Origin of the sequence: Flavobacterium sp. (assembly GCF_050696275.1) — a bacterium.
Taxonomy (GTDB): Bacteria; Bacteroidota; Bacteroidia; order Flavobacteriales; family Flavobacteriaceae; genus Flavobacterium.
The window spans coordinates 237,656-295,326 of sequence record NZ_JBOGUT010000001.1 but is presented as its reverse complement, the minus strand read 5'-3'; the positions used below and the strand labels follow the sequence as shown (position 1 = coordinate 295,326).

The window sequence follows — 57,671 nt, the reverse complement described above, 5'->3', positions numbered from 1 at the left end:
TTCCGATGAAGCAAAGTCAATTCCAGTTTCTGTTTACAATCAGGATGATTTGATTGCCAAAACGATTCTGAATCTGAAAAAAAACAAAGAAAAAATCCATTTCACCATTCCGAAAGAAGATTTCCATGGCTATGTAAGCATCAATGACAATAGCCTTTCTTTTGATAATACACTCTATTTTTCCATTTCAAAAGCTAAGATTACGAATGTTCTGAGCATTGGTGAAAACGAAAAAAGCAATTTCTTATCCCGAATTTATACCAAACCAGAATTCAATTATGCTAATACTCCAGTTGCAACGCTTGATTACAGCCAATTGGACAAACAGGACGCCATTATTCTAAATGAGTTACAAAGCGTTCCTATGGCTTTGCAGACTAATTTAAAATCATTTATTGAAAAAGGCGGAAACGTAGTTTTAATACCATCTGAAGAAAATGAAATTGGGAATTTAAATTCATTTTTAGGGAATTTTGGCGGAATGCAGTTTCAAAGCCTGCAGAATCAGGAAAAGAAAATAACTAAAATCAATTTCTCCAATCCTTTGTTTTCGAATGTTTTTGAAAAGAAAATCACGAATTTCCAATACCCGAATGTACTGAAATCCTTTTCGGTCAAAAATAATTACCCACAGGCAATAAGCTACGATGATCAAAGCGCTTTTCTTACCACAATACAAAAACAGCTGGGTTCCCTATTTGTCTTTTCAGCTCCTATAAATAAAGGGAATAGTAATTTCCAAAACTCACCGCTTATTGTTCCGACGTTTTATAAAATGGCGCTGAGTGCAGATAAAAACGGTGTCAAATACGAAACAATAGGTAATAGTAATCCTTTTTTGATTTCGGCAAAATTAGCTGATGATGAAATTGTTTCTATCAAAAATACTTCGGAAGAATTTATTCCGATGCAGCAGATCATGTCCGATAAAATCAAGATTTCCTGTACTGATAATCCAACCTTATCAGGTAATTTTCAAATCATTCAAAATAAAAAATCAATTGGTAATATTAGTTTCAACTACGATCGAAATGAAAGTAATCTGGCTTTACCAAGTGACGAGACACTTGACGAATTAAACCAGACTGACAGTATCGAATCTTTTTTCGATACCATCCAAATCGAAAGAACGGATAGTCAGGTTTGGAAATGGTTTCTTATTTTTACACTGTTATTTATTCTCTTTGAAATACTCATTCAAAAATTCGTAAAATGAACGTAATACTTAAAGCCGCCCGAATTATTGACCCAGAAAGTACATTCCACAATCAGATTGCTGACGTAAAAATCGGTAATGGAATTATTGAAAAAATAGGTTCAAACATAGGAAGTGCTGAAGGATTTGAAGAAATTACATTAACTAATTTACATATCTCAAAAGGTTGGTTTGACACTAGTGTCTCGCTTGGAGAACCGGGTTTCGAAGACAGAGAAACCATTGCAAATGGATTGCAGACAGCAGCAAAATCAGGGTTTACCGGAATTGCATTGCAACCTAACTCCTTTCCTGTTCTGGACAATCAATCGCAGATTAATTTCGTAAAACAAAAAGCAACAGGATTTGCTGCCGGACTTTTCCCAATTGGCGCACTGACAAAAAACAGCGGAGGAACTGACTTAGCCGAATTGTTTGATATGAAAAACGCCGGAGCGATTGCTTTTGGTGATTATGGACAAAGTTTAGACAATGCCAATTTATTAAAATTAAGCTTGCAATACGCACAGGATTTTAATAGTTTAATCATCGCTTTTTCACAGGACAGTACAATTAAAGGCAAAGGAATGGTACACGAAGGAATTGTTTCAACCCGATTAGGGCTGAAAGGAATTCCATCACTGGCAGAAGAGTTGATCATTGCCAGAAATCTGTTCATTTTAGAATATACTGGCGGAAAATTGCACATTCCAACCGTTTCAAGTGCAAAATCTGTACAGTTGATTGCAGCCGCTAAAGCCAAAGGACTGCAAGTATCGTGTAGTGTTGCAGTACATAATCTGACATTAAATGATACCATAATTGAAGGTTTCGATACGAGATATAAAGTTTCACCACCTATTCGTACAGAAAAAGACAGGGAAGCATTGGTTGAAGGTGTTTTAAACAATACCATCGATTGCATCACCTCAGACCACAATCCAATAGATATTGAACACAAAAAAATGGAATTCGATTATGCCAAATACGGAACTATAGGTCTGGAAAGCGCTTTCGGAGCATTGCAGACCATTTTACCAACAACTGTAATCGTAGAAAAACTGACTTTCGGAAGGACTGCTTTCGGATTAGAAAAAATAACAATTGCCGAAGGCCAAAAAGCCAATATCACTTTATTCAATCCAGAAGGAGAATCGCTTTTTCTAACGGAAAACATCAGCTCAAAATCTAAAAACTCAGCTTTTTTAGGTCAAAAAATGAAAGGTAAAGTATTCGGAATTTACAATCAAGGGAAATTAGTTTTATCATAAAAATTACCGCATGCAAAATCAAATTGAAGAAGGAAAAACAGCAGCTATTACAAGCTATATATTGATTATTGGGGTTTTAATCGCTTTATCAATGAATTCAGAGACTAAAAATCCATTTGCGTCTTTCCATATCCGTCAGTCATTAGGACTTTCAATCACTTTTATTGCTTTGGGACTTTTAATCGGCCCTTTTGGAAACCCAATGATAACAATGTCAATGTGGATTTTCCTTTCCGTTTTATGGACGTATGGTATTTTTAGCGCTATAAAAGGAGAAACAAAACCTATTCCGCTTTTGGGAGATTTTTTTCAAAAATGGTTTAAAACTATTTAATATAATGAATCCAGATATAATGACTTTATACCACCTTGTTAGGGAACCAAAAATAAAATTAAGTAAGAATCCGGTATTACTGCTATTACACGGATACGGCAGTAACGAAGAAGATTTGTTTTCTTTTGCATCCGAATTACCAGAAGAATATTACGTCATTTCAGCGCGTGCTCCGTACGATTTGATGTATGGAAGCTATGCATGGTATGCTATTAATTTTGATGCTAATGATAAAAAGTTTTCGGACTTAGATCAGGCAAGGAAATCTCGCGATCTTATTGCTGACTTCATAGATGAGTTAGTAGCTAATTATCCTATTGATGCGGATAACGTGACTTTAATCGGCTTCAGCCAAGGTTCAATTTTAAGTTATGCCGCAGCTGTTTCTTATCCCGAAAAAATACAGAAAGTAGTAGCCATGAGTGGTTATTTCGATAAAGAAATTGCTAAAGAAAATTTCGATAAAAATGATTTTTCAAACCTAAACATATTTGCTTCACATGGTTCAGCTGATCAGGTTATCCCTGTGGAATGGGCCCGAAATGCAAAGCCTTCCCTGGATGCTTTAGGTATTAAAAATGTATATAAAGAATATCCGGTAGGACATGGTGTTGCACCGCAAAATTTTTATGATTTTAAAAATTGGCTGCTCGAATAATCTTTTGAAGGTAATTTAATTAAAAACAACAGGTATGAAAAAGTGGTTACAGTTTATTGGAGTAATTGCCTTATTCTTAGTTTCATCCCATGTTCAAAGCCAGTATTTATACAATGCTTCAGGCAGTACGCTTGGAAGGATTGATGGTAATTATGTATATAACTCCAGTGGCAGTACGTTAGGACGGTTTGACGGTACTTATATTTATAATGCTTCAGGCAGTTCGCTGGGCCGGTTCGACGGAACGTATGTTTATAATGCTTCCGGATCCACTTTGGGAAGAATCGATGGTAACTATATCTATGACGCTTCCGGGAGTACTTTAGGCAGGATTGACGGAAATTATGTTTACGACTCCAGCGGAAGTACTTTAGGTCGCTTTGAAGGAGTTCCGAGTGATAAAGCCATCTTGTTCTACTTCTTTTTCTTCAAACCTTGAAAAAAACATACTATAAAAAAGGACTTCAATTGAAGTCCTTTTTTACTATTAATTTTGAGGATAAAGCAATGTTTCTGCTGGTTCAAAAGTGACAGAACCATCTTTCTCCATAAAATACTTGATAATGATTTCACCCCATCCGGTTTGCCCTGTAAAATCAGCAATAATCCATCTGTGATTCAAAAATCTCACTTTGTTTATGACCATACCATCATAAGGAATCAGCTTATTTCCTGCCGGATTAGAATTTAAATCCATCAGTTTTTCCTTTACAAAAGGCATTAATTTATTTACATCATACGCTTCCAGGTAATCAATGGCTTTGTCATTATGTGCTAAAGAAAAATAATCTCCTTCTTCCTTTTCAGCAACAATTTTAGTGAGACTATCATTCATTTTAACTCTGAATTTCGCTGCTCTTTCTTCATCGAAATTGAATTTTTTTGTAGAGTACATAAACTGAAAAATATTTATCAGAACAGAAAATATTAATCCGTATAAAACCAGTTTTTTCATGGTAAATTTGGGTTTAAATAGTGATTGTTAAGTTGTCATAAGCTAAATAGACATTCTCTGGAAGTTTTTTTTGTACTTCCTCATGAAATCCTAAAATATGGCTTATATGTGTTAAATATGCTTTTTTGGGGCGCACAATAGTAATAAATTCTAATGCTTCTTCCAAATTAAAATGGGTTTCATGCGGTTCCTCCCGTAACGTATTTATAACCAATACGTCAAGATTTTGCAGTTTGGCAATAGAAGTGTCCGGAATCTTCTTAACATCGGTCAGGTAAGCAAATGAATCAAAACGATAACCGAAAACCTGTAAATTTCCATGCATGGCATTAATAGGTTCAATGAACTTGTCTCCGAAATAAATCCGTTCATTATCCGTTACTTCAATTGGTAAAACACCAGGTGCACCCGGGTACCTGTTTTCAGTCTCAAAAATATAATCGAAACGTCTTTCCAAATTTTTAAGCACTCGCTGATGTGCATAAATAGGAATATTTCCCTGTTTGAAGAAGAATGGGCGAATATCATCTAAACCAGCCGTATGATCCGAATGCTCATGCGTAAATAAGATGGCATCTATGTGATGACAGCCCGAAGTAAGCATTTGCTGTCTGAAATCGGGTCCGCAATCTACCACAAAGGATAATTCGTCCCATTGAACCCAAACTGAAACCCGCAAACGGGTGTCTTTCGGATCCTGACTTTTGCATACAGAATGTTGGCTTCCTATAACAGGAATGCCTTGTGAGGTTCCAGTACCTAAAAAATAGACTTTCAACTGAATTATTTTTCACAAAAATAAAGATTATTTTGATGTAAAAGGGCGCAATTTATTAACTTTGCAATGTATTTACCCCAATAATGAAAAATTTAGAACACGAAATCACGCTGAAGGGAGACAAAGTTATTGAACAAATACCTTCAATAACTGATAAGGCCTTAAGAATCAATCTGAACGATAATATCTATGGAACTTTCGCCGAAATTGGTGCCGGTCAGGAAACTGTCCGTCACTTTTTTAGAGCTGGCGGTTCTTCAGGGACTATTGCAAAAGCCATGTCTGCCTACGACAAGGATTTTAGTGATGCTATTTATGGTATCGAAGATGATGGCCGTTATGTTACCGAAAGCCGTCTGAGGAAAATGCTGAATCATGAGGTTGAACTCATCGAGCAGCGTTTAAGCCGGGACAAACATCCGTCAAAGATGTTCTTCAGTTACGCAAACACAGTAGCTACAATTGACTTCGCCAAACAGTTTAAAGGACACGGTTGGGTTGGTATCAAATACCAAATTGACCCGGACGAAGCCTATAACGAAATATTTATCCATATCCGTTTTAAGGAAACTGATGCCAGACTACAACAGGAAACACTTGGAAAATTAGGTGTAAACTTAATTTATGGTGCTTTTTACAAATACAACGATCCAAAAAGATTATTACGTTATTTATACGACCACATCGATAAAGACCAACTGGAAATAGATACTATCAATTTCTCCGGACCTCGTTTTGCAGATGTGGATAACCGTCTGATGAGTCTGCAATTGGTCAAAAACAATATGACTGATGCGGTAATGTTCGATCCTAACGGAAAAAATATTTTGCCTGCAGCTGTTTTATACAAAAAAAATATTCTGGCGCTAAGAGGAAGTTTTCGTCCGGTAACTAAGGTTAACATGGACATGTATGAGAAATCGCTTCAGATGTTTGTAGATGAAAACAAAGTCAAAAAAGAGAATACATTAGTGGTCTTCGAAATCACGCTTTCCAACCTTCGTTCTGATGGGGAAATCGATGAAAGAGATTTCATGGACAGAGCTGAATTACTTTGCTCGTTAGGGCAAACCGTAATGATTTCTAATTTCCAGGAATATTACAAAGTGGTTGAATATTTCTCTAATTATACTAAAGAAAGAATGGGATTGGCCTTAGGAGTAAACAATCTTGTCGATATTTTTGATGAGAAATACTACCGTCATCTAAGTGGTGGAATCCTGGAAGCCTTCGGTAAACTATTTTACCGTGATTTAAAAGTATTGCTGTACCCAATGGAAGATGAAGACGGAACCATACTGAATTCACAAAACCTTAAGGTGCATCCTAGAATGAAAGAATTATACAAATTCTTCGCCTACAACGGAAAAGTAATTGATATCACTGATTTTGACAGGGACAATCTTAAGATTTTCTCCCGAGAAGTACTAAAAATGATTAGCCACGGAACTCCGGGCTGGGAAAAAATGCTTCCTGAAGGGATCGCTGAATTAATCAAAAAAGACCACCTTTTCGGATACGACACAAACAAAGTAATTGAAAACGTATAAAGCGGAAACAATTATAACTATAAAAACCCAGACAAGTTTACCTGGGTTTTTCTTTTATATCTTAATTCTGCAAAAGCAAACATATCAATTGTAATTAATTTTTGCCATTACCTACCAATATCATCCTAATATCTGATCCGAATGTTCCTTTGTTTTCACCTTTGAAATCACTTCTTCAATAATTCCTTTTTCATCAATAACAAACGTAGTTCTGTGAATACCATCAAACTCTCTTCCCATAAACTTCTTCGGTCCCCAGACACCAAATGCATTAATAATGATTTTATCGACATCGGCCAAAAGCGGAAACGGCAGTTCAAACTTATTCTTAAAATTAGATTGTTTCTTTGCGGTATCGGCACTCACGCCTAGCAATTCATAATTATTGGCTTTAAATCGCTCATAATTATCCCTCAAATTACAGGCCTCGACCGTACAGCTTGGCGTACTGGCTGCAGGATAAAAGAAAATTACTAATTTCTTCCCTGCATAATCTGATAATGTATGTTGCCTTCCATCTTGATCCAACGCCGAAAATTGTGGCGCCTTATCCCCTTTTTGTAATGTTGTCATGTATCCGTTTTCTATTGATTTTTTAAATTGTTCTTGCTTTTAAATATCGTTATTGTGACTGATGTTTTGCTATTGAAATTGAAATTGATTTATTTTACATTCCAAAATTAAACTAAAATGACTAAAACCGAGCGTGCTGCATTTGTTATTACTACTTTAAAAGAAATTTATCCGACAATTCCGATTCCTTTAGATCATAAAGACCCATATACATTGCTTATTGCGGTATTGCTTTCGGCACAATGCACAGACGTTCGCGTAAACCAGATTACACCGCTTCTTTTTGCCAAAGCTGATAATCCCTACGACATGATAAAACTTTCAGTGGAAGAAATCAGGGAAATTATCAAACCTTGCGGGCTTTCGCCAATGAAATCAAAAGGGATTTACGGTTTATCACAAATACTGATCGATAAACACAACGGCCAGGTGCCGCAAAGTTTCGAAGCTTTGGAAGAATTACCTTCTGTAGGCCACAAAACGGCAAGTGTTGTGATGAGTCAGGCATTTGGCGTTCCGGCTTTTCCTGTAGACACCCATATCCATAGACTAATGTACCGCTGGAATTTGACCAACGGAAAAAATGTAACACAAACCGAAAAAGATGCAAAAGCCATCTTTCCGCGCGAATTATGGAACGATCTTCATTTGCAAATCATTTGGTACGGAAGAGAATATTCTCCGGCTCGGGGTTGGAATTTAGAGAAAGACACCATCACCAAAACCATTGGCAGATCATCTGTCCTCAAAGAATATTACAAAAAAAACGCCCTTTAATGGGGCGTTTCTAATTAATTTGCAATCGTTTCAAAGTTCACATCACCAACTTTTACTATCCTTAATGCTTTAGAATAGTTCAATATAAAATTGACTGTCTCTTTTTTAGGTAACATTTTTGGGGTTGCTTTTTTCTTTTTAGTGTAAAGTTTTGCCATACATTTAAATTATTTATTTAAAGATAACGTAACTTAAAAAAGAATATTGCTTAATTGGTCAAAATAATTTGATTCTTTTCAATTATTCTTCTCAGGTTCATTAAAGCATACCGCATCCTACCTAAAGCTGTATTGATACTCACATCAGTCAGATCAGCAATTTCTTTAAAACTTAAATCCTGGTAAATACGCATTTCCAATACTTCTTTCTGATCATCAGGAAGTTCGTCAATTAATCGCAGTAAATCAGCTTCAACTTGTTCTGTAATAATTCTGCTTTCAATATTCGGACTGTTGTCTGTCATGATCGAAAAGATAGAAAACTCTTCCGTTTCACGATGCATCGGCATTTTTTTATTTTTTCTGAAATAATCAATAACCAGATTGTGCGAAATCCGGATTACCCAAGGCAAAAACTTACCTTCTTCGTTATAAGAATTGCTTTTCAGCGTTTTGATTACTTTAATAAAAGTATCCTGAAATACATCATCAGCCACATCTCTGTCTAAAATTTTAGAATAAATAAATCCATAAATTTTAGATTGATGTCTTTTAATTAAAATTGCCAGTGCGTTTTCATCACCGTCAATATAATTCCTTACCAATAAAGCGTCTGGGAGTTGAGTCGTAGCCATAACAATACTTTTTAGATTTTGGGTTTATCTTATTGAGAAAATTCTCTTTAAAAAGTATTGTTATGTTATAAGCTTTCTTTTTTTAGTGTTATTGAACTCCAAATTTAATGTAATTTATTCCATAAATGCAAAATTTATCTTAAAATTTAACATAATTAAGGTACTATTTTTACTAAAATGTAGTTACAAAAAGCAATTCGGCTGTCACTTCGCATCAAAAAAAATAGAAGAAATGATTATCTTTGTGGAAATTGATATTTCTATATGCAAACTGATTTTTCCACGCTGGAGCCCAAAAAAAACATACTGATAAAAGGAGCTCAGATTCATAATCTGAAAAACCTTGATGTAGCCATTCCAAGAAACAAGCTGGTCGTTATAACTGGTTTATCGGGGTCAGGCAAATCGAGTCTGGCTTTTGATACTTTGTATGCAGAAGGCCAACGCCGTTATGTAGAAAGTCTGTCATCCTACGCACGTCAGTTCCTTGGAAGATTAGACAAACCAAAAGTGGAATATATTAAAGGGATTGCTCCTGCTATTGCCATTGAGCAAAAGGTAAATACAACCAATGCCCGTTCAACAGTCGGAACTTCTACAGAAATTTACGATTACCTTAAATTATTGTACGCCCGAATTGGAAAAACCATTTCCCCGATTTCCGGATTGGAAGTCAAAAAAGATACCGTTTCAGATGTCATCAATAACGTAAAAACATTCGATTTAGAAAGTAAATGGCTATTGCTGTCCCCTATTCATCTTGAAGAAGGAAGAAAACTGGAAGACAAACTGAAAGTACTCCTTCAGCAGGGTTTTGCCCGTATTTTAGTAAATAATGAAATGGTCCGTCTGGATGAAATCGATCAGCATTCGCTGGATAACAAAGATATTCTTCTGATTATTGACAGGATTATTGTCAAAGAAGATGAGGAATTTTTTAATCGATTGGCCGATTCCATCCAAACTGCTTTCTATGAAGGTAAAGGTGTATGTTTTTTACAGGAATTAAATTCAAATGTAAAATACACCTACAGTTCTAATTTTGAGCTAGATGGCATTCAATTTTTAGAGCCAAATGTGCATTTATTCAGTTTCAATAATCCTTATGGCGCTTGTCCTGTTTGTGAAGGTTATGGAAATATTATCGGTATCGATGAAGAATTAGTCATCCCAAATACCGCTTTATCCGTATTCGAAAATGCCATTTTCCCCTGGAGAGGAGAAAGCATGAGCTGGTATAGAGACGAACTCGTAAACAACAGTCATAAATTTGATTTTCCTATTCACAAACCGTATTTCCAGCTGACAGAGGCACAAAAAGATCTGATTTGGAAAGGAAACAAATACTTTCAGGGACTGAATGGTTTTTTCAAAGAACTGGAAGAGAAAAATTATAAAATACAAAACCGAGTGATGCTTTCCCGCTATCGTGGAAAAACGAAATGCAGCAGCTGCAAAGGGAAACGTCTCCGTCAGGAAGTATATAATATAAAAGTAGGAGGAAAAACATTGCCTGAACTGGTCGATTTATCTATCAAAAATACGATTCTGTTTTTCAAAGACCTGCAATTATCCGAATACGATACAAAAGTTGCAAAACGTTTATTAATAGAAATAAACAGCCGATTGTCTTTTTTACAGGAAGTCGGATTGGATTATTTGACTTTAAATCGGAATTCGGCAACACTTTCCGGAGGAGAATCTCAAAGGATTAACCTGGCCACTTCCCTTGGAAGCAGTTTAGTCGGTTCAATGTACATACTCGATGAACCAAGTATCGGCCTTCATCCAAAAGATACAGAACGGTTAATCAAAGTATTGCTTTCTCTACGTGATTTCGGCAATACCGTTATAGTAGTAGAGCATGATGAGGATATCATGAAAGCTGCTGACATGATTATTGATATTGGTCCCGAAGCAGGAACCTTCGGTGGTGAACTGGTAGCTCAGGGCACATTTGAAGAAATCCTGAAATCAGACTCATTGACTTCTTTATACCTAAATGGAAAACTGGAAATTTCAGTACCCGAAAAAAGAAGAAAATTCAAAAATCATATTGACATAAAAGGAGCACGTGAAAATAATCTCCAAAATATTGATGTCACTTTTCCATTAGATGTTTTAACCGTGATTACCGGTGTTTCTGGCTCTGGAAAAAGTACCTTGGTTAAAAAAATCCTCTTTCCTGCTTTGCAAAAAAAACTGGAAGGTGTGGGTGAAAAAGCAGGACAATTTTCTGAGCTTTCCGGAAGTTTTTCACATATAAAGCATATTGAATATGTAGATCAAAACCCTATCGGAAGAAGCTCGCGCTCCAATCCGGTAACCTATATCAAAGCCTATGACGATATCAGGGATTTGTATGCCAAAGAAAAACTTTCTAAAAACAGAGGGTATCAGGCCAAACATTTTTCTTTTAATGTAGATGGCGGAAGATGCGAAACTTGTAAAGGAGAAGGCTCTATTAATGTAGAAATGGTTTTTATGGCCGATGTTTCTTTGCCTTGTGAAACGTGCAACGGGAAACGCTTCAAAAAAGAAGTACTGGAAGTTGCTTTTGAAGGCAAAAATATCGATGATATCCTGACCATGACTATTGATGATGCCTTGATTTTTTTCACAGCAACCAAACAAACTAAAATCTCACAGAAATTACAGCCGCTTCAGGATGTTGGTCTGGGATACGTGCAATTAGGACAATCGTCATCTACTCTTTCCGGTGGTGAAGCGCAACGTATCAAATTGGCTTCTTTTTTAGTCAAAGGAACTACAAAAGACAAAGCGTTATTTGTATTTGATGAGCCAACAACCGGATTGCATTTTCATGACATCAAGAAATTATTGGCTTCTTTTGAAGCTTTAATAGAAAAAGGACATTCCATCATTGTAATAGAACACAATTTGGATCTTATAAAATGTGCCGATTATATTGTCGATTTAGGTCCCGAAGGTGGTGAAAATGGCGGACAGATATTAGCCTTTGGCACGCCGGAAGAAATTGTAAAAAACAAAGCTTCGGTCACAGGTAAATACCTGAAGGATAAAATATAAAAAGCAAAAAGGGAAATTATTACAATTTCCCTTTTTAATTATTCAATTACGATTTTCTTGGATACCTTCTTATCTCCAACATGCAATGAAGCCAGATAAACTCCTTTGGACAAAGATGTGATATTGATATTTTCCAGCTGTTTTGGATTATTTATCGCTTTTTCCAAAACAACCTTTCCGTTGATATCGATTAATGAAAATTGATAGGAAGAGCCCGTTAAGATTCCAGAATTGATATTAAGGAATTCTTTTGTTGGATTTGGAAAAAAGCTCACCTGATAATTGGCATCAAAATCATCTCTTCCCAAAGAAGTGTTTGCAATGGCAAAATGCATTGTAGCTCCTACAGCTGCTTTGGCTACATTATAAACATACACAGGATCCATATTAACTAAGAAATCATTAGCTGTATGCGGTCGGGTCGAAATGTTGGTTTCATAAAATCCGGTAATTATCTCTCCATTGTTTTCAAATGGTATATAATCCGTTGCATCGGCAAAATTAATATAGGTGTTTAATGGCGAATATAAATCAACACAGGTCGCTAATTCATTCGTAACAACTGCAGATGCCGCATTATTTGAAGTTGGGGTAGATTGATCTACATCGCAGGTAATTGTATTATTGACCATTCCGGCAACGCCTCCCACTTCATCTATATTAAACACTAATTTAATATCCATTTTGGGAGTTGTTCCATTTACCACAGAAGCCACATAATGCTGACTTCCTCGTAATCCGTCTTCCTCTCCGCTAAAATTAATAAACTTTATAGAATATTCAGTAGGCACATTTTGAAGTAATCGCGCTATTTCAAGCAATATGGAAGTTCCTGATCCATTATCATTTGTTCCAGTACCAGTAACAGTATCATAATGTCCGCACACGATTACAAAAGTAGTAGGATGAACCGTTCCGATTTTAGTCAGAATAAGATTCTTACAAGTAGATCCGGAATACAAATAACTGTCTTCTACCATTTGTCCTGCCGTATATCCGTAACTTAAATACTTGTTTTTCAACCAGTCTAATGTATTCTGAAGTGCAGCAGTTCCTCTGTATTTGACTCCAAGAGCTTCAAATTGGGTCAGGTTATTTGTAATATTTGCCTGTGTCACCTGATTGGCAACATCAGCATAACCCTGAATAAAGGTCTGTGCTGAAAGGCTGTTCAAACTCAATAAAAAAAGAATTAAAAACTTATGGATACTCGTTTTCATGGAATGAGGGAAAATAATGTTTTTTTATAATTTTAATCCAAATAATCTTTGTTCGGCTTTTCGCTTCTGATTCAGTTTAATCGACAATAATTTTTTTACTGATTTTTTTATCGCCTGACTTCAAAACAGCTAAGTAAATTCCTTTGCTGACATTCCCAATATTAATTTTTTCAAGTTGATTAGGATGGTTCATTATTTTCTCCGAAACAACTTTCCCGTTAATATCAATCAATGAAAATTGGTATGACTCTTCATTCAAAAGTCCTAAATTAATAGTCAGAGAATCTTTTGCAGGGTTTGGGAAAAAACTCACTTGGAAGTCTTCATTAAAATCATCTCTTCCAAGCGCCGGATTTGCTATGGCAAAATGCATTACTGCACCAGTAGCTGCTTTAGCTACTTTATAATTATAAACAGGGTCCATATTAACAAGCAAATCTGTGGCAGTATGCTTATGAGATGTTTCATTGGTTTCAAATAAACCGGTAATGATTTCGTTATTACTCTGAAAAGACATATAATCAGAAGCATAAGCATAAGATAAAGTGGTGCTTAATGGCGAATACAATCCAACACATGTGATTAATTGATTTGTCATTGTAGCCGAAACAGCATTATTTGAAGATGGTGATCCGTTAGTGTCTTTTTCGCAAGTAATTGTATTGTTCGTCATTCCGGCAACACCTCCTACTTCATCAAGATTAAAAACCAGTCTGATATCCATTCTGGGATTCGTCGAGTTAACTATAGAAGACACATAATGCTGGCTACCCAATAATCCATCTTCTTCTCCGCTGAAATTGATAAATTTTATGGAATATTCCGTTGGTATATTCTGCAGCAGTCTGGCCATTTCCAAAATACTTACCACACCGCTTCCGTTATCATTAGTTCCTGTCCCGGTAATAGAATCATAATGCCCGCATACAATTACAAAAGTATTGGGATGAACTGTTCCTATTTTAGTCAAGATAAGATTTTTACAGGTATATGATGAATTTGTATAGGAATCTTCAACCATTTGGCTTGCTGTATAACCGTAGCTCAGGTATTTATTTTTAAGCCAGTCTAAAGTGTTCTGAAGCGCTGCAGTTCCTCTGCGTTTCACACCCAAATTCTCAAAAGCGGTCAAATTGGTTGTTATATTAGTTTGCGAAACCTGATTTACTACATCCGCATAGCCTTGAATGAAAGTTTGAGCTGAAACACAATTAGCAGCAAACAGGAAAATAATTAAAAACTTTTTGGGTACAGTTTTCATAATTGGTAGTTAAAATTGATTATAAGTTAAGTTTTGGCAAATATATAAAAAACAACACATTAAAATTCCTAAAAAATTAACATCACAACTAATTTATTTTCAACATAATAAATAATATTTAAATAAATTATCGGCACTCTTGCAAATTTTGGCACGCAAATTGAATATACCAAAACAACAAGTTCAATTACTTGTTCGAGTAAGCTGAAAATCGTAAGAGTAGGCAAACTATTAAATTATTGTATTATGAAAAAATTTACTCTTTTAGTAGCCAGCATTTTCCTGGTAGGAAGTATGGCTAGTGCGTCAGAAAATCCTGTTTTTTCTGACAATAACGGAAAAGGAAAAGCGGTAGATTACCGTGATGCCGAACCAATTTCTTTCATGGAACGAGGCATTGAATTTTATGTATTCCCAAATGGTGAATTCGATTTCAACACACGTCCTCAGGATTCAGAAGATGGCGATTACTATTTTAAAGCTGCCGGAAAAAGAAGTACGGTAGCAGTGAGCAGAGGTCCAGTAAATTACGGAATTCGTATCGAACACGATAGCTTCGGAAGGGTAAGACGTGTCGGAAACACTTTTATCAACTACGACTATAACGACAGAGTGAGCAGAATTGGGACAGTTTATATGAGATACAACAGTTTTGCCATTACACAAATAGGCGGATTACGCATTGTTTACAACAGAAAATGCCAAATCATCAACATGATCGGGTCTGTAAAAAAAGCGTATTACCCAAGTCATTATCACAACAACAGCGGAAATTATGATTCAGGCTATGATAACGGCGCAAACGATTATGATGATGACAGCTATTACTACTACAAAGCAGATGGTACTAAAGCAAAAATTGAAGAATCTGCTGAGGATAACACAAGAAAATAAGAATTGTATGTTGATTAAATAAATTTTGGTTAGGTTTGTTTGTTTACTTCGAAACCCCGTTGTTGCTATAACAGCGGGGTTTCTTTTTTTCTTTGGAAGCACTCTCCAGCTGTCCGTTCTATCTTTTCCGGCCTGTCCCAGTCCGGAAAAGGATGCCACTTCCATCTGGGCTAGGCCCTGAATACATGATAATTATTTGATTAACGCAGTCAATTTAGCGGTAAGGCTTTTTCTGGAATACTGCTGCAATCCGACCGCGTGGACTTTCAGGTTTTTTTCAAGATACAATTCAAAATAAGACAATAGCACCTGTTTCAAGCGCTCTTTTTCATCATAAGTAAAGAAAACACCTGTATTTGTCGATGTAATGATTTCAGCAAAATCAGAAGCTGTGGGGCCAATCGCAATAATGGGTCTTTCGGAAACCATATATTCAAACAGTTTTCCTGGAATAATACTTTTTGTCTCCTCAGAATCAATTTCAATTAACAATAAAACTTGTGATTTTCGTTGGTGTTCAATCGCTTCCTTATGGGAAATATATCCCAGATTATCACAATGATTCTCCAAATTATATCCGGATATCGAGTCTAAAATTTCCTGACTCACCTTCCCTATTAGTTTCAGCTGGAAATGATTCGCAAACAATTCATTTTCCAAAATAAGTTCCCGCAACGATTCCCATAAAATTTTCGGATTTCTGTCTGATAAAAAAGAACCAATATGTGCCAACGTAAATTTTTCGTCCAAAGGCTGTTTTTCTACATTTTCCACATCGTATCCGTTAGTAATCACTTCAATCGGTTTTGAAGTAATCGCTTGAAATTCTGTCTTTGTAGTATTACTGGTTACAATAATAGTATCCGCATTAGAAAGTACCTTTCTTTCTAAAACTTTATGCTTTTTTTCGGCATAAGCAGATAATTTTAACGCAGAATGATAGCCAATAGTAGTCCATGGATCCCTAAAATCAGCAAACCATTTTATTGGCAATTCCTGCTTTAACTGCAACCCGATTAAATGTAAACTGTGCGGTGGTCCGGAAGTGATTATAGTATCAATTTCGTTTTCCAGAATGTATTTTTTCAAATAATGCACCGAAGGCTTTACCCATAAAAAACGGGCATCCGGAATAAAAATATTGCCCCGTACCCAAAGCAATGACTTCTGCAAAAACGTTTGTTTCTTTTGGTTGGGAATAATTCCGGAACTGATTCCTTTAGTGCTTTTTTTAGAAAAAAAGGAAGCCAATTGGTATGGTTCAACAATTTTCTTCTTAAGAATTACCGCCTTATCCGAAACCTCCTCCAGTAATCCTGTATCCACAATAGGATAGGTTGGATTTTCAGGAACATAGACTATCGGCTGAACACCAAAATCCGGTAAATACTTTACAAATTTTAGCCAGCGTTGCACTCCAGGACCTCCTGCAGGTGGCCAATAATAAGTGATGATTAAAACTTTTTTCATAGCGATTTACTCAAAACCAATCCGAACCAGGTTGCCATCAATCCTAAAAAAACACTCAAACTGATATATAAAAAAGCCATTATTATCTGATTACTCTGTAATAATTGTACATTTTCATTTGAAAACGTCGAGAAAGTCGTAAAACCACCACAAAATCCTGTAATCAAAAAGAATTTCAATTCTTGAGAAATTACATGGTGCTTTTCAAAATAACCAAAAAATAACCCAATTAATAAACAGCCCAAAATATTCGTCAAAAAGGTAGCATAGGGAAACGGCGACGATACATATTTATCCATAACCACGGAAGTCAGGTAACGTAAAACGCTTCCCAAACCTCCGCCTAATGCTATGTATAGTATCATTTTCAACTATGCTTCTTTATGTTTCTTTTTTTCCTGGTAAATCCCATAACCCAACAGGATCAGAATTCCGATAAAACTGATTAGAGAAATCGTACTTCCTGTTTTCACAACCTGTGGCTCAAATTTAAATTCGATAGTGTGCTTTCCAGCCGGGATTGCCAAACCACGCAAAGCATAATCCACTCTGTCGTGTTCCTGCAGTTTTCCGTCGATGTAAGCATTCCAGCCGTTTTTATAATACATTTCAGAAAAAACAGCATAACCATTATTAGCATTATTTGAAGTGTATTTTAATTCGTTTGGCTCGTATTGGTCTAAATGAATTGTTGCTGTGGAATCTTTTTTGAATCCATTAACAAGAAGCGATTTTGCATTGTTAGCACTACTCACTACTACTACATTTTTAGTGTCCAATTTGTCCAATGCTTTCATTTCTGCATCTGCATTCGCTACTCTTTTCACTTCTTTTACAAACCAAGCATTCCCATTGGCTCCTGTACTTTTTATTGTAATTTGTTCGCCTTTTTCATTGGTTTGGATTAGGTATTTCACATTCAGCATGTTCAGTACTTCCAAATTGTTTTTAGCAATCTGATAGTCAAATAATTCCTGCATACGTCTTGGTTTTACTGCACTGTAACCACCAATCGATTTATGGAAATAAGAAGCTCTTGGATCACTCATCGCATTTTGGGAAACTTCAAAAACACGATAATACGATTTGTCCTGTAAAATGGCCGTATCAAACGGAGCTTCCACAAAAGGCTCATCTACTTGGTGGGCACTTTCAAAACTGGAACTGTTCAGGTAATTTTTATCAATAAAAAACAAATCGGCAATCATTAAAATTCCGACAAGAATTATCGCAACTTTTTGGGAAATCGTATTTTTTATCGAAAACCACAACACTCCGAAAGCCGTTAATACAAAAAACACCGAACGTAACAAATCGCTGGTAAACATTGACTTTCTGTCTTCTTTTAAAGCATCTACAAATTGCGGTCCGTATTGTTCCAGTAAATAATTATCGCTTCCGCCGGCAAAACTGAAACTTCCTTTACATAAAAACAACAATGCAAATGTTCCGACACTCACCGCTCCTGCTTTCCATAGATTAGGCCATTTTTGATCGTTTTCCAATTTGAAAAAACGCTGCAATCCTATAATCGCCAGTACAGGCATACAAATTTCAAGTACAATCTGTATCGAAGAAACCGCTCTGAATTTGTCATACATTGGTACACAATTGATGAAGAAATCAGTCAGTATCGGGAAGTTTTTTCCCCAGGAAAGTAATAATGAAAACAATGCTCCTGCAAGAAACACATATTTTATTTTCCGTTTATCACAAAACAATGCTATAATGGCCAAAAAGAAAACAATAGCACCAATATAAGCCGGAGCCGCCACAATAGGTTGGTCTCCCCAGTAGGTTGGCAGTCCTTTTATGATCTCTTTTGCTTGGTCTTCCGGTACATTTTGCGATAAAACAAAGTTATACATCGCCGAATTTGTCCCTACATTTTCACTATTTGACCCTCCAAAAATTCGAGGAGAAATCAAATCGAAACTTTCCGCCAATCCATAACTGTATTCTGTAATATAATCGTAAGTCATCGAAGAATCCGACGTTTTTTTAGATCCGTCCGGATTAAATGTCAGTTCGCTTTTCCCACGTGTACTTTCTTTAGCATATTCTGAAGTAGCCATAATACCTGTGGCATTGGCACCTACCGCAAAAAGTCCTGCAATGGCAAACGTTCCAAAACTATACCATAACGGTTTGAATTCTTTATTTTTTATCGCTTTATAAACGAAGTAAACAGTTACAATCAGCAAGAACAGTAACAAATAATAGGTCATTTGGAAGTGATTGGCATTAATTTCCAATGCCGCTGCCAGCATGGTGAGCAATCCTCCAACTATATATCTCTTTTGGTAAACCAGCAAAACTCCGGCAATAACCAGAGGCATATAAGCAATCGCATGTGCTTTGGCATTATGCCCCACACCAAGAATTATGATAAGATACGTTGAAAAACCAAAAGCAATGGCTCCTATAAAAGCCTTTAACGGATTAATTTTTAATACCAAAAGCAATACATAAAAACCTAAGAAGTATAAAAACATATAATCTGCCGGACGTGGTAAAAACCGAATAACATTATCCAGCATTTTAATATAGTTGTGCGGATAATTAGCTCCTAACTGATAGGTTGGCATTCCACCGAAAGCACTGTTTGTCCAATACGGCTCCGTATGACTCTCTGCTCTGAAATCATTTTGTTCTTTCGCCATTGCAGTGTATTGCACAATGTCTGACTGAAGGATTTTTTTTCCTTGTAAAACAGGGTAAAAATAAATTAAAGATACTAGCACAAAGCCCAAAACAGCCAGCGCATGCGGATAAAAACGTTGCAGTTTGTTCATAAAAAGAATAATTGAATCAAATAAGGCGTGAAGATAGTTATTTCCGTTAAATCTAGGAAATCAAAATTAAGTATTAAAGAAACGCAGTGGTTTTATGACAAATGGGAAATCGGCAAAAGCCTGTCTTCTTTCAATTCAGAAACTTCAGTAGATCCGAATGTCGAAAAAACCAGTATTTACAAGGTATCAGATACCACATGCAATCTTTAAAATGCAAGAAAAACAGAAGAGACTGGCTACTCTACTTCTTCGTAATCGATATAATCGCCAACCTGCTTTGTAGGCTTTGGATTTTCAGTCTTAGAAGATTTGAAATCAGTAGTATTTCCAGCATTAAAAGGATTCTGGGTTTGTTGTTTATCGAAATTTTCCTGTGCCTTATTGACTATACTCTGCATTAGCATCGGCAAAAATATACGTGCCAGGAATTTGACAAGATAATAAAACCCTATCATGTAGATTATCGTTTTTAATAAACCTGAAAAAGAAGCTTCTTGCATTGTAATTTTTTTTCAAAAATAAGCATTATTGGTTTTTTGATTCTTAAAATAATAATAAAATATACTACATTTGATTTACACAAATCAAACTATTTTATGAAACTACTTAAATCTGCCATTGCAATAGGAATTTTATGTGCTTCAACCGCAAATTATGGTCAGTTTACAGATCAAATCAATTCCAACAGGCCTGGTAAGTCCATTGGCGGTTTTTCAGTTGGGAAAAATGTACTTCAAATAGAATCCGGTTTATATTATATCAACGAATCCCACAATTTATTGGATTATGATGCCAGAGGATTTGGCATGGAGCTTTCTGCCAGAGGAGGATTGTTTTTTGAGCAGTTGGAATTCAGTTTAGATGCTCAATTTCAAATGGATAAATACGAAACAGCATTAGCCAAAACCAACCGTAGCGGCTTAAGGCAAACCACTTTTGGAGCCAAATATCTTTTTTACGATCCTTTTTTCAAAAAGAAGGAAGAAAAACCGAATATCTACAGCTGGAAAGCGAATCACAAATTCAAATGGAAACAATTTATACCGGCATTATCAGGATACGCAGGTGTTAATTATGTAATGGATAACGATTACAACATTCCCGATGAAGCTACAATAAGTCCGAGGGTAATGATTATTGCACAAAATCATTTTGGAACAAAATGGGTAATGGTAACCAATATTATTGCTGATAAAATCGGTTCCAGCGCTTCCAGTTTCGGTTATGCCCTAACAATTACAAGAGGAATCAACGAAAAATGGTCTGCTTTTATCGAAAACAGAGGAATCAAAGGCGATTATTACTCCGACGGGATTTTGGCTTTGGGTGCTACCCATTTATTAAAAAGCAATCTTCAGGTAGATGCTTCTGTCAGTACCAATTTCAAAAATACACCTTCCATACTTTACGGAGGCATTGGATTTTCCTGGCGTTTTGATAAAAAACACAAAGACAAGGAAATCAAAGAAGGAAAAGAAGAAGGCGGTAAAAAAGACCCTAAGAAAGCTAAGACACAAGAAGAATTAGACAAAGAATTGGAAAAAGCCAACAAGGAAAAAGACAACAACAAAACAGATGTAGATCCTGAGGCCAAGCCGGAGAAAGAAACCAAAAGAAAACGATTAGACGAAGTCGAAGAAGAAAAATCAAATTAATATGATTGAAATTAAAGAGGCCAATACGCCTTCATTGCTTAAAGATTATGTAAAATTCCCTTTTTCATTATATAAAAACCATCCTTATTGGGTGCCGCCGTTAATACAGGATGAATTAGAAACATTCAGCAAATCGAAGAACCCGGCTTTCGAAAGTGCAGAAGCTCATTTTTACCTGGCTTACAAAGACAATAAGATTGTTGGCCGAATTGCCGCTATCATCAATTGGAATGAAGTCAACGACCAGCAAAAAAAGAAAGTGCGTTTTGGCTGGTGGGATGTTATCAATGATATTGAAGTTACCAAAGCCTTACTGGAAAAAGTATATGAGTTCGGCAAATCAAACAACATGGAATACGTAGAAGGCCCAATGGGTTTCTCCAATCTTGACAAAGTTGGCGTACTTACCGAAGGTTATGACGAAATCGGCTCTATGATTACCTGGTACAATTACCCTTATTACAAAGAGCATCTGGAAAAATTGGGGTATGTTAAAGAAAAAGAATACCTGGAAAACAAATTCCCTTTTTCGAATGTAAAACCGGAAACTTTCTATAAGGCACAGGAATTAATCAAGAAAAGATACGAACTCAAACCGTTGAACTTTACCAAGACCAAAGACATCATGCCTTATGTAGATCAGATGTTTGACCTGTTTAACCGTTCTTATGCCGAACTGTCGTCTTTTGTAGCCATTACAGATGTTCAGAAAGAGTATTTCAAGAATAAATACATCAGTTTTATCAATCCGGAGTATATTAAATTCATCGTGGATAAAAACGATAATCTAATTGCATTCGGAATTGTAATGCCAAGTTTTTCGCACGCATTACAGAAAGCCAAAGGCAGACTCTTCCCTTTCGGATTTTACCATCTGCTTCAGGCAAAAAAGAACAGCAAAGATGTACTGTCTTACTTAATTGGTGTTGACCCTGAGTATCAGAATAAAGGAGTTACAGCAGTCGTATTCAATGAATATTACAATACATTCACCCAGAAAGGAATTCGTGATTTTATCAGAACCCCTGAGCTGGAAGAAAATACAGCCATCCACAACATCTGGAAGCATTTTGACCAGGTTACCTTCAGAAGAAGAAGAACCTATAGAAAAGAGTTATAATCTTTTAGGAGTAAAACCATTTCAAAATAAAACCCCATTTCAATTGTATTTGAAATGGGGTTTTTTATTTATAAACTTCTGTTTTTACTTAAGAAACATCAACAGTTGTTTTTTCAGCAATTGCTTTATAAGTTCCGTTTACTAATTTCTCACGAATCGCTTCAAAAGCAGCCAACGTATCCTCAATATCTTTTATTGTGTGTGACGCCGTAGGAATCATTCTTAACAAGATAATACCTTTTGGAATCACAGGATATACTACAATAGAAAGGAAAATACCATAGTTTTCACGCAAGTCGTTCACCATTACCATAGCTTCCGGGATAGAACCCTCAAGATATACTGGTGTGATACAAGTATTGGTATCTCCGATATTGAATCCTTTTTCTTTCAATCCGTTTTGTAATGCATTTACGTTTACCCAAAGCTTGTCTTTTATTTCAGACGAGTTACGCAACAATTCCAAACGCTTCAACGAACCGATTGTCTGGATCATAGGCAACGCTTTAGCAAACATTTGTGAACGCAAGTTGTATTTCAGGTAATCAATAATATCCTGATCCGCTGCTACGAAAGCACCAATGTTAGCCATCGATTTTGCAAATGTCGAGAAATACACGTCAATTCCATCCTGACAGCCTTGCTCCTCACCCGCTCCGGCTCCTGTTTTACCAAGAGTACCAAAACCATGCGCGTCATCAACTAACAAACGGAAATTGTACTTTTCTTTCATCGCCACAATCTCTTTCAGCTTACCTTGCTGACCACGCATACCGAAAACACCTTCTGTAATGAATAAAATTCCTCCTCCGGTTTCCGTAGCCATTTTAGTAGCACGCTGAAGATTCTTCTCCATGCTTTCTAAATCATTGTGCTTGTAAGTAAAACGTTTTCCCATATGCAGACGAACACCGTCAATAATACACGCATGGGAATCCACATCATACACAATAATATCGTTTTTAGTCACCAAAGCATCAATGATAGACACCATTCCTTGGTAACCGAAATTCAATAAATAAGCGGCTTGTTTCATTACAAAAGCAGCCAATTCGTTTTCTAATTGCTCGTGGTAAGTCGTGTGACCTGACATCATACGGGCACCCATTGGGTAAGCCGCACCATATTGGATCGCTGCTTCCGTATCTGCTTTACGCACTTCCGGATGGTTCGCCAATCCTAAATAATCATTGATAGACCAGTTTAATATTTCTTTACCGTGAAAATGCATTCTCGGACCAAGATCTCCTTCCAGTTTTGGAAAAACATAATAGCCTTCTGCCTGTGAAGCCCATTTTCCTAACGGGCCTTTATTGTTTTGGATTCTTTCGAATAAATCTTTTACCATAATCAATTATGAGTTTTAAAACGTGGCAAAAGTAGCAATAAAATTATGTTTTTTATAATTTATTTTTGGGAGTTTCGCAAAACGGTACCAAAAAGGAAAGGAGTCATTTCCAGTGGGTTTTGCGCCGCGCTCTCCGCTATATCTTTTGTTCCTCTCGTTCCAAAAAACGAGATGCACAAAAGGATGCCGCTGCTATCGCTAACCCGGAAATACCTGCGTTGTTGCTTTCCCATTATTTCTTCCTACCTTTGGTTGAACTACTATCTTCAAAATATGGCAGACAATAAAAAAGAATTAAAATTAGCGGTACTCATTGATGCCGACAATGTCCCTTACAGCAATGTGAAAGGAATGATGGAGGAAATTGCCAAATTCGGGACACCCACCACCAAACGAATTTATGCAGATTGGACCAAACCCAATGCCTCCGGCTGGAAAAGCGTTTTATTGGAACACGCCATTACTCCTATCCAGCAATACAGCTACACCGTTGGGAAAAATTCTTCAGATTCCGCCATGATTATCGACGCTATGGATTTGCTCTATTCCGCAAAAGTAGACGGTTTCTGTATTGTGTCCAGTGACAGTGATTTTACACGCCTCGCCATCCGTTTACGGGAATCGGGCATGAAAGTCATCGGAATAGGCGAAAAGAAAACGCCCAATTCATTTATTGTGGCCTGCGACCGATTTGTGTATATTGAAGTATTGGACGGTGCTGTCAAGAAAAAAGCACCTAAACAAGTGGCAAACACAGTAACAAATCCAAAAAAACCAACAGAACCTGCACCAGCAGAAAAAGAAAGCACCACCAAAGTAGACCTGCAGACCATCGAACTCATCGAAGCAAGCATTGAAGCTATAGGTGATGATGACGGCTGGGCATTCCTTGGTGATGTGGGCAGTTTGATTGTAAAGAAAAAACCGGAATTTGATCCCCGGAATTATGGGTTTGCAAAATTAACCCCTATGATGAAGTCTCTAACAGATATTCTTGAAATCGACGAACGCGATTCCGACAAAAAAGGCATCAAGCACGTTTACGTAAGATTGCGCTTCAGCTAAAAACTTAAAAACAAAAAAGGAGGCCTTTTTACAGGCCTCCAATTATTATAATTCTGATTTATCAATGTCAGCCTCACAGCTAACGTATCAAACAATTTCCTCTTCTCAGATTGATTCTCCTCAAATAATGAATCAGAACTACACTTTAAATGTACAATTATTTTATATATACTAAATTAAAAATCAACATTTTAACTGTTTTTTAACGTCTCTTTTTATCCTTTTTACAACATACTGCTAATAAAAAGGAGGCCTTTCTACAGGCCTCCAATTATATAATTCTGATTTATCAATGTTAACCTCACAGCTAACGAATCAAACAATTTCCTCTTACTCAGATTGATTTTTCCTCAAAATGATTAATCAGAACTACACTTTAAATGTACAACATATATATTTATAATCACCTGAACAACAATGCTTTAACTTCAATTTAACATCTAATTCAAGCTATACTGTTTCTAATTGCAGAAGCTTACGCTTCATATATAGTCAAGGTATCCCCAACAAATTCTCCCCACTTCAATATACCATCTACAAACCAGCAGGTCTTGTATACCATTCCTTTCCCAAATCCCTCTGTTATGGTCATTTTAGGCCCTCCCGACTTCAAAATAACAATGTCCCCAACTTTAAATACACTCATAATAATGCCATTTAAATAATTAGTATCTCACATAATCATATCAATATTAGAATACTGACCACTGCCGGATCAGCATTGTGTCAGGTTTTCATAAATTAATGCTTCTTCATCTCTGAAATAATTCTTTCCGTTCTTCTGTCGTTATACATCCTGTCTAAAGCAGTGACTGCCCAGATAAAAGCAGGAATCCAGCCAATAAGCGTTAGCTGTAATATCAGACAAATAAAACCTGACAGCAATTTCCCTTGAAAAACCAAGGAAAGCCAGGGAAAGAAAAAAGCAATTACATATCTCATAAAATATAATTATTATTTATCGTTCTTTTTTGGCGGATTCGGTGAGTTTCCCACTCTTGAAACATTGCCTTTAACCACTATCTTTCTGCCAATTGCAGCATTTGTAGGTGGTTTTGGATTTTCATCTGCCTTTTCCGGTTTCTTTTCTTCATTCATAATAGAGGTACTTAATGATTAGTAATTTCGTATAATTTATATAATTATTTCTTTTATTTTCTTGTCATTATTGCTTTATCATTATGGAAAGCCCTCCTCTGATTTAACTTGCTTCTCAAAACTTCTTACCTTTTAAATTTAAGCATTTTACTCCTAATCCATATCTTCAGATAACTATACCCAAACGTACCCAATTTCCCTAACTCATACAATACTCTATTTTAATGATATTTACATCTAACTAATATTAGTTAGATTACACTATAACAATCTATAAACCAATACAAAACACAACCATTAATTTCAGGCTTTATTTTCTTCTGACAGCAAATCCCAATCTTTTGTTAATTCAACTTCTTTTGTAAACTACCCGACACTTTGCTTCGTAAATAGAATATAACTTTGTAATAGAAAACAACGGAATACAAACTAAAAACACAATAACATGAAAAGAATACCCACCGTTTACCTCGCTATTTCTCTCTCCATATCCTGTATGCTGACAGCTTGCGGACAATCAAAAGAGAAACAGGTACCCACAGAAGCTAATGCTAAAACAAAAACAGCCATGAATAAAAACCCGTATTATTCGCACACCAGTACCGAAAAACTCAACCTCACTGACGCCGAATGGAAGAAAATCCTTCCCGAAGACGTATACGAAGTCTCCAGACATGCAGACACCGAAGCCGCTTTCACCGGAAAATACTGGAATTACACCGGAACAGGAACGTATTACTGCGCAGCCTGTGGCAACACCTTATTCCGTTCCGATGCAAAGTTTGCCAGCTCCTGCGGATGGCCGAGCTTCTTTGAACAGACCAGCAAAACCAGCGTAGTTTTCAAAAATGACAACTCTTATGGCATGGTTCGTGTCGAAGCCCTATGCGGACGTTGTGGCGGTCACCTCGGACACTTATTTGATGATGGCCCGGAACCTACCGGAAAAAGATATTGTATGAACTCGATTGCCTTAGATTTTGAACCCGATGAAAAATAAACCAACAATGAAAAAAACAGCTCTGATTGCCCTATTTGTAACATTCGGCAGCTTTGCCCAAAACACAAAGCAAAAGGATACAAAACAAGTAAATACAGAAACGGTAACGTTAGGAGGCGGTTGTTTCTGGTGTGTCGAAGCGGTATACGAAAACCTCGATGGAGTAGTAAGTGTCGTATCCGGCTATTCCGGCGGAGACATTGCTAATCCTACTTACGAGGAAGTTTCCCGGGGCGATACCGGCTTTGCAGAAGCCGTACAGATTACCTACGATACATCCAAAACAAACCTGGACGAAATACTCGAAGTGTTCTTCACCGTACATGATCCTACAACCAAAAACCGTCAGGGCCACGATATCGGGTCACAATACCGTTCCGTAATATTCTATAAAAACGCACAGCAGAAAAAAACGGCACAGGATATTATCGCTCAGCTGAATAAAGCCAAGGCCTATGACAGTCCCATACAAACGACTTTAGAGTCTTTCAAAACATTTTACAAAGCCGAAAGCTACCATCAGAATTATTACGAAAACAACAAGTACCAAGGCTATTGCCAGATGGTCATCCAGCCCAAATTAGAGAAATTCGAAAAAGTATTCAAAGACCGCTTAAAAAAGAAAAAATAATCATAAGCCCTGCTCCAACAGGGCTTTTTTTATTGCCAATCTTTCGGTTTCTCTCCTCAAAACTTCCTGGTATTTCCTCAAAAAATTGGAGATCGACTCTCTTTTCTGATTAACGACAAAAGAACATCACATTATAATAATTTCGTCCATCATTTTAGCATCCAATTAAAACATAAACTACTGGTTAGTAATTGATAAAAAAACAGCATAGTAAACAGTAGATTTTTGAGTTATTTACATTATTATATATAAGATTTTTTTGACTAATATTGTATAAAAATGTTTATTAATAGTTCAACATTTCAGAGTATAAGATATTATAAAATGGGAATAACAAATCTATTTCAACCCAGCAGACTGCAAAAAGAAATAGGGCTCTTTAACACTTTTATGGCCAACAAATTAAGAATGCTATCAAAATTTCTCACATTGCTTTTAGTAGCAATTACATTTTACAGCTGCGAGAAAAACGATGAAGAATTATCTTCTCACGATAGACACCAAGTAAAGGAGTATACGTTTAATGAGATCATTAAACAACCAAAATTTAATAAAGCATATAACTCATTTACTAGTAAATTAAATAGGCATAAAACTGTTAAAAATCGAAATGCTCCAGTTAACGATACTGGTTTTGCAATAGATTCAACAACAATTAAGGAAATTACGGTTGGTGATATCACCACTTATACAATGGGGATAATCAGACCTCAAGACACTGAGGGTTATTTTGAAAATCTAATCGTTAAAGTAACTGAAACTGATTCAATAACTGCTTATATCACCCAATACTTTCCTAATAAAGAGGCTATTTATAACACACAACATCATTCTTTTAGCTTTGATGGCATCGTTAAAACTAAAGAAATTATTTTTGATTCCTCCATTTTTGAAACACAAGATGATGATGCTGTAATGTGTTCTTCAGCTTGGATGTGTGATTATGGCGGGTCAATACATAGTGCAGGCGGGAATTGTACTCAAACATTTTTGGTGACTTTTTGCAGTGGTAATAGTAGCGGAGGCAGTGGAGGTACGGGTACAGGAAGTACAGGAGGAACAGGAGGAGTAAACACTAATACTGGAGGCAGTCCAATATATACTTCCATAGTATACATGACAGAGGAAGAGGCTATGATCAAATACAATGCTTTTTACAACTTGTTATCCTCCCAACAAAAACAATGGCTGACGGCAAACCCTGATGCGGCACAAGAAATATCCAATTATTTGTGGCTTACTAATTTTGCAGGAAGCAAAAAAGCTTTTGCAAAAGACGCTATGAATTTAGCAATTGAAGAAAATAATCAGGCCGATGGAAAAAATCTTTTAAAGATTTCTTTAATTGTTGAAAGAGGTGAGTATACTACATATTCCCTTGATGCAAATTTTCTTAACAGAATAGACGCTTATGTCGATTTGGATTTATCAAATCAAGATATACATGACCCAATCATAACACAACTAATAATAAAATACCATGTCTTTAAATCTGTATATCCAGACTGGAGCAAAGCAAAATTAATCAAAGAAACTTTTAAGGATTTAGAACATATAGTACTTGATCTTTTTGGATTGGCTCCGGTCATTGGAGAACCTGCTGATTTAATAAGCGGAGTCATTTACAGTCTTGAAGGAGACCATTTAAATGCAGCGCTAAGTTATGCCAGTGCTATTCCAATTGCAGGATGGGTGGGTACTGGTACGAAATTTGGGCTTAAAGTATCAAATACTCTCCCTACTGTTTATTCAATAGCAACAAAAATAAAATTAACTTGGAAAGTAAAAGATGGAATTATTACATTTGGTCAACATTCTCAATTGAGAAAAGTTTTGGGAATGGGCTCATATACACTTGACACGAGACAAGCTCATCATATTATTCCTTGGGGGAAAAGTGCTCATCCGGCAATACAGAAAGCTGCAAAATCCGGTAATGCTTTCCACATGAACGAAGCTTTAAATGGAATACCTTTGAGTTCAGTGGTTATTCATAATGGAAGCCATCCTCATTATGATAGTTTAGTTCAAGGATATTTAGATGATATACCAGCAAATGCTACACCTCAACAAGCTTATAATTCAGTTGTAGATTTAATAGATTTGATAAGAACAACTATTCAAAATAATCCTGGAATTTCAATAAACCAGCTAGATTTTTAAATTATGACTTTCTTTAGCATTAATAACTCATTAAATAAATCGATACTCGGACATTATCCACAAGTCAAAGAAATTATTTATCATTGCGATGTTTGGGATGAACCAAGATTTGTTGAAAGAGTTCATTTTAATAAAATTGATTTTGAACCAATTACTGCCAATGCTGTATTATATGCAAGATCAAAACCAACTGATCTTATAAGCGTTGTTGGAATGGGATTCACATTGAAATTATTAGTAAGTACCAAATTGAAAGAAATTTTAGAAAGAAATAGGAATACAGGATTACAGTTTTTCAAAGCCCCAATTATCCATAATGAGCAATCAATAGACGATTATTGGATACTAAACTTTTTTGAAAAAAGCATGGAAGCAATTAATTATGAACTATCCGATATTTACATCACTCATAACTCCATCCGAAAAATTGAAAAACTGGAATTAAAATCATACAATGAATTTTTAAAAGCAAAAGATAATATTGATAAAGAAGGCTACCCCAAAGGCATCTTAATTGAGAAATTTAAAATTAAAGGAAATATCCATACAGATTTTCTTCTGTTAACTGATGTTAAAGGAGGAGCAAAATACATTGTTTCTGAAAACCTAAAACAAGAAATTGAAGATGCAAATTGCACTGGTATCGAATTTCAACCAGTTGAATTATCAATTAATGAATGGCTTCAAGGAGGCGAAAGAGAAAAAATATATGGCAAATCTTAAAATAACAATACTCTCCATACTGCTTACTGTTTCATGTATGGCACAAAATAAAGCAATTGTCCCTCAATCCGGGACAATTGTTTTTAGTTGCAAAATGGATATTACAGATCTGGTATTATTCAACCAATCCAAAAAGGACTTTAAAAAAGAGTTCTTAAAAGACATGAAAGAAACCCTTATCATAGAGCGCAGATTTGCTGGGATTCCTGTGGACACCCTTAAAGTAAGCCAGTTCATAAAGTCAAATGAAGTTGCTTTTTCGCAATTATTCGACAGTTCCACCATGGATGATGATAATGTAAAATTTTGCTTGCAATATCAGGACACAATGGTAAAAAAGTATAAGATTAAGAATGATTTTGAAGAAGAAGTCCTAAATATTAATGCAAAAACAAGAATGTTTGAACATGATTTTACCGAGCAGCTTTTCGACTATTCCGAAAACAATATCAAAGAAGTAAAAGAATACAGAAAATCAACTAAAAAAATTAACGGGTACAAATGCTTCAAAATTATTTATACCTTCTCCGAACCTGATTTATCTGAATACAGCTCTCTAATGAGCTCTTACACCAATACTCGCGAAATGTGGGTTACTGATAAAATTAAGTCCGATTTCCATCCCATTATCAATGACCGGGAAATTATAATGCAATACTATCCTTTGGAAATACTCGAATATTCAGATATGGTAAAAGGAGTAAAGAAGATTTACAAGCTGGAGTCTATTAATATCCCTAAGATTTAACATTGGAATCCCCACAATCCACTTCCACAATCCATTAAGAACACACTCCCCACTTCATCCCTCCTATAAAACCCCATAGATATAGCACTCTTAATAGCACTGTTAAGCACATTAAAACCCATATCCCACTCTAATCTAACAGCAGAATACAAGGAGGAAAAATAATATATTTGTATTCCATAACATTTAACCCCTTTTTATGCAACTCGTTTTCGCCTCCAACAATAAAAACAAAATCAAGGAAATACAGCAATTGATTCCCCAAACCATTCAAATTTTAAGTTTGGAAGACATCGGCTGTTTTATCGATATCCCCGAAACTGCAGATACCATTGAAGGCAACGCCATCCTTAAAGCCGATTATGTGACCCAAAACTACGGTTATCCTTGCTTTGCAGACGACAGCGGATTGGAAATTGATGCCCTAAACGGAGAACCCGGAGTTTATTCGGCCCGTTATGCAGGTTCCCATCGAAGTGACAATGACAACATCGATAGAGTACTTCAAAAATTACAACACGAAACCAATCGTAAAGCAAACTTCAAAACAGTCATTTGTCTCAACCAAGACGGAAAACAGTACCTTTTTACCGGAATTGTGAACGGGACAATCCTAAAAGAGAAAATAGGAGATCAGGGATTTGGCTATGACCCCATTTTTAAAGCAGAAGGGTTTTCAGAAACATTTGCACAACTTTCTTTGGAGAAGAAAGCAGAAATAAGCCATAGAGGTATTGCTGTAAGACAACTTATCGAATTCCTCAGCAGCAAATAAATTTCATAACTTAATGGAAATAATCATTTTATAGATTTGTTAAGACTATCACAAAAACACAACTGCTTAACAATCAATTACTAACAAATTAGTTTATCTCGTTTATAAACACTACTTTTGCACCCAATTTAAAATATTATATGAACAAATTTGAACAATTAGGATTGAGTGAGTCGCTACAACGTGCGATTATCGATCTAGGATTTGAGAATCCGACCGAAGTACAGGAAAAAGCGATTCCAATGCTATTGGAACAAGACACAGATTTAGTTGCGTTGGCTCAGACAGGGACAGGGAAAACGGCAGCTTTTGGTTTTCCGCTGATTCAAAAAATTGATGCTGACAATAGAAATACACAGGCGTTAATTTTATCACCTACCCGCGAACTATGTTTGCAAATTACAAACGAAATCAAGAACTACTCTAAATACGAAAAAGGTATTAATGTAGTTGCCGTTTATGGAGGTGCCAGTATTACAGAACAAGCAAGGGACATTAAAAGAGGCGCACAGATTATTGTGGCTACTCCAGGTAGAATGCAGGACATGATTAACAGAGGATTGGTAAACATTACTCAGATTAATTATTGCGTCCTTGACGAGGCAGACGAAATGTTAAACATGGGATTCTATGAAGACATTGTAAACATCTTATCGACTACTCCAGACGAAAAAAGCACATGGTTATTCTCGGCTACTATGCCACAGGAAGTTGCCCGAATTGCAAAACAATTCATGCACGATCCGTTAGAGATTACCGTAGGGGCTAAAAACTCAGGTTCAGCAACGGTTTCCCACGAATTTTACTTAGTAAATGCCCGTGACCGTTACGAAGCTTTAAAGCGTTTAGCAGATGCTAATCCTGATATTTTCTCTGTTGTTTTTTGTAGAACAAAACGTGATACACAAGCAGTTGCTGAGAAATTAATCGAAGATGGCTACAGTGCTGCTGCTTTGCATGGTGATTTATCACAAGCACAGCGTGATGGCGTAATGAAATCGTTCCGTGGCCGTCAAATCCAAATGCTTGTTGCTACTGACGTTGCAGCTCGTGGAATTGACGTTGACAACGTAACACACGTAGTAAACTACCAGTTACCTGACGAAATAGAAACGTACAACCACCGTTCAGGACGTACAGGACGTGCAGGTAAATTAGGTACTTCTATTGTAATTGTAACAAAAAGTGAATTACGTAAGATTTCTTCTATCGAAAGAATCATCAAGCAGAAGTTTGAAGAGAAAACAATTCCATCAGGGATAGAAATCTGTGAAATCCAATTATTGCATTTAGCTAACAAAATTAAGGATACTGAAGTAGATCACGAAATTGACAACTATTTACCGGCAATTAACCAAGTTTTAGATGGTTTATCTAAAGAAGAGTTAATCAAGAAAATGGTATCAGTAGAATTTAACCGTTTTATTGCTTACTACAAGAAAAACAGAGACATCTCTAATCAATCTTCAGGTTCAGACAGACGTGAGCGTGATGACAGAGAGCCAAGAGATAATAATGGTGGCGCAGTACGTTACTTCGTAAACATCGGTTCAAGAGACAATTTCGATTGGATGCAATTGAAAGATTTCTTAAAAGAAACACTAGACTTAGGACGTGATGATGTATTTAAAGTAGATGTTAAAGAAGGTTTCTCTTTCTTCAACACAGATGCTGAACATACAGACAAAGTAATGGCTACGCTTAATGATTTAACATTGGAAGGCCGTAGAATTAATGTAGAGATCTCTAAAAACGATGGCGGCGGACGCAGAGACCATAACGGAAGAAATTCTGGTGGTTCTTTTGGCGGAGGAAGAAGCTCAGGCGGTTTTAGAGGTGAAAGAAGTTCTGCTCCAAGAAGCGGTGGTTTCGGACCAAGACGTGAAGGTGGTTTCTCAGGCAGTGCGCCAAGAGAAGGCGGTTTTGCAAGAGGTTCAGCTCCAAGAGGTGAGTCTTCTGAAAGAGCTCCAAGAAATGAAAGACGTTCTGACAGTGCACCGCGTCGTTCTGAGTCCGGTTCTGAATCAAGACCTAAAAGACCAAGAAGAAGTTAACACTTATTGTTAATTTTCTTATAATAATACTGTAAACTGCAAAATATCTCGTAATGAATAATTACATTAGCCCAACAAATTTGAGCATGAGATATTTTGCAGTTTCTTTTTTATTACTATTATCGTTTTCTGCCTTTTCGCAGCAAACAACCGTTCGTGGTACCATCGTAAATGACAATACTTTATTGCCTTTATGGAACATCAACATCGTAAATATTAACTTAGTTAAAGGTGCGATTACCGATGCCAAAGGTAATTTTGAAATCCAGGCCAATGTAAACGATGTCCTTCTTATTTCCAGTTTGGGCTTCCAGTCTATTGAAATTAAAGTGACCAACGACTGGATTAAAAACAAAACATCCCGTATTCATCTTACTGAGAAAGCCTATGCGCTTGAAGAAGTAGTGATTCCTCCCTACGACTTAACAGGCTATCTGGAAGTAGATTCCAAGCTAATTCCTGAAAAAGAAAACTACTGGTATAGCATTTCAGGTTTATCCAAAAGATACGAAGGTGGTGAAAACTCCCCTAATGCTTTCTCTAGAGTTGTTGGTTCTTTATTCAATCCGGCAGATATGCTGTACAATTTCTTTGGTAAAAAACCGAAAGAGCTTCGTAAATTGAAAGAATTAAGAAAAGACGACAAGCTAATTGCCTTATTACAAACCAAATACGACCGCGAAACTATTTACTTGCTTTTAGGTATTGATAAAAAAGATTTGGCAGAAATTTTGGAGCGTTGCAGTTATTCTGAAACCTTTTCACAAACAGCTAACGACTTACAGATATTGGAAGCTATTAGCGGTTGTTATGAAGAATATAAGATTCTGAAAAAGAAGTAACCGAAACAAATTTGTGATTTCCCGTCATTTTTTTAATCCTACTAAGAGAGAATACGCTTTGAAAAATATGCAGAAGATAATTAAGATTCCTTTGGAAGGTAAATAAAACGTCTTTATAGCGTCTTTTCGGCATAATAACGGGCTTCAATCCGTTTGATATCCTTGATCGAATTTTTAGCCCAGGCTAGACGTTTATCAAGGATTTCTTCTTCTGACAGTTGCCAATCCACTTCCGATTTACGCAGTCTTTCCGTCAGGTTTTGTAAAATGATTGCTGCCGAAACAGAAATATTCAGACTCTCCGTAAAACCTACCATAGGAATTTTCAGAAAACCATCTGCCTGCTCCAAAACTTCTTCAGAAAGCCCATCTCTTTCTGTACCAAAAAACAAAGCACTGGGTTTCGAAACATCAAAATCTTCCATCAAACAGTCATTTTCGTGCGGAGTCGTGGCAATTATCTGATACCCTTTTGCTTTCAGAGATGCTATACATTCGGAAACCGTTTCGTGTTTTTTTATATCAACCCATTTTTGGGCACCCATCGCAATTTCTTTGTCTATGCTTTTACCGAATTTCTGTTCTATCACATTCAATTCCTGCACACCAAAAACCTCGCAGCTGCGCATCACGGCACTGGTGTTATGCAATTGAAAAACATCTTCGATAGCAACCGTAAAATGATGTGTTCTATTTTGAAGTACTTTTAAAAATTTTTCTTTCCTGTTGTCAGTCAATATATTTTCCAGAAAAGCCAGATAATCCAAATCCACCATTATTCAATTAATTTTTGGTAAATTTAAAAACTATTTTGATTAAAAAAATGAAAAAGAAACTGGTAATACTCTCCGGAGCAGGAATAAGTGCCGAAAGTGGTATTAAAACGTTTCGGGATTCAGATGGTCTTTGGGAAGGTCATGATATTATGGAAGTTGCTTCACCTATTGGTTGGGCAAAAAACCCTGAATTGGTTCTTGACTTTTACAACAAGCGACGGGCACAGCTTTTGGAAGTTTATCCTAACCAAGCCCATCACCTTTTAGCCGAACTCGAAAATGAATTCGAAGTTTCGATTATCACCCAAAATGTAGACGATTTGCACGAAAGATCTGGAAGCAACCATGTATTGCATCTTCATGGTGAATTATTAAAAGTACGCAGTATCGCTGACGAAAATCACATTCTCGATTGGAAAACCGATTTAAATTGGGGCGATCTTGACAAAAAAGGTCACCAGTTGCGCCCGCATATTGTTTGGTTCGGAGAAGATGTCCCGGAAATTGAAAATGCCATTACAATAGTTGAGCAGGCCGATATTATTATCGTAATTGGTACTTCCATGCAAGTGTATCCTGCAGCAGGTTTGATTAATTATGCCAATCAGAATATTCCTATTTACTATATTGACCCAAAACCTGCCACCATTTATGATTTACCCAATCCGCTTCAGATTATTCCAATGACTGCAAGTGAGGGCATGTTATTTGTAAAATCAAGGTTATGACAGAAACAGCAATAGTATTATTCTATCTGTAAAATTAAAATGCCGCTTCTAACTTTTCTGTTTTAACTTTTTCCTAATCACCCAAAAAAACTATCTTTGCACCTTTCAAAACAACACACACTACCATGCAATTAACTGAACTGAATGCTATATCACCTATTGACGGTCGCTATAGAAATAAAACGGTTTCCTTATCACCTTATTTTTCTGAAGAAGCTTTAATCAAATACCGGGTTTTGGTGGAAGTCGAATATTTTATTGCGCTTTGCGAATTACCGTTACCACAATTGACCGGAATAGATAAAAGCCAATATGGAGCATTGCGTAATATCTATGAAAATTTCTCTACAGAAGATGCGCTTACTATTAAAGAAACCGAAAAAACAACCAATCACGACGTAAAAGCAGTAGAATATTTTATCAAAGCTGCTTTCGACAAGTTAGGATTGGAACAATACAAAGAATTCATCCACTTCGGATTGACTTCGCAAGACATCAACAACACAGCGATTCCGCTTTCAACTAAAGAAGCTTTCGAAAAAGTATATTTACCAAGCTTAATCAGTGTCGTTTCTAAATTAAAAGATTTAAGCATCGAATGGAAGGATGTTCCTATGTTAGCACGTACACATGGGCAGCCAGCTTCTCCAACCCGTTTAGGAAAAGAAATTCAGGTTTTCGTGGAACGTTTGGAAGAACAAATGCGTTTGTTGTTTAATGTGCCGTTTGCAGCTAAATTCGGAGGTGCAACCGGAAATTACAATGCGCATGTTGTAGCCTATCCAAAAAACGACTGGAGAAAATTCGGAAATGATTTTGTAGAAGGAACTTTAGGTTTACACCACTCTTTTCCAACAACACAAATTGAACATTACGACCATTTTGCTGCCTTTTTTGATGCATTAAAACGAATCAACAATATTCTGATTGATTTAGACCGAGATATTTGGACATACGTTTCCATGGAATATTTCAAACAGAAAATCAAAGCCGGTGAAATAGGTTCTTCAGCCATGCCACACAAAGTAAATCCAATCGATTTTGAAAATTCGGAAGGTAATTTAGGTATTGCCAATGCTATTTTTGAGCATTTATCAGCTAAATTGCCTGTATCAAGACTACAACGTGATTTGACAGACAGTACTGTTTTACGTAATATCGGAGTACCAATGGGCCACACGCTTATTGCTTTTGAAGCTACTTTGAAAGGATTGAACAAATTGCTTTTAAACGAAGAAAAATTCGCCGAAGATTTAGAAAAAAACTGGGCGGTCGTAGCCGAAGCCATTCAAACGATTCTACGTCGTGAAGGATATCCAAATCCATACGAAGCTTTAAAAGATTTGACCAGGACTAATTCAGTAATGAACAAAGAATCGATTCATAATTTCATTGGAACATTAAATGTTTCGGAGGACATTAAAACAGAATTATTAAAAATCACTCCAAGCAATTATTTGGGTATTTAATCTCACTTATACACTTAAAGATAGTCCTGCTAAAATTATTTTAGCAGGACTATCTTTTTACTATCAATATGAATTATTTTATATTATTTTTGTCAAAATTTTCAACAAAAAAAACCCATACATGAAAAAAATTACACTACTGTTTCTTATTGTCAGCTCTATTTCTTTTGGGCAAAATTTTGTACTAGACCCTACTTTTAACCCTTCTGACACAGGAATTTACACTGAAGAAATTGGTACAAAAGGTGTTTTTTTGGACAATGGAAAAATACTTACTGGACAAGGTTTCGGAATGAGTCCAAGTATTTTCCGCCTGAACAATGATGGTAGTGTTGATAATACTTTCCCACAGTTAATGATTGATTATTATATTGATCGCTTTTTTGCAGATAAAGCATTGGGTAATTTTATTACAACCAGCCACAGTTATGATACTAACAATGAAATCGCTTTAAGAAGTTATAATGCCAATGGTGGTTTAATAAATTCCTTTACAAGTCCAATATTCAAAAAAACAAATAATACTCAAGGCTCCATAACTAAAATTGTTTTTTTAAATGATGGTAAATTTTTGGTCCTTGGTAATTTTAATCTTGTCAATGGAATTTCTTATAACAATATAGTAAGACTTAATGCCAACGGATCTATAGATTCAACATTCAATGTAGGAACAGGTTTCAACGGGTACACAACTGCATGTGCAATTCAATCTGATGGAAAATATGTCATAGGAGGCGCTTTTTTAAGCTATAATGGCACCACAAAAGCAAGAGTTGCACGCATCGGCAGCAATGGAGTTCTAGATACTACTTTTAATGTAAATACAGTAACTAACCAGTTTGGTATTTCCTACGGATATGATCCCGATGGTCCAATAAATGATATTGTAGTTCAACCTAACGGAAAAATACTGACTTCAGGAGCCAACTTATATGCAAACGGCAGTGTTGTTAAAAGATCTATTGTTAGATTAAATTCTAATGGAACGACAGATTCTACCTTCTATATGGGTCATTATACCGAATATTTTCCAGGCAAAATCCTTTATGCGCCAGATGGAAGTATCTATTTTCATGATTACAGAAGAATTCTAAAATGTACTAATACCGGTAGCCCAGTGTATACATTTAACGATGCAAATACTGAAGGAGGGAGAGAATGGGATGAGTATTCTGATATAAGTTATCAAAATAACAAGATTATGGTGGTTGGAAATTATAAAAGCACAGTTGGAAATACAAGAATGGGTTACCACAGATTAAATACAAATGGCTCTTTAGACCTTACTTTCAATCCAAGTTTTGGAGTAAACAGCCGTTATTTTGACTACCCCAATGAAGCAATGTATTCAAGTCTTTTACCGGATAATAAAATTTTACTTTATGGTTCTTCTGCCTATAAATTCTCAACCTATAACGATGTTCCTGTAAAAAGTATAATCAGACTTACTCAAAATGGAGAACTTGATCCAGGTTTTAATCTTAGTTCTTCCGTAAGCAGTTCGATGATCTTTCAATCCTACTGGTCAGAAAACCCAGTGCAAGCCAAGAAAAATTATGACGGCACATTATATATAAAAGGAGATTTTCCAGGTACCCGCATCCTAAAATTAAATTATGATGGTTCCGTTGATGCTAATTTCCATTTCTATAATCAGGTCTATACTTTTAAAATAACAAACGACAATAAAATTATAGCTTCCGGCGGGTCAGATATTTTTAAAAACGGCTCATACTTTAAACTGGTTCGATTCAATCCCGATAACACTGTGGACAATACATTTACTTCTCCAACATTTACACACATGCCTATAAATATAGAATTATTGGATGATAGTAAAATACTGGTTTCTTTTGGAGATGAAACAGCCTTTACAATTAATGTAGGTGCTCCCCACATTGTTAGATTAAACCAAAACGGATCTCTTGACAATACATTCAATTTCTACACTACCAGTGAAATATTCAGAGCTAAAACTATCAATGGAAAAACGTATGTTTCGGGTATAGGAAGTTTCAATAGTTCTTTTTTAGGCAAATGCAATAGCGATGGAACGCTAGATACTTCTTTTACACAAATTCCAACAGGCTATTATAGTACAATATATGCTTCTCTTTCTAATGGTAGAACTGTTACAACGACTAATCTGGCAGGTCAGAATAATTCATTACTTTATAGGGTTAATAATGCTAACGGAATCCAAACAGCAACCTTTTCAGCTCCTGGAGTTACCACTCTGGTATCCCAAAGTTGTGAAAATATAATTCTTTGTGGAAATTTTCATGAAGTAAATGGTACTAATAAAAATAATCTTTACAGATTGACCGTTCCTGGCTCTTCAATTATTCCAACACCTGAGGCTGAACTAAACCAATTGTTTACATCAGGACAAACTTTATCGGATCTTGTTATAAACGGTCAAAATATCCAATGGTACACTGCCCAAAACGAATGTGCTAATAATGATTTAGGAAGAAATCCTAATGAAGTATACAGCTTACTTCCCGGTTCAACACTTCTGGTAGATGGCACCACCTATTATGCCTCGCAAGCCATCAACGGAATCGAAAGCAACCATAGGATGCCAGTTACCGTACATCAAAATTTAGGAGTAAACGAATTCTCTTTGGCTGACTTAAAAGTATATCCAAACCCTGTTAAAAACAACCTGACTGTCTCAAATTCTTCTGTAATAGACAAAGTGGAGTTATATACCCTTTTTGGTCAAAAAATAATGGAAAAAAGCTTTTCAATTGGTGAGGTTAATTTGGATTTTTCTAATTACACTAAAGGAATGTACCTGTTGAAAATATTTTCAGAAGGGAAAAATGAAACCTGCAAAATCATCAGGGAATAATAAAATCAAATAGGATCGAGCATTTAATCCTAGCTAACATATTGATTATAAGTCCTGTAAAAAATAATTTTTACAGGACTTAATTTTTACGATTAATATGAATTATTTTGTGTTACTTTTGTAAAATTTTTCTGCAAAAAAGAACTCAGACATTGTCGATGAAAATCAGACTGAGCATAATTTTGAGTATTCAATCTCACACATACTAGCTGTAGTAGTCCCGTTAAAAATCATTTTAACGGGATTTCTTATTTGTGCTAATTTTCTTATCTTAGCATAAATCCCGACTTATGAATACCGTCATAGAAAACAAAAAAAAGCGTTTCCGTAAGATAACGGCTTCTGTACTAATATTGCTCGCATCGTTAGTGCTGGTAGTTTTTCTCTTATTTAAAATAAGCCCATGGCCTTCTGCATTACTAATCAGGAAAGCTTTCAACAAAGAAGCGGTAAAAGTAAATACCGCTTTAAAAAAATATACCCCTGAAAATATCCAGACTATCTCAAATTTTGTCTATGACCCCAATGACCCCGATGCCCTGCTCGATATTTATTATCCGACAGATACTCCAAAAGGTAAAAAATGGCCCGTAATTGTATGGATTCATGGAGGAGGATGGGTTTCCGGAAACAAATCACTGACAAGCAATTATTACAAAATACTGGCAAGTAAAGGATTTGCAGTTGTCTCCATCGATTATACTTTGGCACCGGAAAAACAATATCCTACTCCAGTAAAACAAAGCATGAAAGCATTGGAATACCTTTCTGAAAATCAAAATCAGTTTCCAATTGACACTTTCAATTTCATATTAGCAGGAGATTCAGGAGGAGCTCATATAGCCGCTCAGACCGCAAATATTATCTGCAATACGGATTACGCTGAACTAATCAAAATAAGTCCGTCTCTGCAGCCTAATCAATTAACCGCACTCTTAGTATACTGCGGGCCATACAACACCCAAAATATCAACCTTAAAGGAACGTTTGGAGAATTCTTAAAAACAGTATTGTGGTCCTACAGTGGTTATAAAGATTTTACAGAAAGCCCTGATTTTGCTACCGCCAATATCATTGCTCATATTACAAAAAACTTTCCTCCTGCATTTATTTCGGTTGGAAACAATGATCCTCTCCAATCGCATTCTTACGAATTGGCATCCAAATTAAAATCGGATGGTGTTAGCACTAAAACCTTATTCTTCAATAAAAACCATATTCCAAAATTAAATCATGAATACCAATTCAATTTAGATTTGGATGCATCCAAAAAAGCCCTCGACGAATCTATTGTTTTCTTATTGGAAACCGTACAATTGAAAATGAATACTAAAAACACCATTAGTAATACCTCAGTAAGTAACAAATAGGCATCTGCCATGCATTTTAAATCAAAAAAAATAAAAAAAGCGCGGTAATTAGTATATTTGTAAAAACTCACTACAGATGCAACATATAATAGATCGATTCATCAGTTATGTAACTGTTGATACAGAATCAGACCCTAACTCAACTACAACTCCAAGTACGGCTAAACAATGGGATTTGGCTAATAAATTAGTCGAAGAATTAAAAACTATCGGCTTGACAGATGTGACCATCGACGACAAATCTTATATTCAGGCTACTTTACCAAGTAATTTAGATTATGAAGTGCCTGCCATAGGTTTTGTAGCGCACTTTGATACTACTCCTGATTTTACCGGAGCCAACGTTAAACCACAAATCATAACCAATTATGATGGTGGTGATATCGTTTTAAATAAAGAAAAAAATATCGTTTTATCTCCTAATTATTTTGAAGATTTATTACAATACAAAGGGCAAACGTTAATCACGACTGATGGGACAACATTATTAGGAGCCGATGATAAAGCCGGTGTTACCGAAATTGTTACTGCAATGGAATACCTTATCAAGAATCCTCAGATTAAACACGGAACACTTAAAGTAGGTTTCACTCCTGATGAAGAAATTGGACGTGGTGCTGATTTTTTTGACGTTGAAAAATTCGGTTGCGAATGGGCGTACACTATGGATGGTAGCCAGATTGGTGAATTAGAGTATGAAAACTTTAATGCTGCCGGTGTCAAATTATCTTTTAAAGGAAAAAGTGTACATCCGGGTTATGCTAAAGGGAAGATGATTAATTCCATGCTTTTGGCTACTAAATATATCTCTAAGTTACCCAAAGAAGAGGTCCCGGAAAGAACCAAAGGGTATGAAGGTTTCTTCCATGTTGTACATTTAGACGGAAGTATTGAAGAAACAAATGTACAACTGATTATCCGTGACCATAACCGTAAAAAATTTGAAAAACGTAAAAAACTGGTACTTAAAATCGCTGCAAAATTAAATAAAAAATACGCAAAGCAATTTGGCGGAGACATTGTAAGCATTGATGTGAAAGACCAATATTACAATATGAGTGAAAAGATTGCTCCGGTTATGCATATCATCGATATTGCTGAAAAAGCCATGAAAGAATTAAACATTAAACCGCTTATCAAACCTATTAGAGGAGGAACTGACGGCTCACGCTTATCTTTTATGGGATTGCCTTGTCCTAATATTTTTGCAGGTGGACATAATTTCCATGGGAAATACGAATATGTTCCTGTAGAAAGCATGCAGAAAGCAGTAGAAGTGATTGTAAAAATTGCCGAATTAACAGCCATAAAATATAAAAAATAACCCGATAACAGAAATGCAACATCTATAACATAGTTTTAGTATGAGCGAGAAAAACCCTTGGAATAAAACCAATCAATGGGAAGAAGAACTGAATTTGGTAATTTCTATGATTGCCAAAACCGAATTGGTTGAAATGACCAAATGGGGCGGATCTGTTTATACCATTGACAATAAAAATGTGGTCGGACTTGGAGGTTTCAAATCCTATCTGGCCATATGGTTCTTTAATGGTGTTTTCTTAAAAGATGAAGCTCAGGTTTTAGTGAATGCCCAGGAAGGAGTTACCAAAGCGCTCCGCCAGTGGCGTTTCCAATCGAAGGAAGGAATTATCAAAAACGAAAAACTGATTTTACAGTACTTGCAGGAAGCCATTACCAATGAAAAAGCAGGCATTTCAAAAAAACCCGAAAAAAAAGAAGCTATTATTTCTGATTTGCTGAATCTGGAGCTTAAAAACAATACCGCTTTAGCGAGCGCTTTTGAAACTTTTTCTCCCTACAAGCAAAGAGAATTTCTGGAGTATGTAGAAAGTGCCAAACAAGAGAAAACAAAGCTCACACGGATTGAAAAGATCAAACCAATGATTCTGCAGGGAATTGGTTTAAACGATAAATACAGGTAAAAAAAATCCCGTTCTGAAGCAGAGCGGGATTTTTTTTATTCAATAATCTAAATTATTTTTTATTTACTGCAGTACTCAATTCTTGCGAAATAGAAGAACGCTCCATTTTTAGCTTTCCTGACATTGTTTCAATAACTACTGTCGTTTCAGCCAACTCGGCAATTTTACCGTGCATACCGCTTTTAGTAACTATTTTATCACCTACTTTTAGTCCCGATTCAAATTCTTTTTCTTTTTTGATTCTTGTTTGCTGTGGTCTTATCATAAAGAAATAGATAACCACGAACATTAATAGAAAAGGTAAAACACTTGATAATTGTCCCATATTTTATTTAGCTTTTGGAGTAACGTTAGCTTTAAATTTAATTATTTCGTTCCCTGCTTCAGTATTGGAAGAAAGGGTAATTGTTTTTTGTTGTGGTCCTGGTTTTCCTGTCGAGTTGAATACAATTTTAACTTGTCCGCTCTCACCGGATTTAATGGGTGTTTTTGTCCAGTCCGGAACAGTACATCCACAGCTTGCCTGTGCATTCAGTACAACCAGATCTGTTTTTCCCGTATTTTTAAATTTGAAAACATGCTCCACTTTATCTCCTTCATTAATGGTTCCGAAATCGAATTCAGTAATTTCAAATTCAATCTTAGGATAATCTTCTGATTTCAGTTTTACTTTAGCTTGAACCGGTTCACCAACACCATAATCCTGTGCTGTAACCATATTGTTCTCGTCTAATTTAATTTCAGTACTTTGGTCCTTTTCCTTGCACGAAACAGCCGAAATTAAAGCTGCAACCAAAAATAGTTTCATTACATTTTTAATCATAAATTGTATATTTTACATTAAGCCGCGGCCTACTTTATTTAATTTATTACTGGTTTCAAATTCTTTTACTAAGTTATCTAAAATTCCGTTAATAAAAATACTGCTTTTTGGTGTAGAATATTCTTTAGCAATTTCCAGATACTCATTAATAGTAACTTTAACCGGAATGGAAGGAAATTTTAAAAATTCGCATATTGCCATTTTCAAGATAATAGTATCTATTTCGGCAATACGATCTGCTTCCCAATTAGGTGTTTTATCTGCGAATTCTTTACCTAATTCTTTTTCATTCAATATTGTTTTTTTAAACAAATTGCTGACAAATTCTTTATCATCTGAATCATTATACAATTTCGGAACATAAAAATCACCATTTTCAGTGTTTTTTATCGCTTTCAATTGTTTTAAGATTAAAGTATTTACTAAAGGAACATCATCAATCCAAGTCAGTTTGTGATCTTCTAAATACTCGTATAATTTGATATTAGGAGCAATAATGTCGGTAAAAATTGCAGCAACAAAATCTCTGTCTTCTTCAAAACTTGATTCCTTATTGCTCATATAATTCTGATACATTTCACTTTCTTTAATTTCATTTAATAAAATTAAAATGTACTCATCATTAATATTCCAATTATTGATTTTACGGTTTTCCAATGCGTTTAATAATGATCTGCTCTCAGAAAGAATTCTGAAAACGGCATTATTAACAAATTTGAAGTTTGGGTTTTTCTCTTCTTTGGTGGCTAAATGCTTTTTACTTGAAATTTCGATAAAAGTTTCTTCTTTTCTTCTGATTTCAATCAATGTTGAGATCATGATAAGATACAAATCTTGTACGTTTTCAATACTCTGAAACAGGAATTTTTCTTCTTTTTCCAAATTATCAGAATGGCTTTGATGCATTGAATAAAGGGTTTGCATCACTTTTACTCGAATATGTCTTCTATTTAACACCTTTGTAAGAACTTTAAAATTAATGAAGCGAAAGAGGGATTCTTTCGCTTCACAAAAATACAATTTTATTTAGAATATTCAGGCTTTTTAGATTTTTAGGTCTTTTAGTATTCCTTAAAAATTCTTTACTTCCTAATTTTCAAGGAAATCTGACTATTTAATTGGTAAAAAAAACTTATTTCGTGTTTTCTTTCTTTCTTAAATCGATACGATTTTGAGCAATTCTGAAAGCTGCTTCATGCGTTGTTATTTTATTAGCATCAGCATAATCGAAAATTTCCAATGTAGTGTTGTAGATATTTTCTGTTTTACGCATTGACTCTGCTTTGTCATATTTCACGATTTCAGCATACACATTGATGATTCCACCGGCGTTAATCAAGAAGTCAGGAGCATAAAGAATTCCTCTATCCTGTAACATTGCACCGTGTATTTTATCGTTAGCCAACTGGTTATTGGCAGCACCTGCAATAACTTTCGCTTTTAATCTTTTGATGGTTTCATCATTAATTGTAGCTCCAAGTGCACAAGGTGCATAGATATCTACATCTGCACTGTACAAATCGTCACCAACATAAATTTTAGCGCCGTATTTGTTTCCTATTTCCTGTAAACGAACCTCGTTAATATCAGAGATAATTACCTTAGCACCTTCAGCAGTTAAATAATCTACCAAAGTTTCTCCTACATGTCCAATTCCTTGAACTAATACTTTTTTACCATCTAATGAATCAGAACCAAATTTATATTTAGCTGCTGCTTTCATTCCCATATAAACTCCATAAGCAGTTACAGGAGAAGGATTTCCCGAACCTCCGATAGATTCCGAAATACCAGTTACATGAGGTGTATATTTACGGATTAAATCCATATCTGCAGTAGTAGTACCCACATCTTCAGCAGTAATATATCTTCCGCTTAAAGAATCTACATACTGACCGAATTTAGCAATCATTTCAGGAGTTTTATCAATTTTAGAATCACCAATGATTACGGCTTTTCCCCCACCAAGATTCAAACCCGAAATAGCCGACTTATAAGTCATTCCGCGAGACAGACGTAAAACGTCATTTAACGCCTCCCATTCGTTTGTATATTTCCACATTCTGGTACCGCCTAAAGCAGGTCCTAAAACTGTGTTATGGATACCAATTATTGCTTTTAATCCAGTATCTTTGTCGTTACAAAAAACAATTTGTTCGTGATTATCAAAAGAAATTTGACCGAAAACAGGGTCAACTTTATGAAGTTCACTAGCTTTTAAAGATTCAGTAATCATAATTAGAAAAGTTTTTTAGATTTTGGCTTTTTAAAAAAGTCGGTGCAAAATTACGCTTTTAATTAAAAGTTTGCAATAATAAACCAAAATATTCACATATAATTATCAAATCAATAATTATATATATCTCAGTAAAAACAAAAAATTGTGCATTTTTATTGAATATAAACAGCTATTATATTTAATTTTATAGATAAAATGAAAGAACTTCGTTATTTAAATCCCTATTTTGCAAAATACAAATATCATTTTTTACTAGGAATAGCGACAACAATTGCAGCACAAATATTTTCACTTTACACCCCTGAACTTATCGGAAATTCTATTGCCGAGATTGAGAGATACATCAAATCAGGAGAAATCAATCCTAGTTTTGTCAAAAACCTGTTATTTGAAAATATTGTTACCATACTTATCACCACATTAATTGCCGCAATACTAACTTTTTTAATGCGTCAGACACTTATTGTTATGTCACGGCATGTGGAATATGATCTTAAAAATGAAGTTTTCAAAAAATACGAATCTTTAACGCAAAACTTTTACAAAAAAAACAGAACCGGCGATTTAATGAATCGTATCAGCGAAGATGTAGGTCGCGTAAGAATGTATGTAGGACCGGCCGTTATGTATACCATTAACACCGCCATACGATTTGCAGTAGTCATATATTATATGTGTCACACCACTCCGGAAAACCCGATAATAGGTTTAAAACTGACTCTTTTTACACTTCTCCCCTTGCCTCTTCTAGCTTATTTTATTTTCAAATTAAGCAATGAAATCAATAAAAAGAGTACCATCTTCCAACAAAATCTTTCAGCATTATCCAGTTATTCACAAGAAATTTTTTCAGGAATCAGAGTTATTAAAGCCTATAGCATAGAAAATAAAAAACAGGCAGATTTTGAAAATATTTCCATGGAAAGCAATGTAAAAAGTTTACAACTAGCCAAAGTACAGGCTTATTTTGGCCCTTTGATGCTTTTATTAATTGGAACAAGCAACCTTTTGGTTATTTTTCTGGGAGGCATGATGTATATAAACGGAAGTATTCAGAATATTGGTGTTATTGCTAAATTTGTCCTATATATCAACATGTTGGTTTGGCCAGTTGCTTCAATTGGCTGGGTATCCTCCTTGGTACAGGAAGCAGAGGCTTCACAAAAGCGTATTAATGAATTCCTGAAAATCGAACCTGAAATACAAAATCAGAATACCACTCCGATGAACTTCGAAGGAAATATTGAGTTCCATAATGTTTCTTTAACTTATGAAGATACCAATATAAAAGCATTGGATAATATCAGTTTTTCTGTCAATAAAGGAGAAACAGTGGCTATCATAGGACGAACAGGCTCCGGAAAATCGACCATCTTATCATTAATCAGCCGTTTGTACGATCCAACTTCGGGCTCAATAACTGTCGATGGAATCAAACTCACGGAGGCTAATTTGGATCGATTGCGCGACAGCATTGGCGTAGTACCCCAAGAAGCATTTTTGTTTTCGGATACTATAAAAAACAACATCAAGTTTGGAAAAGAAAATGCCACAGATGAAGAAGTAATAAATTCGGCTAAAAATGCTGCTGTACATGACAATATAATTGATTTTAAAGACCAATATGAAACTATCCTTGGAGAACGGGGTATTACACTCTCCGGCGGACAAAAACAACGCGTTTCCATAGCACGGGCTATTATTAAAAGTCCTGAAATCTTATTATTGGATGATTGTTTATCGGCTGTTGATACCGAAACTGAAGAAGCTATTTTAACCAATTTGGAAACAATTTCAAAGGATAAAACGACTTTAATTGTGAGTCACAGGGTCTCATCAGCAAAAAATGCGGATAAAATTATCATCCTTGATCAAGGGAAAATTATTCAGGAAGGCACTCATAATCAGCTAGTAAACAAAGACGGCTATTACAAAGAATTATTTTTAAAACAAATTGCAGAAAAAGAAATGCTCTAAATGTTGTTTAGTTGTATTTTTTTTTTCAATTTTGGGAAACAAACAACCCTAAATTCGATTGATAGAATGAATATGAACGAACACGACATGTTAGAAAAAGAAGAAATTTTTTCAAAGGTATTAAGAGCCGGAAGAAGAACTTATTTTTTTGATGTACGCTCAACAAAAGCGGACGACTACTACATCACTATCACTGAAAGTAAAAAATTCACTGAAGAAGATGGCTCTTTTCACTTCAAAAAGCATAAAATCTATTTGTACAAAGAAGATTTTGCTGCCTTTGCAGACATTCTTGGCGAAATGACATCTTATGTTTTAAATAATAAGGGAGAAGAAGTAATTTCCGAAAGACATCAAAAAGATTTCAAAAAAGAATACAGCTCTGAAACAACAGAAGAAACAAGAACTACTGAAAGTTTTACAGATATCGATTTTGATGATATTTAATCACTAAATCGAAATAAAACAACAAAGCCCAAAGTCGAAAGATTTTGGGCTTTTTATTTATTCTTTATAAAAAACAAAACTACCCTATCCTTAGTCCATTTGCTACCTTTTTATCGGAAGATAACAATACGATATCGTTTTCCTCTCCAACCGAACCCAGAACCAGGCATTCACTCATAAAATTACCAATCTGCTTCACCTGGAAATTAATCACTGCTACAATTTGTTTGCCTGTAAGCTCTTCTTTTTGATAACGCTTTGTGATTTGCGCTGAAGACTTTTTAATTCCTATTTCGGCTCCAAAATCGATTGTAAACTGATATGCCGGTTTCTTTGCTTTAGGGAAATCATTGACCTCGATAATGGTTCCTATCCGCATTTCTACTTTTTCAAAATCATTCCATGTAATTGCATCCATTCTTACTTATTTGTGGATACTAAAATAAAAAAATGCCTCCAATTGGAGGCATTTCTATATCAAAATCTAAGAAGATTATTTGTTTAATTCAGCATGTCTTCTTTCAATTTCTTCTTTATCTGCTTTAGGCATAGTATCAACTAATACCGGTGTTGCAATAAATAAAGAAGAATATGTTCCTACACCAATACCAACAAGCATTGCGAAGATGAATCCTCTGATTGATTCTCCACCAAAAACAAACATAATCAATAATACTAATAACATTGTTAATGAAGTATTGATTGTTCTTGATAAAGTCGTGTTAATCGAATCGTTTACAATATGATTAAAATCTCCTTTTGTTTTACCAGCAAGGAATTCTCTAATTCTGTCAAATACAATAACAGTATCATTCATTGAGTAACCGATAACTGTTAGGATTGCAGCGATAAAGTGCTGATCCATTTCCATGTGGAAAGGCATAAACTTATAGCATAATGAGTAAATACCCAATACGAAGATAACGTCATGCGCAACAGCTGCAAGAGCTCCTAAAGAATATCCTAATTTACGGAAAGAAACCACTAAGTAAAGCGCTACAACAAGCATTGCACCAATAACAGCCCAGAAAGAGTTTGTTTTGATATCTGCAGAAATAGCAGGACTAATTTTTGAAGCTTGTAAAACTCCTAATTTCTTACCTTCATAAATATTGGTAAATGAATCATACGACGGGTTTGAAGAATAATGCTTCTTAAGAACCTCATATAATTTTTGATTAACTTCTTTGTCTACTTCTACACCTTCGTCTTCGATTTTGTATTTAGTAGTGATTTTAAGTTGATCATCTGTACCGAAAACTTTAGCTTCAGCACTTCCGAAAACAGCCGCTAATTCATGTGAAATTTCAGATGCTTCAACTGTTTTTTCAAATTTAACCTGGAAAGTTCTTCCTCCAACGAAGTCAACACCTTCATCCAATCCATTTCCAAAGAAAATAGACGCAAAAGAAACGATAACTACTAATGAAGAGAAAATATAAGTTCCTTTTTTGATTTTCAAATAATCAAAGTTGAATCCTGTAAACCATGTTTTAGACCAACTGTTAGCAAACTGAAGATTAGAATTGTTTTTAACCGCTCTGTCTAAGAAGATTCTTGTAATGAAAATCGAAGTAAATAAAGAGGTAATAATACCGATTAATAGTGTCAATGCGAATCCTTTGATAGGTCCTGTTCCAAAAATATATAAGATAGAACCCGTAAGGATATGCGTTACGTTTGCATCAATGATTGAACGCATAGCTCCAGTCCAGCTAAATGATTTTTTAACTGCTTCATCCAAACTTAAACCGGCTCTTAATTCTTCTTTTGCTCTTTCATAAATAATAATGTTAGCATCCACCGCTGTACCCATTGTTAAAACGATACCTGCAATACCTGGCAATGTTAATACAAAACCAAAACTAGCCATTACACCGAAAAGGAATAATAAGTTGACTGCCAATGCAATATTAGCATACCATCCTGATTTACCATAGTAAACCAACATCCATAAAGAAACCAATAATAAACCTACGATAGAAGAATTTAAACCGCTATCAATAGCTTTTTGACCTAAAGATGGACCAACAACGTCAGACTGAACAATTTCTGCAGCAGCAGGAAGTTTACCTGCACGCAATACGTTAGCTAAATCCTTAGTTTCTTCTACTGTGAAAACTCCTGAAATTTCAGAACGTCCTCCAGCAATTGGTCCACTAGTAACACCTGGAGCCGAATAAACGATATCATCTAAAACAATAGCAATATTACTTTGCTGTGTATAGGCTTTACCAGTTAATTCTTCCCAGATTTTAGCTCCTTTACCGTTCATTTGCATTGTAACCGATGGCTTACCCATTTGGTTAAAGTCATCTTTTGCATCAATGATTACACCACCGCTTAAAGGAGGAGTATTTGTTCTATTTCCTTTGATAGCATATAATTCAACTATTTCACCCGCTTTATCGTTTGGTTTACCCCATAGCAATTTTACATCAGATAAATTACCAGGCAATAACACTTTAATATCAGCGCGTTTAAAATACTTGTTGATTACTGCAGTATCTTTAGTACTGGCATATCCTAAAACCGGACCTCCTTGTTGGTTCGGCATTAATCTTTCAAACAAAGGATCGTTTCCTTTTTTTGCTTTTGCAGAATCTTTTGATTCACCTAATAAATCATTAATTTTAGATGCTTTATCAGCACCTGTTGAGTCAGATTTAACTTCAGCAACTGGCTTTTCAGTTTTCTTCAAAGCTTCGTTAGCAGCCATCAAAAAGTTACCTACTTCTTCTACTTTGTAAGTTTCCCAAAATTCCAATTGGGCTGTACTTGAAAGTAATTTTTTAGCACGATCTACATCTTTTGCTCCAGGAAGCTCGATAAGAATACGTCCGGTGTTACCTAATTTAACAATGTTAGGCTGAGTTACACCAAATTTGTCGATACGCTCACGCAGTACTCTAAAAGCACTTTCAATAGATTCCTCAACTTTTTTATTGATTACCTTTTTAACATCTGAATCAGACATTTGGATTTTAATCTCATCAGATAAGTTTCTGTTACCAAAAACATCCGGAGAAGCTAATCTTGTGGTCCCGTTTGAAACTTCATCAAAAGCAACATAAAATGCATCAAGATAAGATTGATTTCCTTTCTGATTCTTTTTAGCATCTGCTAAAGCTTTGTTAAAGACAGGATTTGTCGTATTGTTAGCTAATTGCTTCAAAACATCTTTAACCGAAATTTGCAATATCACATTGATACCACCTTCCAAGTCAAGACCTTTGTTAATTTGCTTTGTTTTAACCTGATCATAAGTAAAATCCAAAACGAAAAGATCGAAAACTTTTTGTTTTCCAATCGAATCTAGATATTTTACTTCCTTTTCTTGGTTCCCGTTTGCAAATTGCTTTGCATCGCTCTTAACTTTGTTAGCAACAAAAGTGAAGGAAAGCTGGTAAATACTTACCACTGCAAAAATTATTGCAATAAATTTAATAAGTCCTCTATTCTGCATTCTGTGTAAAAATTAATTAATTCTTTCTTGTTTGGTTTTTTGGGTTTATTCCATAGAAATAGAACAAAACAGTTTACTCCATTTTTATAAAACGTGCAAATATATAATACTGAATACGATTAACCAATTTATTTCTTGATTAATATGAAAAAAAAGACTGCAAAAAAGCAGTCTTTTAAGATTTATTTTGAAATGATTATCCTAAAATAGTTTTCAAAGCATCGTTCATGCCTCTAACAGCATCAGCACTTTTAGCAAATAACGCTTTTTCAGCATCATTTAATTTAATATCAACGATTTCTTCAACTCCGTTTTTACCAATAATACATGGTACTCCGATGCAAATATCGTTTTGACCATATTCACCTTCCACGAATACGGAACAGGCAATCATTTTTCTTTGGTTATTTAAAATACTATCTACTAAATAAGCTACAGAAGCTCCTGGTGCATACCAAGCAGAAGTTCCTAACAAAGCAGTAAGTGTAGCACCGCCAACCATTGTATCAGCAGCAACTTTATCTAATTGCTCCTGCGTTAAAAACTGAGAAACCGGAATACCGTTATAAGAAGCCAAACGTGTTAAAGGAATCATAGTAGTATCTCCGTGACCACCTATAACCATTGCTGAAATATCGTTTGCAGGTTTGTCTAAAGCTTGTGATAAATACGTTCTGAAACGAGAACTATCCAATGCTCCACCCATTCCAATAATTCTGTTTTTAGGCAATCCTAAAGATTTGAATGCTAAATACGTCATCGTATCCATAGGATTAGAAACTATTACAAAAATTGCGTTAGGAGAATGTTGTAACAAACTTTCGGCAACAGATTTTACAATTCCTGCATTAATTCCGATTAATTCTTCACGAGTCATTCCCGGTTTTCTTGGAATACCTGAAGTAATTACAACCACATCACTATCAGCAGTTTTTGTATAATCGTTTGTAACACCTGAAACTCTTGTATTATACCCTGTGTTTGTAGCACACTGCATAATATCCAAAGCTTTTCCTTCAGCAAAACCTTCTCTGATATCTAATAATACGATTTCACTCGCAATACTTCTATAAGCAATCGCATCGGCACAAGTTGCACCTACATTTCCTGCTCCTACAATGGTAACTTTCATTTTTTAAATGTTTATTCGGTTATTTGGTTATTTTATTTGAAGCGAATCCTGCTATCCGTTGCAATCTTTTTTATCTCTGTTCTACTACCGCTTTACAAGCGAATTCGAACAGACCTAATAAAAAAGGATTTTCACTACTATCAGGGCTAAACCACATTAATTTTATGCATCGATATTTGCGTAAACCGCATTTTTCTCTATAAATTCTCTACGAGGCGGTACTTCATCTCCCATCAGCATAGAGAAAACCCTGTCAGCTTCGGCTAAACTGTCAATATTTACCTGACGAAGTGTTCTGAAATCAGGATTCAACGTAGTATCCCATAATTGTTCAGCATTCATTTCTCCAAGACCTTTATAGCGTTGAATTGCTGCTCCGCCACCCATTTTTTCATTAGCCAAGTCACGTTGTGCTTCTGTCCAGCAATATTCTTTTTTAGTTCCTTTTTTAACAAGGTATAATGGTGGTGTAGCGATATAAACGTGTCCTTCTTCGATTAATTCTTTCATAAAACGGAAGAAGAAAGTTAATATTAAGGTAGAAATATGACTACCGTCAATATCCGCATCACACATGATGACTACTTTGTGGTAACGTAATTTCTCAAGATTCAATGCTTTAGTATCTTCTGCAGTTCCGATGGTTACACCAAGAGCCGTGAAGATATTCCTGATCTCTTCGTTTTCAAAAACTTTGTGATGCATGGCTTTTTCAACGTTCAAAATCTTACCACGCAATGGTAAAATAGCTTGAAATGCACGATCACGTCCTTGTTTTGCAGTTCCACCTGCCGAATCTCCCTCGACAAGGAATACTTCACATTTTGTAGGATCTTGCTCAGAACAATCTGATAATTTTCCAGGTAATCCACCACCGCCCATTACTGTTTTACGCTGCACCATTTCACGTGCTTTTTTCGCAGCGTGACGAGCCTGTGCAGCTAAAATTACTTTCTGAACAATGATTTTAGCATCGTTAGGATTTTCTTCAAGGTAATTTTCAAGCATTTCGGCAACAGCCTGAGATACCGGAGAAACTACTTCCCTATTTCCTAGTTTGGTTTTGGTCTGTCCTTCAAATTGCGGCTCTGAAACTTTAACCGAAATAATCGCAGTTAATCCTTCACGGAAGTCATCACCAGCAATTTCAAATTTTAATTTATCAAGCAAACCTGAAGCATCTGCATACTTTTTTAACGTACGGGTTAATCCCATACGGAATCCCTGCAAATGCGTTCCTCCTTCGTGAGTGTTGATATTATTTACGTAAGAAAATATATTTTCAGAGTAACTGGTATTGTAAATTAAAGCCACTTCTACAGGAACTTCACCTTTTTCATTTTCCATGCTGATAACATGCGCAATGATCGGCTCTCTGTTTCCATCAAGAAACTTAACGAATTCTTTCAATCCTTCTTTTGAATGAAAAGTTTCTACCGGCTGGCTTCCGTCATCGGCTAAATTACGTTTGTCTGTCAGGGTAATCGTAATTCCTTTATTCAAAAACGAAAGCTCACGCAAACGCCCTGCTAATGTATCGTATGAATATTCTAATGTCTGCTGAAAAATAGTCCCATCAGGCTTGAAAGTAACTATTGTACCTCTTTTGTCTGTAGTTCCTATCTGCTTAACAGGATACATGGCTTTTCCCTTTTCGTATTCTTGTTCGTAGATTTTTCCATCTCTGTGAACTGTAGCACGCAAGTGGTCAGAAAGTGCATTAACACAAGATACCCCAACTCCATGAAGACCTCCGGAAACTTTATAAGAATCTTTATCGAATTTACCTCCGGCTCCAATTTTAGTCATTACAACCTCAAGAGCGGAAACACCTTCTTTTTTGTGCATATCGACTGGGATACCACGACCATTATCTTCAACAGTGATTGAGTTATCTTCGTTGATAGCCACATGAATTGTATCGCAATGTCCTGCTAACGCCTCATCGATTGAGTTATCGACAACTTCATAAACCAAATGATGTAAACCTCTAGTACCAGTATCTCCAATATACATGGATGGACGCATTCTTACGTGCTCCATTCCTTCCAGCGCCTGAATACTATCTGCGGAATAATTATTCTTTTTTACTTCTTCGCTCATATAATCTTATCGTAAATGTATTATTTTGTATAACACGCAAATATATAAAAATGAAGCTTCTTTTGTTAGAATAATACCCCAAATTACCTTGAAGTTATTAACATTTTATGAATAGTTTTCAATAAAAAACGGGACGGAACCGAGGTGTTTTTTAAAATGATATAGAGTTCTTTCATTATACAGAAAAAAAACGATTACAGAAGGTGTTTTTCGATTACAGAAGCGAAATGAATTTTCACAGAAGTGAAATAGGCAATTACAGAAGGAAATATTCGATTACAGAAGCGAAATGAATTTTAACAGAAGTGCAATAGGTAATCACAGAAAGAAATATTCGGTTACAGAAGCGAAATGAATTTTCACAGAAGTGCAATAGGTAATCACAGAAAGAAAAATTCGGTTACAGAAGCATAATAGATCATTACATCAAAGGCACAAGAAATACCGAAAAGTGCGCTTCTTTACTTTTTTCTTGATAAAAAAGTAACAAAAAATCAAGTCTTAAATCCTCGGCGGTCAGATACGTCTCGCTTCCTAAAAGAAATGAACTCGCTTCGCTCAAACAGCATTTCTTTTTACGGAAACTTCGGCTTTCTGACACTCGCCTGCGGATTTTAGGACGATGGTGCTTCGAAGGAAGTTTTACTGTTAGTTACAGATGCGAAATGAATTTTCACAGAAGTGCAATAGGCAATTACAGAAGCATAATAGATCATTACATCAAAGGCACAAGAAATACCGAAAAATGCGCTTCTTTACTTTTTTCTTGATAAAAAAGTAACAAAAAAATCAAGTCTTAAATCCTCGGCGGTCAGATACGTCTCGCTTCCTAAAAGAAATGAACTCGCTTCGCTCAAACAGCATTTCTTTTTACGGAAACTTCGGCTTTCTGACACTCGCCTGCGGATTTTAGGACGATGGTGCTTCGAAGGAAGTTTTACTGTTAGTTACAGATGCGAAATGTATTTTCACAGAAGTGCAATAGGTAATCACAGAAAGAAATATTCGGTTACAGAAGCGAAATGTATTTTCACAGAAGTGTAATAGGCAATCACAGAAAGAAATATTCGGTTACAGAAGCGAAATGAATTTTCACAGAAGTGAAATAGGCAATTACAGAAGGAAATATTCGGTTACAGAAGCGAAATGAATTTTCACAGAAGTGCAATAGGCAATTACAGAAAGAAATATTCGGTTACAGAAGCGAAATGAATTTTCACAGAAGTGCAATAGGTAATCACAGAAAGAAATATTCGGTTACAGAAGCGAAATGAACTTTCACAGAAGTGCAATAGGCAATTACAGAAGGAAAAATTTAATTACAGAAGCGAAATGAATTTTCACAGAAGTGCAATAGGCAATTACAGAAGGAAATATTCGGTTACAGAAGCGAAATGAATTTTCACAGAAGTGAAATAGGTAATCACAGAAAGAAAAATTCGGTTACAGAAGCATAATAGATCATTACATCAAAGGCACAAGAAATACCGAAAAGTGCGCTTCTTTACTTTTTTCTTGATAAAAAAGTAACAAAAAATCAA

General features: G+C 35.6%; 52 protein-coding genes (1 of these 52 cut by a window edge). 28 read left to right on the top strand and 24 right to left on the bottom strand.

Features of this window, described 5'->3' with window-relative positions; genetic code table 11:
• The 5 genes in view from ACRDEC_RS01290 to ACRDEC_RS01270 are tightly spaced (at most 34 nt apart) and all read left to right on the top strand, a layout consistent with a single transcriptional unit that may run on beyond the window.
• Positions 1 to 1,216, top strand: partial view of a BatA domain-containing protein gene (locus ACRDEC_RS01290; protein ID WP_431496523.1) — the 3' portion only. The gene continues 713 nt to the left of window position 1, outside the view; only the last 1,216 of its 1,929 coding nucleotides appear in the window; its start codon lies off the left edge, out of view; its stop codon occupies positions 1,214 to 1,216.
• On the top strand, positions 1,213 to 2,466 hold the full coding sequence (locus ACRDEC_RS01285; RefSeq protein WP_431496522.1) for a dihydroorotase: 1,254 nt from the start codon (positions 1,213 to 1,215) through the stop codon (positions 2,464 to 2,466). The genes ACRDEC_RS01290 and ACRDEC_RS01285 overlap by 4 nt, the downstream gene beginning before the upstream one ends.
• Positions 2,467 to 2,476: 10 nt before the next feature.
• Positions 2,477 to 2,800, top strand: coding sequence for a DUF4870 domain-containing protein (locus tag ACRDEC_RS01280; protein ID WP_431496521.1), 324 nt, complete (start codon positions 2,477 to 2,479; stop codon positions 2,798 to 2,800).
• Positions 2,801 to 2,819: 19 nt separating this feature from the next.
• Positions 2,820 to 3,458: an alpha/beta hydrolase gene (locus ACRDEC_RS01275; protein ID WP_431496545.1), complete on the top strand. Its 639-nt coding sequence runs from the start codon at positions 2,820 to 2,822 to the stop codon at positions 3,456 to 3,458.
• Positions 3,459 to 3,492: 34 nt separating this feature from the next.
• Positions 3,493 to 3,897, top strand: a complete 405-nt coding sequence (locus ACRDEC_RS01270; protein ID WP_431496520.1) for a 5-fold beta-flower protein — start codon at positions 3,493 to 3,495, stop codon at positions 3,895 to 3,897.
• Between the two features lie 48 nt (positions 3,898 to 3,945).
• Here ACRDEC_RS01270 and ACRDEC_RS01265 read toward each other — a convergent pair whose 3' ends face one another.
• Together ACRDEC_RS01265 and ACRDEC_RS01260 are read right to left on the bottom strand one after the other, a co-directional pair.
• A complete protein-coding gene (locus ACRDEC_RS01265) occupies positions 3,946 to 4,353 on the bottom strand; it encodes a hypothetical protein (protein ID WP_431496519.1) in 408 nt (135 codons plus the stop codon).
• A 73-nt stretch (positions 4,354 to 4,426) separates the two neighbouring features.
• Positions 4,427 to 5,191 (bottom strand): MBL fold metallo-hydrolase, encoded by a 765-nt coding sequence (locus tag ACRDEC_RS01260; protein ID WP_431496518.1) that lies wholly within the window; start codon positions 5,189 to 5,191, stop codon positions 4,427 to 4,429.
• 83 nt (positions 5,192 to 5,274) lie between these two features.
• Here ACRDEC_RS01260 and ACRDEC_RS01255 point away from each other — a divergent pair, with 83 nt between their 5' ends.
• Complete coding sequence (locus ACRDEC_RS01255) at positions 5,275 to 6,741, top strand: TonB-dependent receptor (protein ID WP_431496517.1); 1,467 nt, start codon at positions 5,275 to 5,277, stop codon at positions 6,739 to 6,741.
• A 120-nt stretch (positions 6,742 to 6,861) separates the two neighbouring features.
• Here ACRDEC_RS01255 and bcp read toward each other — a convergent pair whose 3' ends face one another.
• Positions 6,862 to 7,314: a thioredoxin-dependent thiol peroxidase gene (bcp, locus tag ACRDEC_RS01250; RefSeq protein ID WP_431496516.1), complete on the bottom strand. Its 453-nt coding sequence runs from the start codon at positions 7,312 to 7,314 to the stop codon at positions 6,862 to 6,864.
• A 117-nt stretch (positions 7,315 to 7,431) separates the two neighbouring features.
• Between bcp and ACRDEC_RS01245 the strand changes: the two genes are divergently transcribed.
• On the top strand, positions 7,432 to 8,091 hold the full coding sequence (locus ACRDEC_RS01245) for an endonuclease III domain-containing protein (RefSeq protein WP_431496515.1): 660 nt from the start codon (positions 7,432 to 7,434) through the stop codon (positions 8,089 to 8,091).
• A gap of 14 nt (positions 8,092 to 8,105) precedes the next feature.
• On the opposite strand, the gene ACRDEC_RS01240 is transcribed toward ACRDEC_RS01245, so the two are convergent.
• A complete protein-coding gene (locus tag ACRDEC_RS01240) occupies positions 8,106 to 8,249 on the bottom strand; it encodes a hypothetical protein (protein ID WP_431496514.1) in 144 nt (47 codons plus the stop codon).
• A 50-nt stretch (positions 8,250 to 8,299) separates the two neighbouring features.
• On the bottom strand, positions 8,300 to 8,884 hold the full coding sequence (locus ACRDEC_RS01235) for an RNA polymerase sigma factor (protein ID WP_431496513.1): 585 nt from the start codon (positions 8,882 to 8,884) through the stop codon (positions 8,300 to 8,302).
• 264 nt (positions 8,885 to 9,148) lie between these two features.
• Here ACRDEC_RS01235 and uvrA point away from each other — a divergent pair, with 264 nt between their 5' ends.
• The gene (uvrA, locus tag ACRDEC_RS01230; protein WP_431496512.1) at positions 9,149 to 11,935 is read left to right on the top strand and encodes an excinuclease ABC subunit UvrA; all 2,787 of its coding nucleotides are present in this window, start codon (positions 9,149 to 9,151) and stop codon (positions 11,933 to 11,935) included.
• A gap of 38 nt (positions 11,936 to 11,973) precedes the next feature.
• Here uvrA and ACRDEC_RS01225 read toward each other — a convergent pair whose 3' ends face one another.
• Both ACRDEC_RS01225 and ACRDEC_RS01220 read right to left on the bottom strand, forming a co-directional pair.
• Complete coding sequence (locus ACRDEC_RS01225; RefSeq protein WP_431496511.1) at positions 11,974 to 13,155, bottom strand: M28 family peptidase; 1,182 nt, start codon at positions 13,153 to 13,155, stop codon at positions 11,974 to 11,976.
• 76 nt (positions 13,156 to 13,231) lie between these two features.
• A complete protein-coding gene (locus ACRDEC_RS01220) occupies positions 13,232 to 14,416 on the bottom strand; it encodes a M28 family peptidase (protein ID WP_431496510.1) in 1,185 nt (394 codons plus the stop codon).
• 246 nt (positions 14,417 to 14,662) lie between these two features.
• Here ACRDEC_RS01220 and ACRDEC_RS01215 point away from each other — a divergent pair, with 246 nt between their 5' ends.
• The gene (locus tag ACRDEC_RS01215) at positions 14,663 to 15,310 is read left to right on the top strand and encodes a hypothetical protein (RefSeq protein ID WP_431496509.1); all 648 of its coding nucleotides are present in this window, start codon (positions 14,663 to 14,665) and stop codon (positions 15,308 to 15,310) included.
• Between the two features lie 192 nt (positions 15,311 to 15,502).
• Here the strand turns inward: ACRDEC_RS01215 and ACRDEC_RS01210 are convergent, their stop codons facing one another.
• The 4 genes from ACRDEC_RS01210 to ACRDEC_RS01195 form a co-directional block, all read right to left on the bottom strand.
• Positions 15,503 to 16,786 (bottom strand): glycosyltransferase family 4 protein, encoded by a 1,284-nt coding sequence (locus tag ACRDEC_RS01210; RefSeq protein ID WP_431496544.1) that lies wholly within the window; start codon positions 16,784 to 16,786, stop codon positions 15,503 to 15,505.
• Positions 16,777 to 17,145 carry a fluoride efflux transporter CrcB gene (gene crcB, locus ACRDEC_RS01205; RefSeq protein ID WP_431496508.1) on the bottom strand — a complete coding sequence of 123 codons (369 nt, stop codon included), beginning with the start codon at positions 17,143 to 17,145 and terminating at the stop codon, positions 16,777 to 16,779. The genes ACRDEC_RS01210 and crcB overlap by 10 nt, the downstream gene beginning before the upstream one ends.
• 6 nt (positions 17,146 to 17,151) lie before the next feature.
• Positions 17,152 to 19,575: a YfhO family protein gene (locus ACRDEC_RS01200; protein ID WP_431496507.1), complete on the bottom strand. Its 2,424-nt coding sequence runs from the start codon at positions 19,573 to 19,575 to the stop codon at positions 17,152 to 17,154.
• A 236-nt stretch (positions 19,576 to 19,811) separates the two neighbouring features.
• Positions 19,812 to 20,075 (bottom strand): DUF4834 domain-containing protein, encoded by a 264-nt coding sequence (locus ACRDEC_RS01195; RefSeq protein WP_431496506.1) that lies wholly within the window; start codon positions 20,073 to 20,075, stop codon positions 19,812 to 19,814.
• Between the two features lie 96 nt (positions 20,076 to 20,171).
• On the opposite strand from ACRDEC_RS01195, the gene ACRDEC_RS01190 reads away from it, so the two are divergent.
• Positions 20,172 to 21,230, top strand: coding sequence for a transporter (locus ACRDEC_RS01190; RefSeq protein ID WP_431496505.1), 1,059 nt, complete (start codon positions 20,172 to 20,174; stop codon positions 21,228 to 21,230).
• Position 21,231: 1 nt separating this feature from the next.
• On the top strand, positions 21,232 to 22,350 hold the full coding sequence (locus ACRDEC_RS01185) for a GTP cyclohydrolase (RefSeq protein ID WP_431496504.1): 1,119 nt from the start codon (positions 21,232 to 21,234) through the stop codon (positions 22,348 to 22,350).
• Between the two features lie 88 nt (positions 22,351 to 22,438).
• Here the strand turns inward: ACRDEC_RS01185 and ACRDEC_RS01180 are convergent, their stop codons facing one another.
• On the bottom strand, positions 22,439 to 23,698 hold the full coding sequence (locus tag ACRDEC_RS01180; protein ID WP_431496503.1) for an aminotransferase class I/II-fold pyridoxal phosphate-dependent enzyme: 1,260 nt from the start codon (positions 23,696 to 23,698) through the stop codon (positions 22,439 to 22,441).
• 273 nt (positions 23,699 to 23,971) lie between these two features.
• On the opposite strand from ACRDEC_RS01180, the gene ACRDEC_RS01175 reads away from it, so the two are divergent.
• A complete protein-coding gene (locus tag ACRDEC_RS01175; RefSeq protein ID WP_431496502.1) occupies positions 23,972 to 24,763 on the top strand; it encodes an NYN domain-containing protein in 792 nt (263 codons plus the stop codon).
• 475 nt (positions 24,764 to 25,238) lie between these two features.
• On the opposite strand, the gene ACRDEC_RS01170 is transcribed toward ACRDEC_RS01175, so the two are convergent.
• The 3 genes from ACRDEC_RS01170 to ACRDEC_RS01160 all read right to left on the bottom strand — a co-directional run bounded on the left by ACRDEC_RS01170 (position 25,239) and on the right by ACRDEC_RS01160 (position 25,861).
• On the bottom strand, positions 25,239 to 25,409 hold the full coding sequence (locus ACRDEC_RS01170) for a YodC family protein (protein WP_431496501.1): 171 nt from the start codon (positions 25,407 to 25,409) through the stop codon (positions 25,239 to 25,241).
• Positions 25,410 to 25,504: 95 nt separating this feature from the next.
• A complete protein-coding gene (locus tag ACRDEC_RS01165; protein ID WP_431496500.1) occupies positions 25,505 to 25,705 on the bottom strand; it encodes a YqaE/Pmp3 family membrane protein in 201 nt (66 codons plus the stop codon).
• Between the two features lie 12 nt (positions 25,706 to 25,717).
• Positions 25,718 to 25,861, bottom strand: coding sequence for a hypothetical protein (locus ACRDEC_RS01160; RefSeq protein ID WP_431496499.1), 144 nt, complete (start codon positions 25,859 to 25,861; stop codon positions 25,718 to 25,720).
• A gap of 445 nt (positions 25,862 to 26,306) precedes the next feature.
• On the opposite strand from ACRDEC_RS01160, the gene msrB reads away from it, so the two are divergent.
• The 8 genes from msrB to ACRDEC_RS01120 all read left to right on the top strand — a co-directional run bounded on the left by msrB (position 26,307) and on the right by ACRDEC_RS01120 (position 34,797).
• Positions 26,307 to 26,861, top strand: a complete 555-nt coding sequence (gene msrB / locus ACRDEC_RS01155; RefSeq protein WP_431496498.1) for a peptide-methionine (R)-S-oxide reductase MsrB — start codon at positions 26,307 to 26,309, stop codon at positions 26,859 to 26,861.
• A gap of 7 nt (positions 26,862 to 26,868) precedes the next feature.
• Positions 26,869 to 27,492, top strand: a complete 624-nt coding sequence (gene msrA / locus ACRDEC_RS01150) for a peptide-methionine (S)-S-oxide reductase MsrA (RefSeq protein ID WP_431496497.1) — start codon at positions 26,869 to 26,871, stop codon at positions 27,490 to 27,492.
• A 324-nt stretch (positions 27,493 to 27,816) separates the two neighbouring features.
• Positions 27,817 to 29,655: an AHH domain-containing protein gene (locus ACRDEC_RS01145; RefSeq protein WP_431496496.1), complete on the top strand. Its 1,839-nt coding sequence runs from the start codon at positions 27,817 to 27,819 to the stop codon at positions 29,653 to 29,655.
• Between the two features lie 3 nt (positions 29,656 to 29,658).
• Entirely contained in the window at positions 29,659 to 30,378 is a 720-nt protein-coding gene (locus tag ACRDEC_RS01140) for an imm11 family protein (protein WP_431496495.1), read from the top strand.
• Complete coding sequence (locus tag ACRDEC_RS01135; RefSeq protein ID WP_431496494.1) at positions 30,365 to 31,126, top strand: hypothetical protein; 762 nt, start codon at positions 30,365 to 30,367, stop codon at positions 31,124 to 31,126. Before ACRDEC_RS01140 ends, ACRDEC_RS01135 begins: the two co-directional genes overlap by 14 nt.
• A gap of 199 nt (positions 31,127 to 31,325) precedes the next feature.
• A complete protein-coding gene (locus ACRDEC_RS01130) occupies positions 31,326 to 31,901 on the top strand; it encodes a non-canonical purine NTP diphosphatase (RefSeq protein WP_431496493.1) in 576 nt (191 codons plus the stop codon).
• Between the two features lie 140 nt (positions 31,902 to 32,041).
• The gene (locus tag ACRDEC_RS01125; protein ID WP_431496492.1) at positions 32,042 to 33,955 is read left to right on the top strand and encodes a DEAD/DEAH box helicase; all 1,914 of its coding nucleotides are present in this window, start codon (positions 32,042 to 32,044) and stop codon (positions 33,953 to 33,955) included.
• 86 nt (positions 33,956 to 34,041) lie between these two features.
• Positions 34,042 to 34,797: a carboxypeptidase-like regulatory domain-containing protein gene (locus ACRDEC_RS01120; RefSeq protein ID WP_431496543.1), complete on the top strand. Its 756-nt coding sequence runs from the start codon at positions 34,042 to 34,044 to the stop codon at positions 34,795 to 34,797.
• A gap of 113 nt (positions 34,798 to 34,910) precedes the next feature.
• Here the strand turns inward: ACRDEC_RS01120 and ACRDEC_RS01115 are convergent, their stop codons facing one another.
• Complete coding sequence (locus ACRDEC_RS01115; protein ID WP_431496491.1) at positions 34,911 to 35,573, bottom strand: TrmH family RNA methyltransferase; 663 nt, start codon at positions 35,571 to 35,573, stop codon at positions 34,911 to 34,913.
• Positions 35,574 to 35,620: 47 nt separating this feature from the next.
• Between ACRDEC_RS01115 and ACRDEC_RS01110 the strand changes: the two genes are divergently transcribed.
• The 6 genes from ACRDEC_RS01110 to ACRDEC_RS01085 all read left to right on the top strand — a co-directional run bounded on the left by ACRDEC_RS01110 (position 35,621) and on the right by ACRDEC_RS01085 (position 43,943).
• Positions 35,621 to 36,301, top strand: coding sequence for an SIR2 family NAD-dependent protein deacylase (locus tag ACRDEC_RS01110; RefSeq protein WP_431496490.1), 681 nt, complete (start codon positions 35,621 to 35,623; stop codon positions 36,299 to 36,301).
• A 125-nt stretch (positions 36,302 to 36,426) separates the two neighbouring features.
• Positions 36,427 to 37,770 carry an adenylosuccinate lyase gene (purB, locus tag ACRDEC_RS01105; protein WP_431496489.1) on the top strand — a complete coding sequence of 448 codons (1,344 nt, stop codon included), beginning with the start codon at positions 36,427 to 36,429 and terminating at the stop codon, positions 37,768 to 37,770.
• 121 nt (positions 37,771 to 37,891) lie between these two features.
• A complete protein-coding gene (locus ACRDEC_RS01100; RefSeq protein WP_431496488.1) occupies positions 37,892 to 40,627 on the top strand; it encodes a T9SS type A sorting domain-containing protein in 2,736 nt (911 codons plus the stop codon).
• A gap of 290 nt (positions 40,628 to 40,917) precedes the next feature.
• Positions 40,918 to 41,997 carry an alpha/beta hydrolase gene (locus ACRDEC_RS01095; RefSeq protein WP_431496487.1) on the top strand — a complete coding sequence of 360 codons (1,080 nt, stop codon included), beginning with the start codon at positions 40,918 to 40,920 and terminating at the stop codon, positions 41,995 to 41,997.
• A gap of 76 nt (positions 41,998 to 42,073) precedes the next feature.
• Positions 42,074 to 43,321 (top strand): peptidase T, encoded by a 1,248-nt coding sequence (gene pepT / locus ACRDEC_RS01090; protein ID WP_431496486.1) that lies wholly within the window; start codon positions 42,074 to 42,076, stop codon positions 43,319 to 43,321.
• 40 nt (positions 43,322 to 43,361) lie between these two features.
• Positions 43,362 to 43,943 carry a YdeI/OmpD-associated family protein gene (locus ACRDEC_RS01085; RefSeq protein ID WP_431496485.1) on the top strand — a complete coding sequence of 194 codons (582 nt, stop codon included), beginning with the start codon at positions 43,362 to 43,364 and terminating at the stop codon, positions 43,941 to 43,943.
• 52 nt (positions 43,944 to 43,995) lie between these two features.
• On the opposite strand, the gene yajC is transcribed toward ACRDEC_RS01085, so the two are convergent.
• From yajC to ACRDEC_RS01065, 4 genes are all read right to left on the bottom strand, one after another.
• A complete protein-coding gene (gene yajC, locus ACRDEC_RS01080; protein WP_431496484.1) occupies positions 43,996 to 44,268 on the bottom strand; it encodes a preprotein translocase subunit YajC in 273 nt (90 codons plus the stop codon).
• A 3-nt stretch (positions 44,269 to 44,271) separates the two neighbouring features.
• On the bottom strand, positions 44,272 to 44,766 hold the full coding sequence (locus ACRDEC_RS01075; protein ID WP_431496483.1) for a DUF1573 domain-containing protein: 495 nt from the start codon (positions 44,764 to 44,766) through the stop codon (positions 44,272 to 44,274).
• Between the two features lie 12 nt (positions 44,767 to 44,778).
• Positions 44,779 to 45,690, bottom strand: a complete 912-nt coding sequence (gene nusB, locus ACRDEC_RS01070) for a transcription antitermination factor NusB (protein WP_431496482.1) — start codon at positions 45,688 to 45,690, stop codon at positions 44,779 to 44,781.
• Between the two features lie 208 nt (positions 45,691 to 45,898).
• The gene (locus tag ACRDEC_RS01065) at positions 45,899 to 47,002 is read right to left on the bottom strand and encodes a Glu/Leu/Phe/Val family dehydrogenase (RefSeq protein WP_431496481.1); all 1,104 of its coding nucleotides are present in this window, start codon (positions 47,000 to 47,002) and stop codon (positions 45,899 to 45,901) included.
• 198 nt (positions 47,003 to 47,200) lie between these two features.
• Here ACRDEC_RS01065 and ACRDEC_RS01060 point away from each other — a divergent pair, with 198 nt between their 5' ends.
• Together ACRDEC_RS01060 and ACRDEC_RS01055 are read left to right on the top strand one after the other, a co-directional pair.
• Positions 47,201 to 48,982, top strand: a complete 1,782-nt coding sequence (locus ACRDEC_RS01060) for an ABC transporter ATP-binding protein (RefSeq protein WP_431496480.1) — start codon at positions 47,201 to 47,203, stop codon at positions 48,980 to 48,982.
• 72 nt (positions 48,983 to 49,054) lie between these two features.
• On the top strand, positions 49,055 to 49,429 hold the full coding sequence (locus tag ACRDEC_RS01055; RefSeq protein ID WP_431496542.1) for a PUR family DNA/RNA-binding protein: 375 nt from the start codon (positions 49,055 to 49,057) through the stop codon (positions 49,427 to 49,429).
• A 79-nt stretch (positions 49,430 to 49,508) separates the two neighbouring features.
• Here ACRDEC_RS01055 and ACRDEC_RS01050 read toward each other — a convergent pair whose 3' ends face one another.
• From ACRDEC_RS01050 to gyrB, 4 genes are all read right to left on the bottom strand, one after another.
• The gene (locus ACRDEC_RS01050; RefSeq protein ID WP_431496479.1) at positions 49,509 to 49,847 is read right to left on the bottom strand and encodes a tRNA-binding protein; all 339 of its coding nucleotides are present in this window, start codon (positions 49,845 to 49,847) and stop codon (positions 49,509 to 49,511) included.
• A gap of 75 nt (positions 49,848 to 49,922) precedes the next feature.
• Positions 49,923 to 52,895, bottom strand: a complete 2,973-nt coding sequence (gene secDF / locus ACRDEC_RS01045) for a protein translocase subunit SecDF (RefSeq protein ID WP_431496478.1) — start codon at positions 52,893 to 52,895, stop codon at positions 49,923 to 49,925.
• Between the two features lie 196 nt (positions 52,896 to 53,091).
• Complete coding sequence (gene mdh, locus ACRDEC_RS01040; RefSeq protein ID WP_431496477.1) at positions 53,092 to 54,027, bottom strand: malate dehydrogenase; 936 nt, start codon at positions 54,025 to 54,027, stop codon at positions 53,092 to 53,094.
• 162 nt (positions 54,028 to 54,189) lie between these two features.
• Positions 54,190 to 56,130: a DNA topoisomerase (ATP-hydrolyzing) subunit B gene (gyrB, locus tag ACRDEC_RS01035; RefSeq protein WP_431496476.1), complete on the bottom strand. Its 1,941-nt coding sequence runs from the start codon at positions 56,128 to 56,130 to the stop codon at positions 54,190 to 54,192.
• Between the last annotated feature and the right edge of the window lie 1,541 nt (positions 56,131 to 57,671).

Excerpts from the sequence above, each read along its gene's own strand:
- ACRDEC_RS01285 (WP_431496522.1), top strand. The coding sequence starts at position 1,213 with ATGAACGTAATACTTAAAGCCGCCCGAATTATTGACCCAGAAAGTACA.
- ACRDEC_RS01280 (WP_431496521.1), top strand. The coding sequence starts at position 2,477 with ATGCAAAATCAAATTGAAGAAGGAAAAACAGCAGCTATTACAAGCTAT.
- ACRDEC_RS01275 (WP_431496545.1), top strand. The coding sequence starts at position 2,820 with ATGACTTTATACCACCTTGTTAGGGAACCAAAAATAAAATTAAGTAAG.
- ACRDEC_RS01270 (WP_431496520.1), top strand. The coding sequence starts at position 3,493 with ATGAAAAAGTGGTTACAGTTTATTGGAGTAATTGCCTTATTCTTAGTT.
- ACRDEC_RS01265 (WP_431496519.1), bottom strand. The coding sequence starts at position 4,353 with ATGTACTCTACAAAAAAATTCAATTTCGATGAAGAAAGAGCAGCGAAA.
- ACRDEC_RS01255 (WP_431496517.1), top strand. The coding sequence starts at position 5,275 with ATGAAAAATTTAGAACACGAAATCACGCTGAAGGGAGACAAAGTTATT.
- bcp (WP_431496516.1), bottom strand. The coding sequence starts at position 7,314 with ATGACAACATTACAAAAAGGGGATAAGGCGCCACAATTTTCGGCGTTG.
- ACRDEC_RS01245 (WP_431496515.1), top strand. The coding sequence starts at position 7,432 with ATGACTAAAACCGAGCGTGCTGCATTTGTTATTACTACTTTAAAAGAA.
- ACRDEC_RS01240 (WP_431496514.1), bottom strand. The coding sequence starts at position 8,249 with ATGGCAAAACTTTACACTAAAAAGAAAAAAGCAACCCCAAAAATGTTA.
- ACRDEC_RS01235 (WP_431496513.1), bottom strand. The coding sequence starts at position 8,884 with ATGGCTACGACTCAACTCCCAGACGCTTTATTGGTAAGGAATTATATT.
- uvrA (WP_431496512.1), top strand. The coding sequence starts at position 9,149 with ATGCAAACTGATTTTTCCACGCTGGAGCCCAAAAAAAACATACTGATA.
- ACRDEC_RS01225 (WP_431496511.1), bottom strand. The coding sequence starts at position 13,155 with ATGAAAACGAGTATCCATAAGTTTTTAATTCTTTTTTTATTGAGTTTG.
- ACRDEC_RS01220 (WP_431496510.1), bottom strand. The coding sequence starts at position 14,416 with ATGAAAACTGTACCCAAAAAGTTTTTAATTATTTTCCTGTTTGCTGCT.
- ACRDEC_RS01215 (WP_431496509.1), top strand. The coding sequence starts at position 14,663 with ATGAAAAAATTTACTCTTTTAGTAGCCAGCATTTTCCTGGTAGGAAGT.
- crcB (WP_431496508.1), bottom strand. The coding sequence starts at position 17,145 with ATGATACTATACATAGCATTAGGCGGAGGTTTGGGAAGCGTTTTACGT.
- ACRDEC_RS01200 (WP_431496507.1), bottom strand. The coding sequence starts at position 19,575 with ATGAACAAACTGCAACGTTTTTATCCGCATGCGCTGGCTGTTTTGGGC.
- ACRDEC_RS01195 (WP_431496506.1), bottom strand. The coding sequence starts at position 20,075 with ATGCAAGAAGCTTCTTTTTCAGGTTTATTAAAAACGATAATCTACATG.
- ACRDEC_RS01190 (WP_431496505.1), top strand. The coding sequence starts at position 20,172 with ATGAAACTACTTAAATCTGCCATTGCAATAGGAATTTTATGTGCTTCA.
- ACRDEC_RS01185 (WP_431496504.1), top strand. The coding sequence starts at position 21,232 with ATGATTGAAATTAAAGAGGCCAATACGCCTTCATTGCTTAAAGATTAT.
- ACRDEC_RS01180 (WP_431496503.1), bottom strand. The coding sequence starts at position 23,698 with ATGGTAAAAGATTTATTCGAAAGAATCCAAAACAATAAAGGCCCGTTA.
- ACRDEC_RS01175 (WP_431496502.1), top strand. The coding sequence starts at position 23,972 with ATGGCAGACAATAAAAAAGAATTAAAATTAGCGGTACTCATTGATGCC.
- ACRDEC_RS01170 (WP_431496501.1), bottom strand. The coding sequence starts at position 25,409 with ATGAGTGTATTTAAAGTTGGGGACATTGTTATTTTGAAGTCGGGAGGG.
- ACRDEC_RS01165 (WP_431496500.1), bottom strand. The coding sequence starts at position 25,705 with ATGAGATATGTAATTGCTTTTTTCTTTCCCTGGCTTTCCTTGGTTTTT.
- ACRDEC_RS01160 (WP_431496499.1), bottom strand. The coding sequence starts at position 25,861 with ATGAATGAAGAAAAGAAACCGGAAAAGGCAGATGAAAATCCAAAACCA.
- msrB (WP_431496498.1), top strand. The coding sequence starts at position 26,307 with ATGAAAAGAATACCCACCGTTTACCTCGCTATTTCTCTCTCCATATCC.
- msrA (WP_431496497.1), top strand. The coding sequence starts at position 26,869 with ATGAAAAAAACAGCTCTGATTGCCCTATTTGTAACATTCGGCAGCTTT.
- ACRDEC_RS01145 (WP_431496496.1), top strand. The coding sequence starts at position 27,817 with ATGGGAATAACAAATCTATTTCAACCCAGCAGACTGCAAAAAGAAATA.
- ACRDEC_RS01140 (WP_431496495.1), top strand. The coding sequence starts at position 29,659 with ATGACTTTCTTTAGCATTAATAACTCATTAAATAAATCGATACTCGGA.
- ACRDEC_RS01135 (WP_431496494.1), top strand. The coding sequence starts at position 30,365 with ATGGCAAATCTTAAAATAACAATACTCTCCATACTGCTTACTGTTTCA.
- ACRDEC_RS01130 (WP_431496493.1), top strand. The coding sequence starts at position 31,326 with ATGCAACTCGTTTTCGCCTCCAACAATAAAAACAAAATCAAGGAAATA.
- ACRDEC_RS01125 (WP_431496492.1), top strand. The coding sequence starts at position 32,042 with ATGAACAAATTTGAACAATTAGGATTGAGTGAGTCGCTACAACGTGCG.
- ACRDEC_RS01120 (WP_431496543.1), top strand. The coding sequence starts at position 34,042 with ATGAGATATTTTGCAGTTTCTTTTTTATTACTATTATCGTTTTCTGCC.
- ACRDEC_RS01115 (WP_431496491.1), bottom strand. The coding sequence starts at position 35,573 with ATGGTGGATTTGGATTATCTGGCTTTTCTGGAAAATATATTGACTGAC.
- ACRDEC_RS01110 (WP_431496490.1), top strand. The coding sequence starts at position 35,621 with ATGAAAAAGAAACTGGTAATACTCTCCGGAGCAGGAATAAGTGCCGAA.
- purB (WP_431496489.1), top strand. The coding sequence starts at position 36,427 with ATGCAATTAACTGAACTGAATGCTATATCACCTATTGACGGTCGCTAT.
- ACRDEC_RS01100 (WP_431496488.1), top strand. The coding sequence starts at position 37,892 with ATGAAAAAAATTACACTACTGTTTCTTATTGTCAGCTCTATTTCTTTT.
- ACRDEC_RS01095 (WP_431496487.1), top strand. The coding sequence starts at position 40,918 with ATGAATACCGTCATAGAAAACAAAAAAAAGCGTTTCCGTAAGATAACG.
- pepT (WP_431496486.1), top strand. The coding sequence starts at position 42,074 with ATGCAACATATAATAGATCGATTCATCAGTTATGTAACTGTTGATACA.
- ACRDEC_RS01085 (WP_431496485.1), top strand. The coding sequence starts at position 43,362 with ATGAGCGAGAAAAACCCTTGGAATAAAACCAATCAATGGGAAGAAGAA.
- yajC (WP_431496484.1), bottom strand. The coding sequence starts at position 44,268 with ATGGGACAATTATCAAGTGTTTTACCTTTTCTATTAATGTTCGTGGTT.
- ACRDEC_RS01075 (WP_431496483.1), bottom strand. The coding sequence starts at position 44,766 with ATGATTAAAAATGTAATGAAACTATTTTTGGTTGCAGCTTTAATTTCG.
- nusB (WP_431496482.1), bottom strand. The coding sequence starts at position 45,690 with ATGCAAACCCTTTATTCAATGCATCAAAGCCATTCTGATAATTTGGAA.
- ACRDEC_RS01065 (WP_431496481.1), bottom strand. The coding sequence starts at position 47,002 with ATGATTACTGAATCTTTAAAAGCTAGTGAACTTCATAAAGTTGACCCT.
- ACRDEC_RS01060 (WP_431496480.1), top strand. The coding sequence starts at position 47,201 with ATGAAAGAACTTCGTTATTTAAATCCCTATTTTGCAAAATACAAATAT.
- ACRDEC_RS01055 (WP_431496542.1), top strand. The coding sequence starts at position 49,055 with ATGAACGAACACGACATGTTAGAAAAAGAAGAAATTTTTTCAAAGGTA.
- ACRDEC_RS01050 (WP_431496479.1), bottom strand. The coding sequence starts at position 49,847 with ATGGATGCAATTACATGGAATGATTTTGAAAAAGTAGAAATGCGGATA.
- secDF (WP_431496478.1), bottom strand. The coding sequence starts at position 52,895 with ATGCAGAATAGAGGACTTATTAAATTTATTGCAATAATTTTTGCAGTG.
- mdh (WP_431496477.1), bottom strand. The coding sequence starts at position 54,027 with ATGAAAGTTACCATTGTAGGAGCAGGAAATGTAGGTGCAACTTGTGCC.
- gyrB (WP_431496476.1), bottom strand. The coding sequence starts at position 56,130 with ATGAGCGAAGAAGTAAAAAAGAATAATTATTCCGCAGATAGTATTCAG.